This window comes from Bradyrhizobium sp. F1.13.3 (assembly GCF_040548265.1).
GTDB lineage: Bacteria > Pseudomonadota > Alphaproteobacteria > Rhizobiales > Xanthobacteraceae > Bradyrhizobium.
On the sequence record NZ_JBEPRI010000021.1, the window covers coordinates 1 to 55,705 of the forward strand.

At 61.2% G+C, this 55,705-nt stretch carries 57 protein-coding genes, 1 tRNA gene and 2 pseudogenes (1 of these 60 cut by a window edge); 18 read left to right on the top strand and 42 right to left on the bottom strand.

Annotated elements, in window-relative coordinates:
• Window positions 1-94 precede the first annotated feature (94 nt).
• From tnpC to ABIB66_RS36750, 10 genes and pseudogenes are all read right to left on the bottom strand, one after another.
• Window positions 95-1,266 (bottom strand): annotated as a pseudogene (gene tnpC / locus ABIB66_RS36705) (IS66 family transposase); the annotation flags it as partial.
• A gap of 223 nt (window positions 1,267-1,489) precedes the next feature.
• On the bottom strand, window positions 1,490-1,678 hold the full coding sequence (locus ABIB66_RS36710; protein WP_354258036.1) for an H-NS family nucleoid-associated regulatory protein: 189 nt from the start codon (window positions 1,676-1,678) through the stop codon (window positions 1,490-1,492).
• Window positions 1,614-1,793 carry a hypothetical protein gene (locus ABIB66_RS36715; RefSeq protein WP_354258239.1) on the bottom strand — a complete coding sequence of 60 codons (180 nt, stop codon included), beginning with the start codon at window positions 1,791-1,793 and terminating at the stop codon, window positions 1,614-1,616. Before ABIB66_RS36715 ends, ABIB66_RS36710 begins: the two co-directional genes overlap by 65 nt.
• 395 nt (window positions 1,794-2,188) lie before the next feature.
• A complete protein-coding gene (locus tag ABIB66_RS36720) occupies window positions 2,189-2,395 on the bottom strand; it encodes a GDCCVxC domain-containing (seleno)protein (protein WP_354258039.1) in 207 nt (68 codons plus the stop codon).
• A gap of 6 nt (window positions 2,396-2,401) precedes the next feature.
• The gene (locus tag ABIB66_RS36725) at window positions 2,402-2,596 is read right to left on the bottom strand and encodes a hypothetical protein (RefSeq protein ID WP_354258042.1); all 195 of its coding nucleotides are present in this window, start codon (window positions 2,594-2,596) and stop codon (window positions 2,402-2,404) included.
• Window positions 2,597-2,944: 348 nt separating this feature from the next.
• Window positions 2,945-3,133, bottom strand: coding sequence for a hypothetical protein (locus tag ABIB66_RS36730; protein WP_354258045.1), 189 nt, complete (start codon window positions 3,131-3,133; stop codon window positions 2,945-2,947).
• Window positions 3,134-3,884: 751 nt separating this feature from the next.
• Window positions 3,885-4,022, bottom strand: coding sequence for a DUF5996 family protein (locus tag ABIB66_RS36735; RefSeq protein ID WP_354203462.1), 138 nt, complete (start codon window positions 4,020-4,022; stop codon window positions 3,885-3,887).
• Window positions 4,023-4,358: 336 nt separating this feature from the next.
• Complete coding sequence (locus ABIB66_RS36740) at window positions 4,359-5,423, bottom strand: hypothetical protein (protein WP_354258048.1); 1,065 nt, start codon at window positions 5,421-5,423, stop codon at window positions 4,359-4,361.
• Entirely contained in the window at window positions 5,398-5,877 is a 480-nt protein-coding gene (locus ABIB66_RS36745; protein WP_502918350.1) for a hypothetical protein, read from the bottom strand. Before ABIB66_RS36745 ends, ABIB66_RS36740 begins: the two co-directional genes overlap by 26 nt.
• An 875-nt stretch (window positions 5,878-6,752) precedes the next feature.
• Window positions 6,753-6,980: a helix-turn-helix domain-containing protein gene (locus tag ABIB66_RS36750; RefSeq protein WP_354258051.1), complete on the bottom strand. Its 228-nt coding sequence runs from the start codon at window positions 6,978-6,980 to the stop codon at window positions 6,753-6,755.
• Window positions 6,981-7,318: 338 nt separating this feature from the next.
• On the opposite strand from ABIB66_RS36750, the gene ABIB66_RS36755 reads away from it, so the two are divergent.
• The 3 genes from ABIB66_RS36755 (at window position 7,319) to ABIB66_RS36765 (ending at window position 9,273) form a co-directional block, all read left to right on the top strand.
• Window positions 7,319-7,546: a hypothetical protein gene (locus ABIB66_RS36755; RefSeq protein WP_354258054.1), complete on the top strand. Its 228-nt coding sequence runs from the start codon at window positions 7,319-7,321 to the stop codon at window positions 7,544-7,546.
• Window positions 7,547-7,564: 18 nt separating this feature from the next.
• The gene (locus ABIB66_RS36760; RefSeq protein ID WP_354258057.1) at window positions 7,565-8,023 is read left to right on the top strand and encodes a hypothetical protein; all 459 of its coding nucleotides are present in this window, start codon (window positions 7,565-7,567) and stop codon (window positions 8,021-8,023) included.
• Window positions 8,024-8,100: 77 nt separating this feature from the next.
• On the top strand, window positions 8,101-9,273 hold the full coding sequence (locus ABIB66_RS36765; RefSeq protein ID WP_354258060.1) for a hypothetical protein: 1,173 nt from the start codon (window positions 8,101-8,103) through the stop codon (window positions 9,271-9,273).
• A 1,420-nt stretch (window positions 9,274-10,693) separates the two neighbouring features.
• Here ABIB66_RS36765 and ABIB66_RS36770 read toward each other — a convergent pair.
• Window positions 10,694-10,900, bottom strand: coding sequence for a DNA-binding protein (locus ABIB66_RS36770; protein WP_354258063.1), 207 nt, complete (start codon window positions 10,898-10,900; stop codon window positions 10,694-10,696).
• A gap of 445 nt (window positions 10,901-11,345) precedes the next feature.
• Here ABIB66_RS36770 and ABIB66_RS36775 point away from each other — a divergent pair, with 445 nt between their 5' ends.
• On the top strand, window positions 11,346-12,215 hold the full coding sequence (locus ABIB66_RS36775; RefSeq protein WP_354258066.1) for a hypothetical protein: 870 nt from the start codon (window positions 11,346-11,348) through the stop codon (window positions 12,213-12,215).
• A gap of 372 nt (window positions 12,216-12,587) precedes the next feature.
• Here the strand turns inward: ABIB66_RS36775 and ABIB66_RS36780 are convergent, their stop codons facing one another.
• Both ABIB66_RS36780 and ABIB66_RS36785 read right to left on the bottom strand, forming a co-directional pair.
• On the bottom strand, window positions 12,588-12,944 hold the full coding sequence (locus ABIB66_RS36780; protein ID WP_354258069.1) for a PilZ domain-containing protein: 357 nt from the start codon (window positions 12,942-12,944) through the stop codon (window positions 12,588-12,590).
• A 453-nt stretch (window positions 12,945-13,397) separates the two neighbouring features.
• On the bottom strand, window positions 13,398-13,907 hold the full coding sequence (locus ABIB66_RS36785) for a lipocalin-like domain-containing protein (protein WP_354258072.1): 510 nt from the start codon (window positions 13,905-13,907) through the stop codon (window positions 13,398-13,400).
• Window positions 13,908-15,147: 1,240 nt separating this feature from the next.
• Here ABIB66_RS36785 and ABIB66_RS36790 point away from each other — a divergent pair.
• Window positions 15,148-15,357 carry a hypothetical protein gene (locus tag ABIB66_RS36790; RefSeq protein WP_354258075.1) on the top strand — a complete coding sequence of 70 codons (210 nt, stop codon included), beginning with the start codon at window positions 15,148-15,150 and terminating at the stop codon, window positions 15,355-15,357.
• A gap of 28 nt (window positions 15,358-15,385) precedes the next feature.
• On the opposite strand, the gene ABIB66_RS36795 is transcribed toward ABIB66_RS36790, so the two are convergent.
• Window positions 15,386-15,712, bottom strand: a complete 327-nt coding sequence (locus tag ABIB66_RS36795) for a nuclear transport factor 2 family protein (protein ID WP_354258078.1) — start codon at window positions 15,710-15,712, stop codon at window positions 15,386-15,388.
• Window positions 15,713-15,993: 281 nt separating this feature from the next.
• Between ABIB66_RS36795 and ABIB66_RS36800 the strand changes: the two genes are divergently transcribed.
• The 3 genes from ABIB66_RS36800 (at window position 15,994) to ABIB66_RS36810 (ending at window position 20,220) form a co-directional block, all read left to right on the top strand.
• Window positions 15,994-16,200, top strand: a complete 207-nt coding sequence (locus ABIB66_RS36800; RefSeq protein ID WP_354258081.1) for an RNA-binding protein — start codon at window positions 15,994-15,996, stop codon at window positions 16,198-16,200.
• 1,401 nt (window positions 16,201-17,601) lie between these two features.
• A complete protein-coding gene (locus tag ABIB66_RS36805; RefSeq protein WP_354258084.1) occupies window positions 17,602-18,684 on the top strand; it encodes an acyltransferase family protein in 1,083 nt (360 codons plus the stop codon).
• Between the two features lie 1,086 nt (window positions 18,685-19,770).
• Window positions 19,771-20,220, top strand: a complete 450-nt coding sequence (locus tag ABIB66_RS36810) for a hypothetical protein (RefSeq protein ID WP_354258087.1) — start codon at window positions 19,771-19,773, stop codon at window positions 20,218-20,220.
• Here the strand turns inward: ABIB66_RS36810 and ABIB66_RS36815 are convergent.
• From ABIB66_RS36815 to ABIB66_RS36850, 8 genes are read right to left on the bottom strand one after another with little or no spacing between them, the layout of a single operon-like run.
• A complete protein-coding gene (locus ABIB66_RS36815; protein ID WP_354258090.1) occupies window positions 20,217-21,095 on the bottom strand; it encodes a hypothetical protein in 879 nt (292 codons plus the stop codon). The two genes, ABIB66_RS36810 and ABIB66_RS36815, sit on opposite strands and share 4 nt — an antisense overlap.
• A 43-nt stretch (window positions 21,096-21,138) precedes the next feature.
• Complete coding sequence (locus ABIB66_RS36820; RefSeq protein WP_354258092.1) at window positions 21,139-21,387, bottom strand: hypothetical protein; 249 nt, start codon at window positions 21,385-21,387, stop codon at window positions 21,139-21,141.
• 4 nt (window positions 21,388-21,391) lie between these two features.
• Complete coding sequence (locus tag ABIB66_RS36825) at window positions 21,392-22,423, bottom strand: hypothetical protein (RefSeq protein WP_354258095.1); 1,032 nt, start codon at window positions 22,421-22,423, stop codon at window positions 21,392-21,394.
• A 31-nt stretch (window positions 22,424-22,454) separates the two neighbouring features.
• Entirely contained in the window at window positions 22,455-23,090 is a 636-nt protein-coding gene (locus ABIB66_RS36830; protein ID WP_354258098.1) for a head-tail connector protein, read from the bottom strand.
• A gap of 2 nt (window positions 23,091-23,092) precedes the next feature.
• Entirely contained in the window at window positions 23,093-23,938 is an 846-nt protein-coding gene (locus ABIB66_RS36835; RefSeq protein WP_354258101.1) for a DUF5131 family protein, read from the bottom strand.
• Window positions 23,938-24,549, bottom strand: coding sequence for a J domain-containing protein (locus ABIB66_RS36840; protein WP_354258104.1), 612 nt, complete (start codon window positions 24,547-24,549; stop codon window positions 23,938-23,940). The genes ABIB66_RS36835 and ABIB66_RS36840 overlap by 1 nt, the downstream gene beginning before the upstream one ends.
• Window positions 24,539-24,730 carry a hypothetical protein gene (locus ABIB66_RS36845; RefSeq protein ID WP_354258106.1) on the bottom strand — a complete coding sequence of 64 codons (192 nt, stop codon included), beginning with the start codon at window positions 24,728-24,730 and terminating at the stop codon, window positions 24,539-24,541. The genes ABIB66_RS36840 and ABIB66_RS36845 overlap by 11 nt, the downstream gene beginning before the upstream one ends.
• A complete protein-coding gene (locus ABIB66_RS36850; protein WP_354258109.1) occupies window positions 24,727-25,056 on the bottom strand; it encodes a hypothetical protein in 330 nt (109 codons plus the stop codon). The genes ABIB66_RS36845 and ABIB66_RS36850 overlap by 4 nt, the downstream gene beginning before the upstream one ends.
• A gap of 29 nt (window positions 25,057-25,085) precedes the next feature.
• On the opposite strand from ABIB66_RS36850, the gene ABIB66_RS36855 reads away from it, so the two are divergent.
• The gene (locus ABIB66_RS36855; protein ID WP_354258112.1) at window positions 25,086-25,379 is read left to right on the top strand and encodes a hypothetical protein; all 294 of its coding nucleotides are present in this window, start codon (window positions 25,086-25,088) and stop codon (window positions 25,377-25,379) included.
• A 12-nt stretch (window positions 25,380-25,391) separates the two neighbouring features.
• Here ABIB66_RS36855 and ABIB66_RS36860 read toward each other — a convergent pair whose 3' ends face one another.
• The 3 genes from ABIB66_RS36860 to ABIB66_RS36870 form a co-directional block, all read right to left on the bottom strand.
• Window positions 25,392-25,730, bottom strand: a complete 339-nt coding sequence (locus ABIB66_RS36860) for a hypothetical protein (protein WP_354258115.1) — start codon at window positions 25,728-25,730, stop codon at window positions 25,392-25,394.
• Window positions 25,727-25,969: a hypothetical protein gene (locus tag ABIB66_RS36865; protein ID WP_354258118.1), complete on the bottom strand. Its 243-nt coding sequence runs from the start codon at window positions 25,967-25,969 to the stop codon at window positions 25,727-25,729. Before ABIB66_RS36865 ends, ABIB66_RS36860 begins: the two co-directional genes overlap by 4 nt.
• Window positions 25,970-26,947: 978 nt before the next feature.
• Window positions 26,948-27,625 carry a Crp/Fnr family transcriptional regulator gene (locus tag ABIB66_RS36870; protein ID WP_354258121.1) on the bottom strand — a complete coding sequence of 226 codons (678 nt, stop codon included), beginning with the start codon at window positions 27,623-27,625 and terminating at the stop codon, window positions 26,948-26,950.
• A gap of 1,068 nt (window positions 27,626-28,693) precedes the next feature.
• Here ABIB66_RS36870 and ftsZ point away from each other — a divergent pair.
• A pseudogene (ftsZ, locus tag ABIB66_RS36875) lies at window positions 28,694-29,683 on the top strand (cell division protein FtsZ); the annotation flags it as partial.
• Window positions 29,684-29,995: 312 nt separating this feature from the next.
• Here ftsZ and ABIB66_RS36880 read toward each other — a convergent pair.
• The 15 genes from ABIB66_RS36880 to pncA form a co-directional block, all read right to left on the bottom strand.
• Window positions 29,996-31,225 (bottom strand): tyrosine-type recombinase/integrase, encoded by a 1,230-nt coding sequence (locus ABIB66_RS36880; protein WP_354258128.1) that lies wholly within the window; start codon window positions 31,223-31,225, stop codon window positions 29,996-29,998.
• Between the two features lie 162 nt (window positions 31,226-31,387).
• Window positions 31,388-31,477: transfer RNA gene (locus ABIB66_RS36885), tRNA-Ser, on the bottom strand.
• Window positions 31,478-31,764: 287 nt separating this feature from the next.
• Window positions 31,765-32,091 (bottom strand): hypothetical protein, encoded by a 327-nt coding sequence (locus tag ABIB66_RS36890; RefSeq protein WP_354210001.1) that lies wholly within the window; start codon window positions 32,089-32,091, stop codon window positions 31,765-31,767.
• A gap of 244 nt (window positions 32,092-32,335) precedes the next feature.
• Window positions 32,336-34,186 (bottom strand): dihydroxy-acid dehydratase, encoded by a 1,851-nt coding sequence (ilvD, locus tag ABIB66_RS36895; protein ID WP_354210002.1) that lies wholly within the window; start codon window positions 34,184-34,186, stop codon window positions 32,336-32,338.
• A gap of 272 nt (window positions 34,187-34,458) precedes the next feature.
• Window positions 34,459-35,319 carry an ABC transporter permease gene (locus tag ABIB66_RS36900; protein ID WP_354258131.1) on the bottom strand — a complete coding sequence of 287 codons (861 nt, stop codon included), beginning with the start codon at window positions 35,317-35,319 and terminating at the stop codon, window positions 34,459-34,461.
• On the bottom strand, window positions 35,316-36,245 hold the full coding sequence (locus ABIB66_RS36905; protein ID WP_219684331.1) for an ABC transporter permease: 930 nt from the start codon (window positions 36,243-36,245) through the stop codon (window positions 35,316-35,318). Before ABIB66_RS36905 ends, ABIB66_RS36900 begins: the two co-directional genes overlap by 4 nt.
• Window positions 36,245-37,237, bottom strand: coding sequence for an ABC transporter ATP-binding protein (locus tag ABIB66_RS36910; RefSeq protein ID WP_354210005.1), 993 nt, complete (start codon window positions 37,235-37,237; stop codon window positions 36,245-36,247). Before ABIB66_RS36910 ends, ABIB66_RS36905 begins: the two co-directional genes overlap by 1 nt.
• On the bottom strand, window positions 37,234-38,217 hold the full coding sequence (locus tag ABIB66_RS36915) for an ABC transporter ATP-binding protein (RefSeq protein WP_354210006.1): 984 nt from the start codon (window positions 38,215-38,217) through the stop codon (window positions 37,234-37,236). Before ABIB66_RS36915 ends, ABIB66_RS36910 begins: the two co-directional genes overlap by 4 nt.
• A 3-nt stretch (window positions 38,218-38,220) precedes the next feature.
• Complete coding sequence (locus tag ABIB66_RS36920; protein ID WP_275172529.1) at window positions 38,221-39,858, bottom strand: ABC transporter substrate-binding protein; 1,638 nt, start codon at window positions 39,856-39,858, stop codon at window positions 38,221-38,223.
• Window positions 39,859-39,887: 29 nt separating this feature from the next.
• Window positions 39,888-40,703 (bottom strand): sugar phosphate isomerase/epimerase family protein, encoded by an 816-nt coding sequence (locus tag ABIB66_RS36925; protein WP_354258135.1) that lies wholly within the window; start codon window positions 40,701-40,703, stop codon window positions 39,888-39,890.
• 451 nt (window positions 40,704-41,154) lie between these two features.
• Complete coding sequence (locus ABIB66_RS36930) at window positions 41,155-42,444, bottom strand: DUF1236 domain-containing protein (protein WP_354210008.1); 1,290 nt, start codon at window positions 42,442-42,444, stop codon at window positions 41,155-41,157.
• 110 nt (window positions 42,445-42,554) lie between these two features.
• The gene (locus tag ABIB66_RS36935) at window positions 42,555-42,941 is read right to left on the bottom strand and encodes a GrlR family regulatory protein (RefSeq protein WP_354059418.1); all 387 of its coding nucleotides are present in this window, start codon (window positions 42,939-42,941) and stop codon (window positions 42,555-42,557) included.
• A gap of 14 nt (window positions 42,942-42,955) precedes the next feature.
• Entirely contained in the window at window positions 42,956-44,989 is a 2,034-nt protein-coding gene (locus tag ABIB66_RS36940) for an NAD(+) synthase (protein WP_354210009.1), read from the bottom strand.
• A gap of 151 nt (window positions 44,990-45,140) precedes the next feature.
• Window positions 45,141-46,256 carry an alpha/beta fold hydrolase gene (locus tag ABIB66_RS36945; protein ID WP_354210010.1) on the bottom strand — a complete coding sequence of 372 codons (1,116 nt, stop codon included), beginning with the start codon at window positions 46,254-46,256 and terminating at the stop codon, window positions 45,141-45,143.
• Window positions 46,257-46,272: 16 nt separating this feature from the next.
• Window positions 46,273-46,911, bottom strand: a complete 639-nt coding sequence (pncA, locus tag ABIB66_RS36950; RefSeq protein WP_354210011.1) for a bifunctional nicotinamidase/pyrazinamidase — start codon at window positions 46,909-46,911, stop codon at window positions 46,273-46,275.
• A 254-nt stretch (window positions 46,912-47,165) separates the two neighbouring features.
• On the opposite strand from pncA, the gene glk reads away from it, so the two are divergent.
• From glk to ABIB66_RS36965, 3 genes are all read left to right on the top strand, one after another.
• Window positions 47,166-48,137: a glucokinase gene (gene glk, locus ABIB66_RS36955; protein ID WP_354210102.1), complete on the top strand. Its 972-nt coding sequence runs from the start codon at window positions 47,166-47,168 to the stop codon at window positions 48,135-48,137.
• Window positions 48,138-48,281: 144 nt separating this feature from the next.
• Window positions 48,282-48,485 (top strand): hypothetical protein, encoded by a 204-nt coding sequence (locus ABIB66_RS36960; RefSeq protein ID WP_018457896.1) that lies wholly within the window; start codon window positions 48,282-48,284, stop codon window positions 48,483-48,485.
• A gap of 142 nt (window positions 48,486-48,627) precedes the next feature.
• Window positions 48,628-48,783 carry a hypothetical protein gene (locus tag ABIB66_RS36965; protein WP_007590942.1) on the top strand — a complete coding sequence of 52 codons (156 nt, stop codon included), beginning with the start codon at window positions 48,628-48,630 and terminating at the stop codon, window positions 48,781-48,783.
• A gap of 61 nt (window positions 48,784-48,844) precedes the next feature.
• Here ABIB66_RS36965 and ABIB66_RS36970 read toward each other — a convergent pair whose 3' ends face one another.
• On the bottom strand, window positions 48,845-49,222 hold the full coding sequence (locus tag ABIB66_RS36970) for a response regulator (protein WP_354210012.1): 378 nt from the start codon (window positions 49,220-49,222) through the stop codon (window positions 48,845-48,847).
• A gap of 111 nt (window positions 49,223-49,333) precedes the next feature.
• A complete protein-coding gene (locus ABIB66_RS36975) occupies window positions 49,334-50,125 on the bottom strand; it encodes a Spy/CpxP family protein refolding chaperone (protein WP_354210013.1) in 792 nt (263 codons plus the stop codon).
• A gap of 482 nt (window positions 50,126-50,607) precedes the next feature.
• On the opposite strand from ABIB66_RS36975, the gene ABIB66_RS36980 reads away from it, so the two are divergent.
• The 5 genes from ABIB66_RS36980 to ABIB66_RS37000 form a co-directional block, all read left to right on the top strand.
• Window positions 50,608-51,948, top strand: a complete 1,341-nt coding sequence (locus ABIB66_RS36980; RefSeq protein ID WP_354059404.1) for an ABC transporter substrate-binding protein — start codon at window positions 50,608-50,610, stop codon at window positions 51,946-51,948.
• Window positions 51,949-52,082: 134 nt separating this feature from the next.
• On the top strand, window positions 52,083-53,021 hold the full coding sequence (locus ABIB66_RS36985) for a carbohydrate ABC transporter permease (protein ID WP_275171099.1): 939 nt from the start codon (window positions 52,083-52,085) through the stop codon (window positions 53,019-53,021).
• Entirely contained in the window at window positions 53,021-53,932 is a 912-nt protein-coding gene (locus ABIB66_RS36990; protein ID WP_027517994.1) for a carbohydrate ABC transporter permease, read from the top strand. The genes ABIB66_RS36985 and ABIB66_RS36990 overlap by 1 nt, the downstream gene beginning before the upstream one ends.
• 6 nt (window positions 53,933-53,938) lie before the next feature.
• Window positions 53,939-55,039 (top strand): ABC transporter ATP-binding protein, encoded by a 1,101-nt coding sequence (locus tag ABIB66_RS36995; RefSeq protein WP_354210015.1) that lies wholly within the window; start codon window positions 53,939-53,941, stop codon window positions 55,037-55,039.
• 33 nt (window positions 55,040-55,072) lie between these two features.
• On the top strand, window positions 55,073-55,705 hold the 5' portion of the coding sequence (locus ABIB66_RS37000) for a hydroxyacid dehydrogenase (protein ID WP_354258140.1). Its footprint extends 357 nt past the window's final position; the window shows 633 of its 990 coding nt (coding positions 1-633); its start codon is at window positions 55,073-55,075; its stop codon lies beyond the right edge, outside the window.

Below are 55,705 nucleotides of genomic sequence, written 5' to 3' on the forward strand. Positions count from 1 at the left end.
AGCTCCGACGAGACGAGCGCTACCAGCAAACCCCGCCGCCCGAAGGGGTCAAAATTGGACGCCGATGAGGGGTCAAATTTGCAAGCCGATTGACATCCAGGCGTCTGACCGCGTCCAGCGCGATCGGGGAGACCGGTTTGCCCTTGCGGCCTTCCCGGGCGGCTTTTTCGATGTCAGCCAGCTCGAAGAATCCCCGCCGCGCATGGGCCAGGCAAAATGCCGGCGTGATCGGCATTGCTTTCCTTTTTGGGTCGAACAACGGCTCGAAGCCGCCATAGCAATCCGCCTGCAGAATGCCGGCGAAGGCGGCCAGATGCTTCTGAGGATGTTCGCCCCGTCGGTTGCCCGAGGCATAATAGACCGCCGCCGGCGGCGCAGGCCCGGCGAACGGCCGGTCATCCCGCACATAGGTCCATATCCGGCCGGTCGTGCACCTGCCTTTCGCCAGGACGCGGATGGTGGTGTCGTCGCCATGAAGGCGCTCGGCCGCGAGCACATGACGCTCGATCAGCTGGAACAGCGGCATGACGGCGAAGGTTCCGTGGCCGACCTGGTCGGCCAGCGTCGACAGCGGCAGGTCGATCCGCTCAGCCTTGAAGCGCACGCTCTGGCGATTGAGCGGGATATGCATGCCGAACTTGTCGAACAGCATTGTCGCCAGCAATTGCGGACCGATGAAGCCGCGCGGCGTGGCATGGAACGGTGCCGGCGGCTGGCTGATCTTCTCGCAATCGCGGCAAGTGAACTTCTCGCGTACCGTCTCGATCACCTTGAAGCGACGCGGGATCTCCTCCAGCGTCTTGGTTACATCCTCTCCGATCTTCGCCAGCCGAGATCCACCGCAGCAGGCGCAGCTCGTTGGAGCCTCAATGACGACGCGCTCGTGTTCGATGTCGTCCGGCCATGGCTGACGAACCGGCCGCTTGCGCATGAAGGGGCGAACGTTCTGCGTCTTCGCTGCTGCGGCCTGCGCGGCAAGCTCATTCTCGGTCGCCGTGGTGGCGAGTTCTTCGAGCTCCAATTCCAACTGCTCGAGTAACCGCGCCGTGCGCTCGGAGCGCTGCCCGTGCAGTTCGCGTTTGAGCTTCTCGATCCGTAGCTCAAGATGAGCGATCAGCACCTCGCTGTCCGACAGCTCCGCCCGAGCGTTGGCGGCATCCGCGACTGCCACATCGCGTTCAGCCTGCAACGCGCCTCGCGCTCGGCCAGCAGAGCAAGGTAGGCTCTCGCGAGATCCGACGGAAGATCGTCCGGCTTCGATGTCATGACGCCATTGAATCAGATCGAGCATCAGATTCAAACCCAAAACGATTATCCGACCCGCGTCGGCCGCTGGGTTTCTTGCGGATTGCGCCAATCGATCCCGGACACAGTTCGCTCCAGGGTTTTTCGAGGTCAGGTGCTGATGCGTGCCTTCGTTTCAGCCTCTCAAGCTAGCACTCCGAGAGCAAGTTAGAAAAGCCGAAATCAGACGCCGGCACTGAACGGGCTACGTCGCGGTCCGATCAATACGCAAGTCATCGATCCGTTTTCCGGACTTCAACAGGTTTGTTACCCAGCGAGGCTGCTTACCGCGTCCGGCCCAAGTCTCCGATCCATTTAGTGGGTTTCGATTACTTTGGAAGGACCTTGGGATAGCGCCGTCGGGCGCGAACAGTTTGCCGCGTAAGAGACCCAACCGCGCCGCCGAGCTTAGCCAACCGCTCTTCTAGCGCCTTTTGTTTCGCCGCAAGTTTTCCTGGGAGAATGGCCTCGGTCTGGCGGTAGAGATCCCAAAGCTGGTCGATGGACATCTGCGCCAAGGTGTCCCTAGACGGTTATCTTGCTCCCTTTACGTCTTAGCGCCTGATCCTCGTTGAGAAATTGACCCTTCGGCGACGACCTGCCTGCGTTCCGCGACATTGCTTCAGCAGCGTGGCAGTTGTTTTTGCCTACACGTCATAACGGATCGTGACGCCTTGATTAACGAAGACGATACCCGCGTTCAGGGCGCGTCGATACGCTGGAGCCCGCAATGGGTCAAAGGCTGCCTCAAGCCAGGCCGAATGCGCTGTTCGGCTCGCCTCCCGAAAGCTGACACCTCAGTCGTCTGCGCGGAGGGCAGCCACGGGCTACAAGCGGGAATGCCCAATGAGCAGCTCAAGCCTCACCGCGCAAGGTCGGGTGAGGTTCACTCCCTTCAGGCCAGCTAGCTACAGCAGCCCTTGCCGTTCTCTTGAACCGGTGGGCAGCGATCGGTGCCGAAGGAACAGAACACGCAGCAGTCGCCAGGGAGCGGCTTCAGGCGCTCGCCGCAGCCTTTGCAGTCATAGAAGAACTGGCAGGCGTCGGTCGGCATGACCTCGGCAGCAGCGTGACCGCACTTGGGACACGTGATCGTGGAGTTCATGGTCATTTACCTTCAGGCGCCTGGCAGGCGCCTAATAAGGAGCTGCCGGCGAGCCTTCTTCAGATCGGTCGCCAGTTTTATCTTCTCTCTCAAAACGAGGATTTCGGAATATTCCTTTTGGATCTCTGGGGCGATGCGAAGTGCTTCAAGCTGATGGGTGGTCAGTTTGAGGATCGCGGCAATATGCGTACCTTGGATGGGGTGCATGGCAATCAATCCGCTGTTGAAAAAAATGGAACGCGACCATACAGCGAACTGCGTTGCGGTGTCGCTCGAAATAAACAGCCAACATTACTGTCGTTTGTTTTCCTGATCAATTCGCAGAGGTCTGCGGCATAATCTTCAATGATGCGCCCTCGGGGCCTCGTCGCTCTCGCGGGGTTGCCCTTTCTGGCTTGTCCGACGGCTTATCACTCATGGCGTCACACCAGAGGTCCGGCGGCAGACAGCTTTGATCTGGATTAATTTTTCGCTCCCTCCCGCCACTCCGGCCGAAGCACGTTTGGTCAATCCGGACGAAGCTCCAGGTTGAGGGTCAAATTGATCTGGCATTGTTCAACGTCTTCCGATGATGCGCAGCGACAAGTTCGGGGCAAGCTCGACGTCATTCTTGAGGATAAAGGCGAACGGCAGCTGAAGAACATCGCACGGCCGGTGCGGGTTTTCCAAGTCGCTCTTGACGAGGCGATGCGGCCACACAAACCAACGCGACAGCCGCGCAATGCGCCGGCGGCCGAGCGTCACGACAGGTGGAGCACGCGCCTCATGGCGACTGGCGCCGCAGTCGTAGTGATCGCCGGCGCTGCTGGCGCACCATTATACTTCCACCTCGGCCGCGCCCCTGACACGTCAGAGATGCCGGACAGCCGGGTATTGCTGAGTCAGAAAAGGCCATTGCCTATGCCGACAAGGCGATCCAGCTCAGTCCACGCACCCCCGCCGCATGGCCAGTATTGTATCTCGCCGAAGCCATCGCATTCGGCCAGTTACAGGACTATGAAGAGGCGCTTGTATGGATTGAACGGGCTGAAGCTTCTGCCCCCGAATTGCTCGCCGCGGGATTGGTGCGGTCTGTACTGCTTGCGCTCGCCGGTCGAGAGAACGAGGCGCACGCAACTCTGCAGAGGTATTTGGCGAACGACAAAGCTACCTTCCGGACCATGTCTGATTTCCAAGCTCGAAATGCTGGTGTCCGGCTGCAGTCTTGGAGTCCGCCTTTTCTTATTTGGGGGAAACATTTTATAGATGGCCTCCGGAAAGCTGGGCTGCCGGAGTAAGCAAGGCCGTTTGCCTATGCCGACGAGGTGATGGCAACAGCGGCTCGCTGCATGTCTCTTATGGGTCAAAATGCGAAGAACTCGACGCGAGCAAATCTAGTCCGCTATATCCCCTCAAACAGACCTCGACGAGCCTTGCGGACACTTGCCGCTGGGGCGGAACGACATGGCGGCCATCTGTTCAAGCACCTCGTCGGCGCGCCGTTGGGCCACTTGGCTCAATGGTCCCGGTCGGCGGGTACGCCGGTGGGACAATCGAGGGCCATACGATCCCAATGACCGAGGTCGGCTGCAGCGAGATACGTGCTCTCCAGGAAGGCCGTCAGCGCTACCTCTGGGTGAACCGATTGTCTCACGACATCGTAAGGCAGAAGAAATTCCCAGAGCTTCGGGTCGAAGTACGCCCATCCGGCATCACCTTAGCGTCCGCAAACTCTGCAGGAGCGGGAAAGAAGTAGGAGGAAAAGGGCCGCAATCCGTGCCGCCGCCCGGCCAAAAACCTGCCGACGAGACTTCGTGACTGCATGCTTGCGGGGCCCTGCTCAGACCAAGTCGTAGATGTTTGCGCGCGAAAGAAGCGTGACGACCGTGGTTTCCAACCGTAGCTTTCGTCGAGGCGCACAAAAATATGAGCCATTGTAATGAGGTTCGGCGGAGCGGTGATCCGTCTGGCTTCGCATTTGTTCGACTACTTACTCCCCCTCGAAACCAAAGTCCGTGATCCGTAGGCTCGCCGCGTTATCACGCACAACGTTCTCGACATCTTCCGGGAAGCCGTCGGCAGCTTCCGCGTCAATATCGAGAGTCAGCGTAATGCGGGTACCACGGACCCGATCAAGCTCGCTTAGGATGGATTGAGCGATGTTGCTGACTTGTGGGGTAGGACGGTTAGGATCGAGTACGATTTTGGCATAGAAGCGTCGAGGACGGGCAGCTCGGGTAGTCTCCGCGTCGCGCGGCTCAGAAATGGAAGGCTGACCTGCGCCGCTCACGCCAGCATTGATGCCAGCCAGCAGAGCCGTCTGCGGCGCCTGCTTAGCCAATTGCTGATCCGCGGCCTCACGACGGACCAATAAAGCATCCGAGTTGAGATCGACGCTAACCAACTGCGCGAGCCTTAAACCGATATACTCCCCCTTAGCTTCGTCGAACCTATCCGCAAGCGCATACTTAGCATCCGAGCGCGCCAACGCCTCACTTATGGCCCTCGCCAATGCCTGCGGCTCGCGCAGATTCGAGAGATACGGAAACTGGGCAAACCAATCGCGAAGCTGCCGAACGGCGACGTGTGGCTGGTTCGGCTGCCATACCTTGCCAAGGTCACTATCCAAGACGCCGAGGCGGGCGACGATGAGGCCGTCGTCTTCACATTTTTTCCACGCGAGCTGGGCCAATGGCGCCGGATCGCTTCCGCGATTGGTCAACGCCACGGGTTCGAGATCAAAACCGCGCGCCACGTTCGAGCTACCTGGCTGAGGGTCTTGGGGCAACAGCAAGTGCTTCCACCCACGCCGTACCGCGTTGATCGCTGCAGCATCCTGCTCGCCGAGCTTCTTTTTGGCGTCATCTTCCTGCGCGGGTGGCAGCTGCAAAATGCCTCGCGCATCCCGGACGATGGAAGCCCATGCGAGCTTCTTGCGAACGACATTCTGGATGTCTTCGAGCGCCGCCTGATCGGCCGCAAGGAAGGCAAGCCGGTTCCGGTTGCGGCGCTGGCCAGGACCCTTGTGTTCAACGATGTCGGCAGCAAGCTTCATCGCGGGCGTAAGCGGCCAAGAGTTGCGCTTCGTAGGCACGATCGCGCACACCGCTCGGGAACTCGCCCGGGTTGTTTTTGTAATAGCTCGTGAACGCTTTCACCGCCTGCTCAGGTGCCTTCTCGCCGTCGGCGTCTAGCTCCTGGAACAAGCGGCGACGGATGATCTCAAACGTTTCCGTCCCCTGCGCTGGGGCCCAGGCCGATTGCACGCGGCCGAACACCTTTTCTAACGCCAACAGCGCCTCGCGACCGCGCTGATTACCGACCTCGGCGGCGCTCTCAGGGAGCGAGCCAACGACTAAAACGCCGGGTACCGCAGCGGCGGCCTCGGTGAGCGACTGCAGGAAAGAGACGAAACCGTCGTAAGGAATACCGTCGAGGTTGCGAGCGTACGCGACTACTTCGTCCAACAAGATGAGGCACGGTGCAGCCTGCTTCAAAATCGCGGTCATGGCCTCCGAGCCTGGATTAGTCCGCGCTTCGTCGGATGACCTAATGGTCTCGTAGGCTTGCTGCCTAAACCACTGGAATGTTCGACCGGCAGGTTGCTACTTTGGCGTCAGCGGCACTTGCTTGGTGACTCGCTGACCGCTCCTACCTGCTCTTTAGACCGGTCCTTGGCATGCCGTCACCCCCGCGCCGAGTTTTCCGTATAAGAGCCCTCACCGTCGGACGACGCCAATGTGCCCTCGCAAACAGCGAGCGGTGGATCGCCGCTACCGATTCGCCGGTCTCCGGGACCGTCCTGCGACCCGCGGCATCGAACTTTGCTTGCATCGACACTTACAGCTCTCAGAACAGATCGCTGTCTTGTTCATCCCGGCTGAATCCCCTGTCTTCGTCCTCGGCTTGGCCTTTGAGCATGGGGTGTCGCGGGCTAGAATCGTAGCTTGTCAGCGTGGATACCAAGACCGATCGCTGCTCAGCAAGGGCAAACTCTAAGATTTTCAATGGCATGGCCTTAGTAGTTCGGAGGAGCCCGCCGACCTCCTGGCTTCAGCCGCCGCACCCTGCCACATGACGCTGAAGTGGTTGCAGAAAGTACAGCGGCGCTTGCACCTTGAGAGGTGCCGGAGTCCGCAAGTTTCTCAAGAAATTTGTAAAGATTAAGGGGCAAAGCAATGGCAGAAAAGCAAAACGGGCTGCAGTTGCTTAGAGGCGCCTACGTCGTCGTTCAACCAAGGGACCTCAGCGGTCACTGCACCAAATCGGCTCCAAGCTGGCGAGAGCCGAACGAGGACAGACTTTCTCGACGTCCTTGGTACGAGCGGTCTAATCCGGCGCGCCGGAGGCGCGTAAGTAGGGTCGCGCGACCAACTCTGGACCTTTAGGATGATCGCGCTCGACCGGACTGCCGGATCAATTGGGAAGGATCGACGCGCAGAGCTCTCGCAAGCTGGCCCAGCACGGTAACGCTTGGAGAAACCGCTGCTCTTTCAATTGACCCAAGATACCGTGCGCTTAGCCCCGCTCTGTCGGCCAATTCCTCTTGCGTCAGATTCTGGCTATGGCGTTCACGACGCAGGTTTGTGGCCACAACCTCTTTTAAATCCATGAGGAAATGGCACAACGGCAGGAACGATCTTTCTAGGAACGATCGTTCCTATTCCTGTTGCGGCAGGCCAAACCTTTTTGATAACTTGGTGCGGATAGTGGTCGTACGGCGGGCGCCAATGATTGGCCCAGGCGCGATCCGAAGCTGAGCCCGACAGGTCTAAGGAGGCGCGTATGGCGAACGTTTCCGGGAGTTGGCGGAGGACGCCAAAGACAATCAGCCGCTGATGACGCCACTACACCCGGCAACGCAGCGAACTGACAAAGCGGTAAGTTAGCGTAGCAAATGCCAGTCGATGGGCGACTTTTCTCTTCAAATACTCAAAGCGGAGCCGCAACATGTCTAAGTTGGAGCGCACGTCGGCCGGACTACAGATGGTTATCCCTGGATGTGAACGGCTGACCTTGCCGCGATCAACGACCCGCGTTGACGACATCGGTCAGGGCCTGTTCGGCTTTTACAAGGCGCCGAGCCTGTGCGAGCAGCTGGTGTGGCGCGGGAATGCGCCGTTGCGGCCCCGCAAAGCACAAAAGGCGCTGCCCAATAGCGGCCTGTTCGGCAAATGACCGCGCGAACCGACGCTGATGTATATCATCTCGATTTTGATTAAGATCGCTTCGCAGGCGTACCTTCTCAAGGTTCTGCTGGTGCAGACCCACAATTTTATCTTCATTGTCGCTGCGCGGCCGATCCTTTGGGCGGTTGGCGCAGCTATGCTCGGCCTGAGTTACGTCTCCTTGGCTGCGGTACTCTCTTGGGATCCAAGGATAATCTCTTGGGTCATCATAGTTGTGACAATCCTCATATGGCCACCAAGCCCTCCGAACGGCTACTCTAACGAAGAGATCGCGCAATTTGCTGCGGAGTGTTACGCCGAAATTGGAATCAGGCGGGGACTGTTGAAGTATAGGATTGGCGTGCTCGCCTTTGCCCTCTGCTCAGCCATCGCTTATTTGCTTGCATTCGGAGAAATTTGCTCCCCCCGAGGGGAATGCGCACCGTTCTACGTAGGAATGATCGGTAGTTTGCAAAACTCCAAGTAGAAGCCCCCGCCGACAGCAGGAACCAGCTTGGTGTCTGCGGGGCGCGAGAAGGGTGCTCTATCAAAAGGAGTTTTCGAGTGGGCGAGAAGGCGAAGAAGGTCAAGCCTGAGGAAAGGAAGCGTCTGAACGGGCTAGAGTTCGCGCACCCTTTGAGAGCGAAGCAGATCGCGGAGAATGATGACCAATACGCGAAGGCCCTATCCTATTTGAAACACGGCTTTTCGCATTTCGCCGGCAACGGCGCCGATCTTCCCACCATGGTCAAGGCGCTAGTCAAGAACCTCGCCGCGGCCGGGATGGACGCGGACGCCATCCGCGCCATGAAGCCCTACGTGCGCCGGTTCACCAGTGAGGTCTTGTCCGGCAAGGAGACGTTCATGCACCAGGCCGCAGCAAGGTATTGGAATCAGATAGCGGAGAGCCAGCCGCTCAAAACTGAGTGGGCGCAGCAGATGTTTCCGCTGCCGCAGGAGGACATGGATCTGGCGCTGGCCAACGAGGAGAAGCGGCTGATACGGGAGACCTCCAATCCCGTACTGGCGGCAGCCTACCTCAAGATCATGCCCCTGTTGTGGGAGAACGCGGCAATCTCGACCTACCTGAAAGACAACCCGAGCCAGAAGGCGGCAATCCCACCGATCGAGAACATCGCCGAAGCGATAATGATAGCGAGCAAGGATTTTCGTTTGACGACCCGGGAGCTGATGAAAGTTGGCGAAATGCTCGAAGAGCCGCCAACTCCCAACAGGGCGCTCAGCGTGGCGAACGCCGTGATCAGCGATTACAAGGCCGCGTCCCGCAAACGGCTGCGCTACCCTGATCGAGACGAGATGCCACGGATAGCAGAAGCACTATTCCGTCCGTCATTCGACGCTGAAACCTTGCTGCGCGTGATAGCCGACTCCGACGGTACGATCATGGAGTTAACGTCCGCCGAACACATGATCGCGCACCCGTTCACTCATAAAAACATCGTTGCGCCAAATTACGCTTTGAGATTCTGGACCGAAATGGACGCCATGTTGGCTGCGCCCTTCAATATTGAAAAAACTTTTGGTCTCGACGGAATCACGATCAAGGTCGACTGTCGGACGCCGGCGGGGGGCGCAAATTTTGAAGTATGGTCGCCGAAATCTAGAACACAAGCCGGAAGGCTTATTGGCTTGATCTACGATGTCGCCCGGGAGGCTTCGTCTTTTACTCCCGCCGTCGAGTGCCTAGAACGCCTTGATAGCTTTTTGCGCTACTAACTACCGGCGCGGATCATCAACATCGATCACGCGCCTCCGACTATTCGAAAGCCTGACCGCTCCACCACCATGGAGCCTTTCGCCAAATGTTCGCCAGATTTCTGCACAAAGGGTGGCTGTTTATCGATATGACCAACTTCTGTGGTAGCTGATACAGCGTCGATCGCCGGAACGTGACGCTCCTCCAACGCGCTTTCCACGACCAGCGGTGCAAATGTCGACTGCGACGCCTCGCACGGCGCCAACATGCCTCGCTGTCGAAAGCGTCGTCGCCAATTGTAAATCTACCAGCGCGTCGTTCCGTGCTTGCGCGCCACCTCGGACCCTGGGCAGCAGGTAGCAGACTCTCCGCGACGATCCGGGCTCTCTCAGCCTCCGAACGCACACGGCGTCCCGAAGGTCCTTCTAGAACCTCCCTTCGGCTCACCGGCCCTACCGATGAGCCGTCCAAATAGACGTCCTTTTTGCTGTCCAATCCCATCCTAACGCGGCGATCAGGCGGCCTTCGTCGTAGGCGTACGTCTCATCTCCTGTCTCACAGGTTCGAACTGCCAGTAAGTTACGGAAATTGGTGCCAGATCACGCAGTCGATTGCGGCGACTGTCTCATGAGACATCTGCGTCAGCTCGCTGATTCACTGTCTCACTCACGCGATAGGGGCCGGCACAACACCAAGAGGAGCTGATCTCCGATCTCTGCGACTCCCGTCCCGGGGGACGGGCCGGCAAGCGACAACATTGAGCAGGGCCTCAGCCGCTTCGCATGGCGCTCAGTCAAGATCGTGGTGCTCAAGCCGCCAGGACGCCCATAGCCACCCCCCACTGGACCTACAGCTTGGCTTTGGCCTCTATACGACGGCCGCGGCACGATCCAGAACCCGTTCATCGACCGCGTCGCCCATTGACCGGTCAGCAACGGGTGGTTTCCAAGATCGGACCGAAATGCGTAGGCTCACAAAGGCTCTTATGCCGGACCAGCGCCCCATAAGCTCAGGAGCCATCTGTCGGCCCGCCCACCAGTCAACCGAGGCGGAAGCCAGCTCTGCGTTCGATAAGCGTTGGCGCCGCCCGGATCAGCTCATGAAGTCACGTGTCTCATATCCTGTCTCACAGGCCCGAACTGCCAGTAAGTCGCGGAAATCAGTGCCGGATTCGCGCATTGCCATTGCGGCAACTGTCTCATGAGACAGATGAGTCATCGCGGTGACTCACACGCTCGGATCGCGGCTCAATGCGAGACCAATCTGCTCTCGACACGCTGAAGCTCCTGGCGGAGTAGACGACCGGATCAGCCCGCTTGAGCGAACGAATCGAAGTCCGCATGCGGCCGCCGCCCGCCCTTGTGGCAAGCAGTGAAGATCGGCACGTCGATCGGGGGTGGGGCGTTGAGCGAGGCTCTGACGCACGTCCGAACTCAGCGCTCATTTGGGGCGCAACTCTTCAGGGCTTTGGCCGCGGTGGCGCGCGCGATTCTGCCGCCGAGCCCCCTCCTCTTCAAGCCGACGCTCGAAATAGCCTGCGATGCTGCGCCAAGTGATTTTGCGGGAAGATCCTTCGAGATAGCTTTCCAGTTCGCCGGAATTGAGGAGCTCGTAGAGCTTAGCCCGCCCCACCTTCAGCGCGGCCATAGTCTCGTTCACAGTAGCAACGAGCGCCGGAAGGTCACGTAAGCTATCGAATGATTTCTTAGTATTTCCGACCATGTTGATCCAAGATGTTACCAAATCGATGTCTGAAGGTGAGACCGGAGCAACGGGCATAGGACGACTACCCCCGGCTTTACGCGGAGGCAGTCCCTATGCCCGCTACGATGATGTCTGCATGGAGCCGACCCTCGCTTAGGGCGATGATCTCGCGATGCCGCGGACCACCTCGGTGCCTACTTACGAAGCTGCTCATCGCTCCGGCGAACCGCCCTCGCACCTTTCGGACCGGGCTTCGTCTTGGTCGCACCCCGCAGTAGACGATGCTCCCCGGAGGGTGGGTGCTGCTGCCGTAATAGCTCCGATCCAGCACCCCAAAGTCAGAAACCACGCGATTCCTCACTTTTGCAGGCTAACTATGCGGAGGATGATGAACGGGCGCGAACAAATACAGCTGCCCGGGCACGAGAAATTCGATATGCACATCGTGCGTACTAAATTTAAGGCGCACAGGTCCAAAGCGATGGCGCGAAAAAGAAACAAGGGAGCCAGTGCTCACGAAATGATCGGGCTTTATTTGCCGACCGATTGGGTGCAGGGAGGCTTTGGTGCCGATCTACGCCACGAAATGTATGAATCACTTCGCGGCAGGACGATCCCAGAAGGGATAATTGAAGCTGTGAGTGGCTGCGCTTACCACTCGGAAGTTGTTTGGTACGTTCCCCCTCAACCGGGATCCCTCACTCAGAACGATCACTACGACGTCATTTACCTTGTAGGTCCAGATGAGGAGAAAGGAGAGCGACTTGCTCAAACGAGTGCAGAGCCAAGAACGGCCAGTGAGGCGCTCGCGTTTTTTCTTTCGCAGGATCTACAAGCGCTCAAGGAAACTGGGAATGCTCCTGTAAGGAGCGGCGGACGCCTGCCTCACTCGACGATTGCTTATATCGCATTCGACCTGCTTCAGAGCTACATCGTGGCTCCGCCGGGCCCCTACATCCAACGTCTTATCCACGGCCTCCTCAATTTATCTACTGCAGCGCAGGAACAGGTAAGCTCGTACATCTCTAAGGAGAAGGCAGCATACATACTGGCTCAGGCTCCAGACTTGAGCTTGAGCTTCATCGCCGGTTTGGTGGATGTCGATCGAACAACGGTCTCCCGATGGACCAAAGAACAGAAATTTCAGGCTCGAGTATCTCAATTGCGCGAATGGATGAAGTCACCGCAATGGACGGAGTTCAGGCAAAAACAAAATCGCTTCCGATTAATTGAAGTACCTCATCAACTTGAGAAGTAAGGCCCTTTGGGGATACTCCATCCCCCAAATCGCATTGATAGCGTTCGTTCTTTGGCGGCTCAGCTTGAAAGCTACGGTTGAAATCTACGAGCTGGGTCGCCAAGCAGCGTCCCGTGTCGGGGGGCGGCGGAATGTCGGCTCCGGCCGGGAGCGGACGAAGGTCTCAAAACGCCGGGATGCCCGCTTGTGACGACCCTTAGCGGACACCCTGTGTGAGTGGCTTCGCCATGCTGGTGTTGTCGCTATCTGCACTAATTTCTTGTGCATCTGTTGGATAGCGCGTCAAACCTGCCTGCAGCCCAATCCCGCTTGCGACAGCTCGTCATCGCGGTTGTCACGAGCCCCTTTCCCATTCGACGCCAGACCATTAGGTCAATGCATATCAAAAGGGGGGACGAACACGTCGCCAACGGGCCGCACCGGCGGTAGTGAATTGGGTGGATTAAGCTGAATGATGCTTGCACTCACCGGCTCCGGTGCGCGGCGGCGCACAACGAACACCACGCCCGAAATGGTTGCTCGCCTCCATACCACTCGACAGGCAAGCGTCTTGTGAAGCCCGCTGAACAACAGATCAAACTCGCTGGCGAATATGTAATAGGGCGCGGAAAGGCAAGCGCCAAAGGCGTTGATGTCGCGCACCACACACGGATGCACCCCCATAATTCCATCGAAGGAAAGCAAGGCCGGCACATTAACGATCTCGCGCGGCAGAGCGCGACGTTCCATTGACCTTTCAATCATGGTGAGAACCCTCGCAAGCTTCTTTGCTTCAATTGCCGGTCCCGCCGAACCTCGTCAAACATGCTCTTCGCGCACTCCGCCAGACAAGCAGTTCTGCTGTCTAATTAGAGTTGACTCTATTTCTTCTATCAAAGCGAAGAACGGACAGTTCAAAATATTCGCGCGATACACGAAAACGCGTAGATCGAGGCTGCCCAGGCTTGAATTGAGAAGCACTTTTGGCAGCTGTTGGCCATTCGCATCGGTTGCCGCATCGCACTGACATGTCCGGAGTCGGGGAGAGACCGGAAGCGCTCGACTCAGGGCGGACCGACGCGAATGACCCCATGCGTACATCGTGTGCGGACCCACTCACTGGATCACATTGGGATAACGAGGCTTGCCGGTCGCGGGATCGAGTTATCAAACCGGCGGCTCGGCGACGGATCGACCAAAAGATCACTCGGTTGCGCTTGTCGCGCGTTTCAGTGTTACCACAGCCGTACCCCCACCGGATGCCGGCGTAGGATTCTTATACGTGAGCTCATCGCCGTTGATCGCGATGAAACGCTTCTGATTCGAATTGTCCCACGCGGGGAAGCTACCGCCGATAATATGTAAGGATATTGAATGTTCAGATTCATTGACCTTGTAGTCGCCAAACATCGCGATTAGCCCCTCCAGAGCGGCTTTGCTTTCCCCGGCACTCGGAAAGTCGCGGCGAGCAAATTTTGGTCGTCTCGGACGCAGGAGATTGATTGAGAAGTGATCTGCTGCATCGAACATGAAATATCCTTTCGGATCGGATCCAAATACTTCGGTTGTTTTCCCGGTCCTCTCCTTGATGTTTACGAATGAAACGACGCTCCAAGTGCCTACAAGCTGCTGTTTGAGTGGCTCTCCGGCTCCCGCGGATAGCGTAGCGCACGTAAGAGCTGCGGCTATGGGAATGGACACTAGTGCTTTCATGGTGCTCCCTCCGGTCTTCGGGAACGTTCCCTCTGTGACGGGTTCTGGGCTGGCCGCCCAGCTTAGTCAGAACCTCGAGACCACTATACGGCGCACTCGGCGGTCAGTGGCGCAATTCATCGCACAATACCGCACCGACGGCCAGTACGGGATTGAGCAAAGGCACAAACGGTGCGCCCATGATCACGTCGGCGATCCTGCGGAAGCCGTCGAGCTAGATGGTCGGGGCCTACCCTGAGGAATGCTGCGCACCTTGGCGGAAGTGGATGGCTGCATTCATGTCCGGAACTAACAATTGCGCTCGCCGCGGCAGATCGAAGCACCGGCTATAGAGATTCACTTGCTTTAATGACGCCTGCCGACTCATGCGCCTTACTCCAGTCTTTCCGGATGGATTGAATGGGAGGCGCATTTGCAGGGACTTCGCCAAATCCAATTTGCTCAACGATTAGACGAACTCGCTTCCCAACTATCCGAACTCGAAGATCTCCGATCCCAAGTCTTACAAGCAGAGCGGCGCGCCAAGTTTGTACTACGGTCGCCTGCGAAGCCTCGATCGCCCGCCCACGACTCTGGACGATAGCTTCCTTGAAGAAAGCGGACGGGTTACAACGGGGGCCGAAAGGCCAAGCGACGCCACTGAAGGGAATGGACGGACACGCCGCACTTGGTTCAAGATGCCGCTATGCGTACCCATATCATTGCTATCCTAATTATCGCTCTGCTCGGGACCGCAGCATTGGCCGAGAGCATTCTTCCGACCACCGTCCGAACAGGCAAAGCGCGCCCAGACGGCGCCCTAGTTTGCCCCACCTTGGCCGCCGTAGCTTTCGCCACGGAACAGCTCCGGCGAGGCTCCTCCCCGCCTGACCTCAAGATCCTTCGTTGCGCTTTGCTTCCCGAAGGAACGTCCATGACGATCGAGGAAGGCGACCGCGGCGCGATTGTAACGGCCGAAACGATGTTCGGCACCATCGTTCGCGGCGTGACAGACTTGACGACGGTTGATGTTGATTCACCAGGCCGCTGAAGTTATCGAGGCGCGTTGCTGTTCGGCACGACGAGGCCGACATCCATCGATTTATCGTCAAGTCCACTAGCACCTCCGCCCTTGCCGCTATCCCTGGCTCAATTTCACTGCGCTCGCGGGCGATGGTCGACGCCCCCTCCCGCACACGCTGAGGGAGCGGACGGCAGCAGCCCTTGAGGCTACGGTTCGAGCCCTCTCAAGGAGACTTCAATGCCTTACTACACAGCTGACCAAACCCGATGGGAGCGCAATGCCAAGGTGCTCGCCGATGTCTTCTGCGCTCTCTTGCTTGCGATCTTTTCCGTCGTCTTCTTCGGTTGGCTCGGCGGTCTGCTTGCCTTCGTTGTCGTCGAAGCTTGCCTGCTCGCGGTCGATTGGCTGGTCCCCAGCAAGGACGACGCGGCTGGCGTTGTTCGTTGACCCGATTTGAGCCGCGAAACGGCGCGGACTAATTTGAAGGTCCGCAGGTGTGCGTCGACACCTGACCAGCGGCGTTGAATCTCAAAACCGCGCTGACCACACTATCGCGCACAAAGTAAGAGATAAGCGCTCCGTCGCCTGACTGCTGCAGGTTGTCGAGCTGCGAAGCTGGAGATCCGATCAACCGATCGACCCAGTAAGCGCGACGACCTTCCCGCCCGGTGACGGTCTTCGTGCCGCCGCAGCCGCAGACGATGACGGCATCTTCAGCGTACATTCCTAATATCGCTTCGATATCGCCAGCGCGGTAGGCATCCAACCAATCGACCGCCGCGGCCATCGGGTCAAAGGACATAAAAGCACCTCCATGCCAGAGTTGGAGATTTTGGCCGGGGTACCAACTACATGTCGCCGCCAATCGATTTTGAGTCTTTACTGTTCTCGCTCGCCCAAGGGCCATATGCCAAAAGTCATAGGTCCTATACGTGTCCGCTGGCCTGAGTAGGCTGGAGGTGCATCGGGAAAAAATAGCAACGACCAGAAACTAAGTGAGCCCCGCAACGTTGCGTCAGCATCACGCCGGCCAGTGCCAGAGCAGCACGCTATCCGTCCCTGAGTCACGAGTACCGTACAACAATGACCGTTTCCGACCGCGCCGAGACGGATGAGCAGACCAGTCGAGGTCACGCCGTGGCTCAGATCAATCAGCTGAAAAACGAGCACGGAACAACCGAGCTTTCGCTTGCGCTTCTGTTCGGCCTGCCCGTGACGGTCGCCATGCTGGGCTGGCTAGCGTTTCTTGGCTGGGTGGTCTTTCGAACAGCCCAATGGGCTCTGTTCTAGAGTCAGAGGCCCGCGAGTTTTAACCCAGCACAGATGATCATGCCCCAAAGTGCGAAATTGATTTCGAGCGCGTCTGCCATTCGATCCCCCGATCGCGATCCGTTCGGCGAGATCACTCTAATTTCTGATTGTGCTCTGCAGCGAGTTCACAGACTTGAAGGAGTGAACCGGGGCACCAGAGACCGTTGCTTGCTAGGTCACGCAGCCCTAAACTCTGGGTAGATGCCTAGAATTTGGGACAATTGCCATGCGAGCAATCTCGATCGTCGCTGTCGCCCTGATTTTACCTGCGTCCGTTCTGGCCCAGGAAAAAGAGAAACCGTCTGAACCACCGCCATGCTCATACTCATTGATGACAGGGCAGTATGTTGAGGTGCCAGTTGGCTCAACTGTTTGCCGCCGCGCCCCAGCACCGTACCAAGATTTGTACGGGCTCCTGCAATGCATTCCTCCGCTGAATGAGGTCGAACAAGTAAAGCGCGGCGATCCACGCTGTGAAAAATACGATGATCGGCCTTAAGCGGGAGCTCCGCGGCGATACTCGCAACTTTCGACTGGCGGGGCTGCGACAGGCTACGCCATTCCATCTCCCGCCGCAGGCGTCAGCGCCTAAGGCGCTCCGCCCATTCAAGGGAGTGGACCTTGTCACCCGATGACAACGAACCAACGTCCCTCAGGGAGCGGACAAGGCCATTAAGGTTGACTGGTCAGGTTAATTTCGCACACCTGAACATCAATCTAAGCCAACCGCTGGACGGCAATCCAAGGTTATAGCTATAGAGGATGCTTTGCTGTTGAGGTTCTGTTTTGAAGCCCTCGCTTGCTTGCGCTGCTATTATCTCGTTCTTTACTGTCAGTGCAGCGGCTGCTGACGACGGGATGACGCTCGACTTTTCGTTCAAGGGAACGAGAGGCTGCATCACTCTCTATGCCAATCCAGAAATTCGAATCCGGAACGTACCTCCGGGTGCCACAAGGGTCTTGCTTCGGTTGATAGGGCCAAACGGCACGGAGCTTGGAGGTCAGGAGACGGCGCTCCTATCAAGCGGCATCATTCCTGCAGGATCAATCCGCACATTCGCTCCGTGCGATCCGGGTCTCTACATGTACCAGGCGATTGTCAAAGCAGATGATGGTCGCACAATTGCGGTAGGAGAGATGCAGCGTTTGTTCGGGCGTGAGTGAACGGCCATGCGGCCTTGGCATAGAGCGACGTCAGGATGGCGACGCGGGCGCAGAGCACGAAGGTCGACGGCACCGAGCCACCCGTGGGTTGATTGAGAGGAGCAGCATTTTGGCGCTCTATCTGTTCGAGGCAGGTCCTACGCGCTTAGCGATGATGACCGCTCGGCCAAAAGCCGCGATGCCAACGTAAATTTTGTGAGCATAGAGGGTTGCGAGTTGCCCACTCAACGTCTGGACTATCCAAATTTCAATTTCATTAGACTGATTGCCGCGAGTTCCGTCATTTTCTCCCATGCCTTCCTAATTGCCAGCGGTGACGAGGCCGGCGAGCCGCTGGTGAAACTCTTAGGTAAAGGCAATATTCTGGGTATCTATGGTGTATTCACATTCTTCTTCATTAGCGGATTTCTGGTAACACTGAGCCTTGTCAATTCGCCATCTGTGCTCAACTACTTTTGGCGCCGGTTTCTCAGGATCTATCCTGCCCTCGCCGTTTGTCTCGCCATAAGCGCTTTCGTCATCGGGCCGCTCTTCAGTACCAACGGCCCTGTGAACTTCTTCACATCATCAGAAGGCATCCGGTACTTCCTTGGAAATCTGTGGTGGCCAGGCAAGCCGCCGGGTATGCCCTCCGTCACACTTTATGACGAGCCGAGCGGCTGGCTCGGAGGGATGATCAACGGTTCGCTGTGGACGATTTTTCATGAATTAGCCTGTTATGTTCTGCTTGGCCTAATAGGGCTTTTGGGCGCGCTCAATGCTTGGGTTCTCGTGTTGATCTGCATGAGTATGGTGCTGATATCAGTCACCGGATTGATCCCCAATTCCGCGACGATTGGTGATTTCCTCCTGGTGGCTCCAGCGTTTTGCGCAGGTGCGGCCTTTTCCTTGCTCAAACTCCAGCACAAGAACTCAGGTTTCCGCCTGGCCAGCATGGTCGCTGCAATTCTCGCTTTGTGCGTGGCATACCGCTACGATGCAATGTTGCAGATTTTTCCTTTAGCCGGCGCACCGGTCATCCTCCTGATCGGGACATCACAACGGCTAAGCCTTCCGACACTGAGACAAGTAGGAGATATTTCGTATGGGACGTATCTCTATGGCTGGCCGGCCGAACAATTGATGAGGGCCGGAGTTGGGCCTGAGGCATCTTGGAGCCTGATATTCTTAGGAGGGCTTTCCGCAGCTTACCTGGCTGGCTATTTGTCCTGGTGGGCAATCGAACGTCCCGCACTCCGTTACAAGATGGGCCTTTGGAATATTCCAACTTCCTTGAAGGAAGTGAACCGGGGCCGCTGAGGGACTGAACGGCTGCGGTTCCAGCGTCGATAAACGTCGTCGTGCGGTCCGCTAGACCCCAGGTCCAAGTTTCCAATCCACGGGGATTGGGGACTACGGAGCAAGCCGCCGCAAAAATTGATTGCCCTCCATCCTGCAACCGGGCATATTCTGGCCGTATTTCCGACATGGATGCGCCAAGAATGCTTTCGGCAGAAATTATGGATTTGCTACGAACTGTTCACGCGCAGGGAGAGATTACCCTGGTTGACCTCGATCCCCTCCCCGCTGAAAAAGACGTTTTCGAACAAGCCAGAAGTTTGGGCCTGATCCGCGTCGACATGGGCAATGGCTGGTCACCTTTGGACACGATCGTCCTGACGAGGGACGGCCTAAGAGCACTTGGTATTGCCGTCTCTCCGACAGTTTGGGAGAGACTTCGCGCAGCCTTATGGGGTTCACGCCGAAGCAATGATGGTCGTGCTCGGACCTGAAGCGGCCCTCCAAGCCGTCGTATAGCTGCGGGCGTCCGTGTTGACGTCGTGACCGGCAGTCATCCAGCCCGATGTTCCGATCAAGGTGGACGCTACGTTCAACTATTCGATACTTCCAGACAGACTCATATTTTGATGCCGACGGCAACTGATCCTCACCCAATAATGTTCGACATCCCAATTGCCTATGAGAACATCAGAGCCGATCCATGAAGGGCGTGGACGTATCACCCGAGGACAGCGAACCAACGTCTCTGGGGAGTGAGCAGAACTCTGTTCACTCCGACTTTGCACGGTTAGGGTGTCAACTTTGAACAATAAAGGTGGCTCATCAATGGACCGCTCAGAGGCTAAGGGCGGACCCGCAGCTAACCACTTTCAAGTCGCAATTGGAAAGCCAGATGATGTCCGCTCGTCGATCTGGCGACTATGGGTACAAGGTGATGAAGTTTACTTCGGATCGACCCAAAGTCTGCCGCACACCAAAGTCAGTCTGCATAAGTCGGGTAACTGGCATATCGGCAGAAGCAGTACCGTAAAGAGCAACGCGATTAGGTCAGCTTGTACATGGCGAAGGCCGCCTCCAGATGAGAACGGATTTGCAAGCGCCCTCATGATCTTTGTTGATCCGCATCCATTGAAAGAGCCGCTCCTAAACAAAGCAATTATTGATCATTCAACTTGGCTGGACCCGGCCATGCCAGGCCGCTGCATTTGCCTGCAAGTTGCTGTCGCAGCGAAGGGCACGGATCTCAAGGCAAATCGATTCAGCTCGGAGCACCGCTTGGCCGGCCGTATTGCGAAGCTGAACGGAGAGCACGCTGTCGTCATTGCTCATGACATAGCGCTCACTACAGAACTGAGCAGTAGATTTCTACAATACCGATCCGAGACCAAGCTCACGTACAACGTAGACGACGTAAATAGAGTTCAATTATTCGACACTTCCAGACAGACCCATATTGTGCTGCCGACGGCAATTGATCCTAATCCAATAATGTTCGACATCGCAATCACCTATGAGAACATCCGCCGCTCCCCTGGAGACGCGGACCACTACTAGATCAAGCCAATGTTAACCTCATTTGTGGCCTTGATGGCGAGATACCCCGCCTGCTTTGGGTGGACGCTGGAGGTGGTGTAGTATCCCAACCCAGCAGCAACCAAGCCACTATTTGGCGAACTTTCAACCGCGCTCGCGCTGTCGAAACACCCGAGCCAAGGCGATGGCACTCCGCGACGACGCGTATTCTCCGTCACTCTTCCGGCTTCATAGGACGGCGGCGTCTGATTAACGAGCGTAGCGTAGCTGTCGGTAGATGTGGGGGCAGGCAGGATGGTGACTAGGAGCTTTTTAAGCGTTGGGAATCTTGCCGCGAGTGTGTCGGTGTCTATTGCGATCTGCGCCGCGCTGCGTCCGTGGATAAAGCCGTTGATGCCATCCTCATTGATGAGGTGCGTAAAGAACGAGGCCATCGACGCCTGGATGGCCGAATTGGCGTTGAACTGCGAGGCATCTCGCCCCCTAATCGCCCAGCATGCGTTCGCGAATGATGGGCTGATCCAGCGTTGAACTTCTCCGATATCACCGCTCGTGTCTCCCGTATCGTTCTCGCCGTAGCCCTTGCTGTCGCCAATGACCAGGATAGAAGGTTTGCGCGTCCTCGCCGCGATAATCATGGGGGAGTAGCGCGTGATGCCAGATGATGCAGTATAGGCGCCGCCCAAGGTGTTATCAGACAGCCCCGACACGGCCGCATCAAATACATCACCGAATGCAAAATTGCCGGGAACGTTGGTGTTCCCGACCACACCATTCTGAAAGACGATACCGGCAGCGTTTACGATAAAGCCGCGAACATAAAATTTATCGCCATCGACGATGGTGATGGGGCAGGTCCCGTCAAGGTATGCCGCGTTTGGAATAGACCCGCTCACCTGTCCGCCGAAGATGACCTGTGTGTACGTACCGAGGGGATACTCAAGGCTTGCTGCCCTTCTCCTGATATGTCGCGCCGCCCGCAAAGCCATCTACATAAAAATTGGGGAAGCGGATGATCGGGTTGATGATGGTGTCCCGTGCTATATGCGCCGAGCGGAAACGCATCTGCTTATTCGTCGTATTGCTGTTGTCAGGCAGATAGGTTCGCGTAGCGACCTGCCCGAGGTAACCGCTGCTCGCTCCCCCAAGGAGAGTAGCGCGCGCCTGCGTATTTGCGAGAAGTGGCATGCGATCAATCCCGCAGGGCTTCAAGCGCGAGCGTGAAGGTTTCGCCGCTCGCAGGCGTATAGGCGCCCCTCGCCTCGATCAGCGCATAGATGTTCTGCGATCCGGCGGCCGCGTCAAAGGCCTTGGCCTGGATCGATGCGAAGCCCTTGGCGCCGTCTGAATATTGCTGGTCCATGGTGATGTCGACATAGCCCAGTGCAATGGCCGACACGCCGCTGACGCCAGCGGCGAATGCTGCGGCGTCAACAGGCAGTGTCGCCGGCGCGGTCTTGAACAGGTGGACGCGGAAGCTGGCATTGGTCAGCACGTTGCCGGACTTACTCAGGCGCACGCCCGTGATGACGCCCGTGCCCGCGTTCTTGCGCGCGATAGCACAGGGAATCGCAGCCGCCGTCGCCGCCGCGATGTGCTGACCGAGTGCATAGGCCGTGGTGTTGGCCTGACGCGTGATGCTGCCTCCGGCGACGGCCGTGTTGCCGCCGACCTCGCCGAGGTGATTTTCGCCGGCGCCGACGACCAGCGTGCCTGCGATCCACTGTGAAACCAGCCCGCGGAGATACTGCTGGACCGTTCCGTTGGCATCCGTAATCACCTTCGCGCCGGATGAGGCCCCAAGCGCGGCGATCAGCGTATCTTGCTTGGCCTCAGTCGATGGTGCGGCAATCAGCTTCGCCAGGACAGCAGCGAGTGTGGCTTGCGTTGCGAAGTCCTTGCCGTTGGTGGTTCCGATCAGACCCTCGATGCCGTCGAGATAGCCTGCCTGGGTCGTCAGCAACGCGCCGATTGCGTTGAGCACCGTGATGGCACTGTCTTGTTTGGCTTCGGTGGCCGGCGCCGAGAGGAGCTTGGCGAGGATGGCCGCGAGCCCAGCTTGTGTATCGGCGTCGTCAACCGGCATCGGGTTCGCCGAACTGACGTCCGTTGCACTACCTTCCGCCCCGAACGCCGACTTGACGCGCTGGAAATCGCGGCCCGCGATCTTGTCGATCGCAACGTTATCGCCGGTCGCCGGCAGCGTCGCCTGGTCATAAGCCATCGTCGGATACCCTTCTCAGCTCAGCGGGGATTCAAAGGACCATCGCGCGGTTGACGTAACCGCCCGAGATCAACGCGTTCAAAATGTCTTTCGGCATCTGCGGATCGGCTGATGCATCGACCCAGCGTTCGACGGCAATGATGCCCGGTATGGTGAGGCTCTTTTCCATCGGGTCGACGCCGTCATCGGCCCAATAGCCACCCGCGAGCTGGGCGGCGATCGCCTTCAGATCCTCAGGGACTTCCTCGAAGCCTGCGTCGTATTCGACCACGATCTTCCCGGATGCCCAGCAGCTGACATTGTCGCCGCAGAGCCGCGTCAATTTCCCGCCGGCGGCGTCGAGTTCGTAATCGACATCCCTGGTCAGCGAGGATCCTGCGACCGTGACCGACGCCACCGAAGAGACGAACTTGCGGGACAGAAACAGCCCCGACCGCGGCGACTCTACGCGGAACGTGTCCCGGCAGCCTTCCAGCATCAGCGTAGGCGGATTTACGCCATCTCTTGCGAGATTGCAGGCGCCAGCGATCATGGCCGAAACCCGCGCGCCCAACGCGCGGAGCCTGCTGTCCTTGGTCCCGTCCGTCGACAGCAGCCCCGCGGCAGCCCGTAGCTCCTTGATCGTCAGAAGGTTGAGATCGTCCGCGGGTGTCAGGACCTGGAACATCGTTAGCCCTGCAGCTTCGAGAGCAGCGGATAGAGATCGAACTCGACCGTGCTGCCATCACCGTTGGCGAGCGTGAGCAGGCCCTGGTCGTTGACGTCAAGGCTAGCGACGCCGGGCCCGGCCGGTCCGCGCAAACCCTGCCCGCCCCGCTCGCCGGGCTTCCCGGTCTTGCCCTGGGAGGCCATCAGTTTCCAGCCCTCGCCTGGACATGGTCCGGGATTGTCCCTGCGGGCGATGAACGAGCCGCCGTTAAGCGACACCACGCTTAGCCGCCTGTAGTCATTCCTCGCCGGATCGAAGGTGCCCTCGATCTCGATCGACAGGCCGTCCTCGCCGTCGCGGCCGGCACGTGCCAGGCATAGCCAGTCGGGATGCGGCGGCACGTGGCCGGTGTCCCTGGAGGCCTGCGGCCATCGCCTCAGATCTTCACCTATTGCGGCGAGGCGCTTCTCGACGGCGCTAATGCGCTTGGTGACGATCTGGATCTCGATGCGGTCGCATACCTTGATGAGGCCCCAGGCCTCGGCGAACCATTCGACAGGCACTTCCAGATCGAAGAGATCGGACATCGACTGAATGAACACGCGCCGACTTATTGCGGCATGCGGTCCGCACAATCCGCATTCCCGATCAGCGGCCCATTCCGCGTAATCATTGTCGAGCCGATGGATCAGCTTCGCGGCGCTCGCAATCTTCCGGCGCGGCACGCCATGACCCCAATGCGAGCCGCCGGTGCGCTTCGACCATGTCTCCGCATAGCAGTGGTCACAGCCAGGGCCGACCTTGGTGCAGCCCCACCAGAAGTTCACGGTGGCGTCCGTCCATTCGATCGCGGAGCTTTGCGCCATCACCCGATCTCCGCGATGGCCGCATCACGCGCGGCGTTGAGCTCGGACATCTTCTCGATCGAGCCGCCGGCACGGTCGGGGTGATAGTCCTGCGCCAGGCGCTTGTAGTTGGCCTCGATCACTGCCCTGGTCGGGTTGCCGCCAACCTGCAGGATGTCGCGCCAGTGCTTGCCCTTCGGCGCCGGCAGCGCCTGGAAGCCGGAGAAGGTCGCGCGCACCAGGGCGAGCGTGCCGTGCCGGAGCTCGACGCGGCGCGCCTCGATGATGTGATGGATCGCCTGCAGGTTCGCCGCCGGCGTATCATAGCGATCGACAGGGATGCAGACCTGCAGGCCGTCCCAGGCGAACCAGACCGCGACGCCGGGATCTGCGGGGCGGTTGCCGGAATTTGAGGTCAGCGGGTTCATGTCGATGTTGCTCGACAGCACCGGAAATTCAATCTTCTTGCCGCTGTCCTTGGCGAACAGGTCGGGGCTTTTCTTGACGTTGCGCAAGGCGGTCTCGAAGTTCGTCTTGAACGAGCCCGAGACGCGGCCCTGCTTCCAGCGCGGGAAGCCGGACGGCCATTGCAACGGATAGGCTTGCGCCTGTGGTGCGGAGCTATCGGCCATTACAGTCACCCCCCCCCTCTTTCAGGGCGAGCGCGAGATCGGCGCGCTCGAGCATGGCCTTGAAAGTGTCGATGGAGCCCGGCATGCCGAGCGCGCTGCCGGCCGCATCGCGAAGCGCGGCGGCGAGGCGCCGATCGACCTCGCGGCGGATCTCTTCGGGCGGCAGGTTTTTGACGGTCATCGCCGCGTCTCCTCGGAGACCGCCCGCTCATTGCGGAGCGCCTGCCAGGCGGCGCGGCGCACCAGCGGCAGCGTGGCGCCGATCAGCATCTGCCAGTAGTCCTGCGACTGCGGCTCGGCGAAGTAGGCCTCGATCGCGGTACACATCACGACACCGGGGCGCGTGGCGCGGATGCCGTCGCAGGGCGAATTGTCGGCCTGCTTGATGGCGGCTGCGACCTCGGAGAACCCCGCCGGCAGATGCGTCGGGATCTGATGGACCGGACGCCGCATCATGTCCTCGGCGGTCGCGATCAGCACGGTCATGTGCTCGGAGAGCGGCTTCATGCTCCGTCCTTTGTGGTCTGGCGGCTTTCGTGGCAGACGAGCTCAACCAGCGCGGCCATCACGGCGTGCCAGCGCTCTGCTCGCGTGTCGGTATCGAGCGATTCCGGGATCTTGCGTCGGGCAGCCCGCATCATGGTGATGGCGAGCAGCTGGACTGGAACCAGGAACGTGCTGGTCTCGGGCGTCTCGACGACCAGGAGATCAAGGAAGAGCCGATCGGCGTTCTCGGCGAGCTGCTGCGCGGTGTGGCGGCCGTCGAGATAGGCGGTCGCGTAGGCGACGGCGTGGCCGGCGATCAGAATTGGCCTGCTCGGCGCGGGTGAGATGTTGCTGCATCACGCCTTCCTCCGGGGAAAGGTGAGAACGACGGCCGTCCCCGACAGGGATGCAGGACGGCCGCCGCTCTCATTCCGCCGGTGGGCAACCGCTGCGGAATGCCAACAATCGGGAATGCCCCATGCGCGGAAGTCGCGCGCCACCAGGTGGCGCTCGCGCGGGACGGTCGGCACCTCGCCGAAGGGATATTGAAACGGGTCACCCGCGGCCCGGCCGAAGCCGGCCCGTCTGTCGACGGTCCTCCACCGGCGGGTGACCCGCAACGCGCACGCCAACAACAGCGCGATCGCGATCGCGGCGATGGGAAGTACCACCATCATGTTGTCGATGATCTTCACTGGCGCGACCTCCGCTGCCGGGCCCAGTGCAGGACAACGCCAAGCATGCCGGGCCAGCCGAGGATTAACGTCAGGGTGATGATGATGTTGGCGAGGACGTCGATCACCTCACCGCTGCCCGAGGGCTCGTCGTACACGCGCGCCAGGTGGCCGTAGCTGTAGATCACCATCCACACCAGGGAGCCGATCATGGTGTAGGCGAACAGGCCGGTGATCAGGTGATGCGCGATCGCAGGCATCGAACAGCTCCATGGTTCAGGGACGCAGAAGCTCACGCCCGGAAATGACCGAACGGGTGCAGCTGCAGGTGATGTCGGGATACGCTGGTGACGCTTATGCTAAGAGGCAGCGGTCGTTTGAGCGTTCGGCATACTGTGCGTTACTTGTGATCGCGAGAAAGCCAGCAACGAAGGTCCGGTTCTGGCCCCATGCCGACTGATCCCAGACACGGGCGTACCTCCGATATAAGGCGGCAGGCCGGACGTGTCGCGCGCGGGGCCGTCGCCGTTTGTTTACCCTGAGCGGAAGTGGACGCGTCTGAAGGCAGGCAACAAGGCTAATCGATCGTAGCAATTATGGCATTCAGCTTTGGCATCTCGCACGCCTTGTGGACCGCCTGCCCTCACTGACCTAACAGGGGAGAGATGTGTAGCGAATGCCCCCGAAACGGCGCTTACGTAATAATGCGTAGCCCCGTCTTTTTCTTGATGCAGCCAATACAATAGTTAGCTAGCATGGCTCCATCATCGGCCTAGCCGGCAGCTGCCGATGACTGTGAGCAGAAGACTTGCGCTTCAACTCAGCGTGAGCCTCCATGCCCAAAAACTCTCCCCGCCCGGTCAGCGCCAAATGCGGCATGCCGATGCATTTCGTGATCGTCAAAACGGGCGGATGCAAGTTTCGGTGTACCAGGTGCGATAACGTCGATCCAATGCAGGTCCCAGACTTGCAAGCATGGACCAAAAGCGAATTGCGCCCGCCGAAAAGGACATGAATGCTACCTCAAAATAAGACCGGCTGAGTGGGCGACCTCTTTTCGAAGGTCGCCTGCTGGCCCATCGCTACCGTTGACGCGGTGCAGCCCAATGTCGGTTCATGGGGCGCAACGGAAGTTCGCAGCCGAGCTGCCAAACCGACGCGAATGACCCTTCTGCGACATGGGCAGGTGGAATCGCTGTGATGCAAAACTTCGCTTCCTTTAGGGAATTATTCGCCCTTCAATCCGGCATAGCCAATGAGATCGGTCGGGCCGTACTTATCGCGAAGATCTTCTCGAGTTCGAGACGCATGGTGCCGTGGCATTCGCAAGCCGCGACCGCGAGCCGCGACCGATCGATCTCGATTTGACCTCGTCGATGAGATTTGATCGCACCGGATGCGCGCAGATCGCGCATCAAGACCGTCACCGTCGTTCGTCGCACACCAATCATTTGCGATAGGGCCTCCTGTGTGAGCGGAAGGAAGTCGTGGTCGATGCGGTCGCTAAAATGGAGTAACCAGCGGGCCATGCGAGCTTTGACCGGATGCAATGCGTTGCAGGCCATACCGAGCTGAAATTTCATCAGCAGGGTCCTGGCGTGGATCTGGACCGCGTGCCGGATCGCTGGGCTTCGGTTGAAAACGGCGTGAAACCGCAGCGCGGGGATTCGCGACGCGGTACCCGCCGCGCGAACGATTGCGGTGATCCCCGAAGGCGACGGCCCTAGCACAGAAAGCACGCCAATTGCGCCCTCGCGCCCGACCACGCCGGTGGAAACCGTCTGCCCGTCCGCCATGTCGACCATCAGCGAGATGGCGCCGGCATCAGGAAAGAAGACATTCTCAATTTGGTCACCCGATCGCGAGAGGACGGCATCCTGATCAAGCGTAACCCTCTGTAGATCGGGCGCCAGCATATCAAAATCCGCTGGCGGCAGTGTCGCCAGAAGACGGTTATGCATTCCGCCCCGACGTGTCACGGCAGACGACCTGCGGTGAGGCGTCTTCCGTCCACTTCATTCCGGGCGGCGAGGAACGATGGCTCTAAACTATGTTTAGATCCGCCTTCACTACTCACATTGAGATCAAATTCACTTCCAGACACGAATATTCCAGCTGTGCATCGGCTCAAAGCCCGAGTCCTCGTAGACACGAATGGGTCAACTTTGGGGAATGGTCCGCGACATGAGCGCGGCGAGTAAGGGAAGAGAGTGTCAGTATCGATGCAGTTGCGGCGCCAAAGTATCGAGGCTGCAAAAGGTGCTCTTCTCCACCCGCGTGCCGTAGCACTGATCTGAAGTTCCACCCATATCGAATATGAAGATCAGACTCCCCTCAGTGCATTCCGCGGGTCATAAAAATGTCATGCTTGCGCTAACGCGTTCGTCGATGGGAACGCTCGGGTGGTAAATATTGCTTCCAGGCGCGATGGACCGGGTGCCCGTGCTGGAAGAGTAACGGACTTTGCTGGTTTCCAGTTGTGGCCCATCGAATCCGTGAGCGCAGCGAAGCGACATGTCCGGAGTCCGACGCAAACCGGAAGTCACCGAGGGCAACCCGACCCGACGGAAGGGACATTCCTTTGCCGACCGCTTGGCGTGGAGTTGACTACACACATTGTCTCGGCAAGCCCACGAGGCCGGCGCACTTTCGCAATGAGGTCAGATGGTGGGACGCGATCCCCACCGGTCACGCACGCTCAAGTGGCAGACCCTGCTCGCCTTTAGGAATTCGTTAACCACCGCGGCCTAGCCTGCCGTCACTGGTCGTCATCAGCCGATTGCCGCTTGGTTCGTTCTAGGCGAACAGCCGGTGTCCGCCGAGACGCTGACATATGCCGCGCTAGGAGCGTGCCTGAAGATCTCGCCAGTGGCCGCTCGTCGCTTGCCAATCGCTGGCCGCGCTCACTTTCGGAGCAAAGTCCTGGCGTATAGCAATCCGTGTCCTCTCATTCGCCAGCTCGGTGGAGCAGTTGCGAGGCAAAAATGACCAACATTACCGATATTCGCGAGATGAAGGCGCGCATTACCGTGTTTGGGGTCGGCGGTGCCGGTGGCAATGCTGTCAACAACATGATCACGGCCGGGCTGCAAGGCGTCGACTTCATCGTCGCCAATACCGATGCGCAGGCGCTTAGCATGTCCAAGGCCGAGCGTCTCATCCAGATGGGCACGCGGGTGACGGAAGGTCTCGGCGCTGGCTCGCATCCTGAAGTGGGGCGCGCTGCAGCCGAAGAGACGATCGACGCGATCCGCGATCATTTGACCGGCGCACACATGGTGTTCGTTACTGCGGGCATGGGCGGCGGTACCGGCACCGGCGCAGCGCCCATTATCGCAAAGACTGCGCGTGAGCTTGGCATTCTCACCATCGGTGTAGTCACTAAGCCATTCCACTTCGAGGGCCAGCGCCGCATGCGCCTTGCCGAGGCCGGCATCGCGGAACTGCTGAAGGTGGTGGACACTCTGCTGATCATCCCGAACCAGAACCTATTCCGGGTCGCGAACGAGAAGACCACGTTCTCCAATGCCTTCGCGTTGGCCGATCAGGTACTTTATTCGGGTGTAGCCTGCATCAGCGACCTCATAGTCAAGGAGGGTCTGATCAACCTCGATTTTGCTGACGTTCTCGCCGTAATGCGCGAGAAGGGCAAGGCCATGATGGGCAGGGGCGAGGCTTCTGGCGCAAACCGCGTGTTAACCGCCGCCGTGGCCGCGATTTCCAATCCATTGATCGAGGATCCCTCGATCAAGCGTGCCAGCGGCCTCATAATCTCCATCACTGGCGGCAAGGACCTGATGTTATTCGAGGTCGAGGAAGCTGCTACCCGCATTCGCGACGAGGCCGACCAGGACGCCAACATCATCATTGGCGCATCGTTTGATGAAAGCTTAGACGGTATCGTCCGCGTCTCGGTAGTAGCGACCGGCATCGATAATCTCGCCCCCGCACCCCACGCGCAACCAGCGCAAAGCTGACTTACAGAACTCGCCGGCAGGCTGCGCAACGACAGCGGTCAAATCGCCGGATCGAACGTAGTACAGCGCTGACCGCCGCGCACCGCATCGGCCTCGGTCCGGTTCGCGCAATAAAGGAACGATTTCGGTATCGACCTTGGCTGATCCGCGTCCATGAACGCCTGGCAGTCGGTTACTTCTGCCTATGGCCGCCCTTAGCCGACCGTTTGCCGAGCCCTTCCATTTCGGCTTCTTGGACCAGACCGGACGCCATGGAGACTGACGCAAACGCTTTGCCTCCTGTTGTCCGAAGTCCGGCCGCTCGACGCCCTACCCTGTCCTCCAGTCATCCAAATGGGCCACCTTGGTGCCGCTCAGGAACACGGCCCAATCTTCCATTAACGCCCGGCGCTTTTCCAACTTTTGGCCTCGCTGATAAGCTGCGGTGGTCTCGCTCTTGTATTTGTGGGCCAGCGCAGCCTCACGTACGCCGTCCGGATAGTCGGTGCATTCCTCAGCCCAGGTTGCGAAGGTCGATCTGAAGCCGTGAACCGTTACATGCCCGTAGCCGATACGATCAAGGACCGCGAGCATCGCGTTTTCGGAGAATGATCCGCCTTCGGGATTGGTGAAGATCAGTTCGCCTTGGCGGCCATCCCGCACCTCGTCGAGGACCGCCAACGCCGGATCCGTCAAAGGGACGTAGTGGTCCTGGTCCATCTTCATTCGGTCGCCGGGAATTTTCCAGGTCGAGCCTGGGCGATCGATCTCAGACCAATGCCCTTCGACGGCCTCGTTTGTGCGGCAAGCTGTGAATATTAGGAAGCGTAGCATCGCAGCAGCCGTTCCGGGCGCACCGGCAAGAAGTTTCATGAACGCCGGCGCCTCGGCATACGCCAAGGCTGGATGATGACGGACGACCCGCTTTGGGCGCTTTGGAAGCTTTTCGCGCAACTGCCTCGTAAGCTCGGCCGGATTGCGGAAGTCTGGATCGTCGATATCAACGTTCTTGGCAACAATCGTTTCAATCCGGCCGCGGACCCGGTTCGCAGTCTCGCGCTTTTCGAGCCAGATCGGCTTGAGCAGATCGTGGATGTGGCTCGGCTTGATCTCCGGGATGGTGAGCTTGCCGATGGTGGGATAGGCGTAACGCTTGAGGGAGGACGGCCACTGATCGCGATGCTTCCCGCTCCAGGTCGACCAATTCATGCGGATGTAGGCTTCCGCGCATTCCTCGAACGTCGGCAACACAGCCTTGGCCTCGACGGTTTTCGCCTCTTCACGTGCCTTTCGCCTCTCCTGCACTATGTCCACGCCGGCGTTGCCGCGATCGCCTTTCACGCGCAGCCGCGCCGCATCCCGTGCCAGCCGCGCATCCTTTAGCGCTACTTCCTTTAAGGAGCCGAGGCCGTGCCAGCGTTCCTTGCCGTCTTTCCAATATCTGTATGACCAGCTCTTCGATGTTGGTCCGGTAATGATCAAGTAGAGCCCATCGCCATCGGCGTATTTGCCGGGCTTGGTTTGGCGCTGTACGTCGAGCGGTTTGAGCCTTCCAGCCATTCTTCCTCCGAGAAAAACCGTCCTCCGAACCCACGGGCAAAAACCACGGTCAGCGACCCGATTAGGAGGAACACCGGCGAACTGCAAAGTACAGTCTTTCGGCGCAAGTCCCTGATTTTGCTGTGGAGTTCGAACAACTGCGAACAGAGGAGAACAATATACTGGCGGAAGGGGTGGGATTCGAACCCACGGTACCCTTGCGGGCACGCCGGTTTTCAAGACCGGTGCCTTAAACCACTCGGCCACCCTTCCAAGTCCGGAATGGCTGTCGCTTAACGCACTCGACGGCCCAAGGCAACGCGAAGTTGGCGCCGGACCCGAAACCCCTCCGCCGCACACGATCTGTGAGGCGAGCGTCAGCCTGTTCCCTTAGCCTGTACGCCTCAGCCATCCGGATAGCGGCGACATCTCCCAAGGCATCGCCGGTTGCGAGGCCCGGTTGGGTACGTCTCCCATCTCAGAGTCTCGTTTGCTGCCTGCAAAAGAAAAACGGCGCCCCGTGAGGAGCGCCGCTTGGAATTCATCGTAGCTGGGTTGGCTCAGTAGCCGCCGCAGGACGCACACCCCATCTGCACTGGCGCGTAATACGAATAGCCCGGCTGGACCATCTCGACGCGCTGGCGCGTGGCGTATTGGGGCGGGATGCGCTCGTACTGGACGCTCGGCGGGGCCACCATCACGGTCTGCGGCACCATCACGGTGCGGTACTGCGCCGGCGCGCGATGCGCCACGACGGAGCCGGGCGACACCATCACGGTCTCATCGACGGTGCGGTATTGCGGCTGCACATATTGCTGCTGATAGCAGGTCGTGCACGGCGGCGGCGTGTAGCAATTGTAGCAGCCGGCGGAAGCGGCAGTCGTCATGGAAATCGCAGCGACGACGGTCGAGAAAACGACAGCGAGAGTGCGAGACATTATTGTTGTGCCCCAATTGCCCGAAATGGATTTGCGAAGGTCGCATCAGTATACGCGGCAAAACCTCGCCTTGCCGAAGTTCGTCGGGGCATCCTTAATGCAAACGGCCGGCTTGCGCCGGCCGTTCAGAACTTGTTGACCATGCGCGATGCGCGATGCGCGATCCTTGCGATCACGCCGGCACGAGACGCTGTTACTTCGAGCGCCGCTTCACCTCGCGCACCGCGCCGCGCGCGGCGCTGGTGGTCAGCGCAGCGTAGGCCTGCAGCGCGGTCGAGACGTTGCGCTTGCGGCCGATCGCCTGCCAGGCGGCATCGCCCTTCGCCTCTTCGGCGGCGCGGCGCTTGGCCAGCTCCTCGTCGGAGACATCAAGGGTGATGCTGCGGTTCGGGATGTCGATGGCGATGCGATCGCCGGTCCTGACGAGACCGATGTTGCCGCCTTCGGCTGCTTCCGGCGACAGATGGCCGATCGACAGGCCCGACGAGCCGCCCGAGAAGCGTCCGTCGGTGACGAGCGCGCAGGCTTTGCCGAGGCCCATCGATTTCAGATAGCTGGTCGGATACAGCATCTCCTGCATGCCGGGGCCGCCGCGCGGTCCTTCGTAGATGATGACCACGACCTCGCCGGCAACGACCTTGCCGCCCAGAATGCCTTCGACCGCGGCGTCCTGGCTCTCGAACACGCGGGCGGGGCCGGAGAATTTCAGGATCGAGGCGTCGACGCCGGCGGTCTTCACGATGCAGCCGTCCTGCGCGAGATTGCCGTAGAGCACGGCGAGACCGCCGTCCTTGCTGAAGGCGTGTTCGAGGTTGCGGACCACGCCCTTCTCGCGGTCGGCATCGAGCTCGTCGTAGCGGCGCTCCTGGCTGAAGGCGACCTGGGTCGGGATGCCGCCGGGCGAGGCACGGAAGAAGGTGCGGACGGACTCGCTCCTTGAGCGCTTGATGTCCCAGCGTTCCAGCGCGTCGCTCATGGTCGGCGCATGCACGGTCGAGACCGAGGTGTCGATCAGGCCGGCGCGGTCGAGCTCGCCCAGAATGCCCATGATGCCGCCAGCGCGATGCACGTCCTCGACATGCACGTCGGCCACCGACGGCGCGACCTTGCAAAGCACGGGCACGCGGCGCGACAGGCGGTCGATGTCCTGCATGGTGAACTCGACCTGCCCTTCATGGGCGGCGGCGAGCAGATGCAGCACGGTGTTGGTCGAGCCGCCCATCGCGATGTCGAGCGTCATCGCGTTCTCGAACGCCTTGAAGTTCGCGACATTGCGCGGCAGCACCGAGGCATCGTCCTGCTCGTAGTGGCGACGCACGATATCGACGATGGTGTGGCCGGCCTCGACGAACAGGCGTTTGCGATCGGCGTGGGTTGCGACCACCGTGCCGTTGCCGGGGAGCGCAAGGCCAAGCGCTTCCGTGAGGCAGTTCATCGAATTGGCCGTGAACATGCCCGAGCACGAGCCGCAGGTCGGGCACGCCGAGCGCTCGATCACCTTGACGTCCTCGTCGCTGACCTTGGAGTCGGCGGCTGCGACCATGGCATCGATCAGGTCGACCGCCTTGGTCTTGCCCTGCAGGGTGACCTTGCCGGCTTCCATCGGTCCGCCCGAGACGAACACGGCGGGGATGTTGAGCCGCAGCGCGGCCATCAGCATGCCGGGGGTGATCTTGTCGCAATTCGAAATGCAGACCATGCCGTCGGCACAATGGGCATTGACCATGTACTCGACGCTGTCGGCGATCAGCTCGCGCGACGGCAGGCTGTAGAGCATGCCGTCATGGCCCATGGCGATGCCGTCGTCGACCGCGATGGTGTTGAACTCTTTCGCCACGCCGCCGGCCTGCTCGATTTCGCGGGCGACGAGCTGGCCGAGGTCCTTCAGATGGACGTGGCCGGGCACGAATTGGGTGAAGGAATTGACCACCGCGATGATCGGCTTGCCGAAATCGCCATCCTTCATGCCGGTCGCGCGCCAGAGGCCGCGGGCGCCCGCCATGTTGCGGCCGTGGGTGGTGGTGCGGGAGCGATAGGCTGGCATGGCGGTTTCCGTCCTCGGGTTTGGCTGGCCGGGCGGGGCAATTTTTCGAAGCCGCCTCAGGCCTTTCCGGCCGGATAGCGCACGGGGGGAACGCGCGCAACGGGAACTTGGGCCCGACCGGGCCTGATCGGCCTTGCGCAGGCCTCCCCTGCTCCCGGCGCGGGAGCACAGGCGATCTCAGCCGTCATGCCCGGGCTTGTCCCGGGCATCCACGTTCTTGATGCCGCGGAAAAGATCGTGGATGGCCGGGACAAGCCGGGCATGCAGAAGCATTATTGCAGCTCGGGATCGAGCCGGTCGCGCAGCCAGTCGCCGATCACGGAGACCGCCAGCGTGGTCACCACGATGGTGGTGGCCGGCGCCAGCATGATCCAGGGCGCCCGGGTCAGGTACTCGCGGCCGTAGCCGACCATGTTGCCGAGGCTGGTCATCGGCGGCTGCACGCCGAGGCCGAGAAACGACAGGCCCGACTCCATCAGGATCCCCTCGGGAAAGACCAGCGTGGTCGAGACGATCAGGGTCGAGGCGATGTTGGGCAGGATATGCCGGAGGTAAATCCGCGCCGGCGTCGCGCCGAGCTGGCGGACCGCCGCCGCATAGCCTTGCGCATTGGCCGAGATGGCAAGTCCCCGCGCGATCCTGGCGTAACGCTCCCAGCCGAAGAATCCCATCAGGCCGATCAGGAGCGGCAGCGAGTTGCCGAAGAAGGCGAGCACCGCGAGCGCCATGATCAGGAAGGGCATGCTGGCCTGGAAGTCGGACAGCATCAGCACGAGCTGCTCGACAGGCCCGCGGAAATGCGCGGCAAGGAAGCCGAGGGTGGTGCCGACGATGGCCGAGATTGCGGTGGCGCCGAACGCAATCAGGAGCGAGATGCGGATCGAGACGAGCAGCCGCGACAGCACGTCGCGGCCAAGCTCGTCGGTGCCGAGCCAGTGCGCGACATTGCCGGGTGTAGCGAGACGATTGCGCAGGTCGAGCTGGGTATAGCCGTAGGGGGCGATCTTCTCGGCGAAGGCCGCGATCACCAGCATCGCGACGATCCAGCCGATCGCGACGGCGACCGAGACCGGGATCGCCGGGAAGCTCATGCGGCGGCGGACAGACGTGTCCTTCAGCGTCGCGTCAGTCATGCATGCGCTCCTTTGGCGCGCAGCCGCGGGTCGAGGAAGCCGTAGAGGAAGTCGACGATCAGGTTCGAGGTGACCATGGTCATCGCCACCAGCAACAGAATGCACTGCACGACGGCGAGGTCGCGGTTGGCGACGGCGACGACGAGCAGGCGCCCTACCCCCGGCCACGAAAACACACTCTCGACCACGACCGCGCCCGCGATCAGCGTGCCCACCATGAAGCCCAGAATGGTAACGGTCGGAATCGCCGCGTTCGGCAGCGCATGCGACGTCACGACTTTTCGCCACGGCACGCCCTTCGCCGAGGCGGTGCGGATATAGGGCTGGCCCAGTACCTCCAGCATGGCGCTGCGCGTGAAGCGCGCCAGCACCGCGGCGCCGCCAAGGCTGAGTGTCACGATCGGCAGGATGGCGTGACGCCAGCTGTCCTGCCCGCCCGAGGGCAGCCAGCCGAGCTGCACGGCAAAAACCAGCACGAGCAGCAGCGCCAGTACAAAACTCGGCACGGTGAAGCCGGCGACCGCCGTCATCATCACCGCGCGGTCGATTCCCGAACCCCGATGCAGCGCGGCGTAGATGCCGGCGGGAATGCCGAGCGCGACCTTGAATGCGAAGGCCGGCAGCGTCAGCGCCAGCGTTGCCGGTATTCGCTCCAGCACAAGCTCGATCGCAGGCCGCCCGTCACGCATGGAACGGCCGAGCTCGCCTTTGGCGATCGCGCCAAAATAGTCGAGATACTGAAACCAGATGGGATCATCGAGGCCCCACGCCTTGCGGAAGGCGGCGAGGACCTCCGGCGGTGCTTCCGGTCCCAAAATCATCAAAGCAGGATCGCCCGAGAGACGCAGCACCACGAAGGCGAAGGTGACGACGAGCACGATCGTCAACGCCGCGCGTCCGATGCGAATGGCGAAATAGCGTCCCATCACGCCGCGTCCCGCGTCTCGACTTGCGGCCCGGTCACGAGATGACAGGCGACTTGCCTGTTGCCGCCGACGTTGGACAGCGCCGGCACCTCGCTGCCACAACGCGCGATCGCGCGCGGGCAGCGCGGATGGAAGGCGCAGCCCTGGGGACGGGCCGCCGGGTTCGGCGGATCGCCCGCCAGCACGATGCGGCCTGCGCTGCGGCGACCCGGCGCGGGCGATGCAGAAACCAGTGCCTGGGTATACGGATGCTCCGGCCGCGCGAACAGATCATCGGCGCACCCGATCTCGACGATGCGGCCGAGATACATCACGGCCACCACATTGCTGATCTGCCGGACCACCCGCAAATCGTGGCTGATGAAGAGCAGGGTCAGCGCAAGCTGCGCCTGGAGATCGGCGAGCAGATTCACCACCTGCGCCTGGATCGAGACGTCGAGCGCGCTGACCGGCTCGTCACAAACGAGAAAATCCGGCTTTGTCGCCAGCGCCCGCGCCAGCACGACGCGCTGGCGCTGTCCGCCGGAGAGCGCACCCGGATAGCGCGCGCCATGTGCGGGTGTCAGTTCGACCGCGCGCAGCAATTCGCGGACACGCTCCTCGCGCTCGAGGGGCGTACCGAGGCCGTGAATGTCCAAGGGCTCGCGGATTTGGGCGGCGACCGGCAACCGCCGGTCCAGCGCCCCCAGCGGATCCTGAAAGATCATCTGCATGTGCGCGCGTTGCGCACGCCATGCGGTCGTTCCGGGCGTGGCCATCGGCTTGCCGTCGAACCGCACCTCGCCCTGATCCGGCGGCTCGAGGCCGAGCACGATGCGGCCGGTGGTCGATTTTCCCGAGCCGGACTCGCCGACGAGGCCGAGCGTTTCGCCCTTGCGGATTGTCAGCGACACGCCATCGACCGCATGAACCGCGGCACTTCGGCCGAACATCCCGGAGCGCATGCTGTAGCTGCGCGAAATCGCGGAAACGTCGACGAGCGGACTGCTCATTCGGCAGCCATCCCGAGCAGCGCGCGACGCGAAGCCTCGGCGCGGACGCAGGCAACGGCGCGATCCGCCGCGATCGGCGCGAGGGTTGGGGCCACAACGCCGCACGGCGCCTCTGCGAGCGCACAACGCGGCGCGAAGGCGCATCCATCAGGCATCCTCGCGGGATCGGGCACGGTGCCGGGAATGGCGGTCAGGCGGCGCCTCGGCCCGTCGAGCGGAGGCAACGCGCCGATCAGGCCCTGCGCATAGGGATGGACGGGATCGGCGAAGAGCTGGTTCGCCGGCCCCTCCTCGACGATGCGGCCCGCATACATCACGGCCACGCGGTCGCAGTTTTCCGCGACCACGCCGAGGTCATGGCTGATCAGGACCATCGCCATGCCCATCTCGTGGCGGATGGTCGAGAGCAGCTCTAGAATCTGCGCCTGAATGGTGGCGTCGAGCGCGGTGGTCGGCTCGTCCGCGATCAGCAGGTCGGGATTTCCGGCGAGCGCCATCGCGATCATGATGCGCTGGACCTGGCCGCCGGAGAACTCATGCGGATAGGCTTCGAGCCTGCGCGCCGCGTCGGGGATGCCGACGAGATCGAGCAACCGCCGCGCTTCCGCTTTCACCGCGCCGCCCGAGAGATCGCGATGCAGCGCCAGGGACTCGCAGAGCTGCCGGCGGATGGTCAGCACGGGATTGAGTGCACTCGCGGGGTCCTGGAAGATCATCGCGACGCGTCCGCCCCTGATACGGTCGAGTTCGGCGGCCGGCGCACCAAGGATCTCGCAACCCTCGAGACGAACGGAGCCCGAAACGCGGGCATTCCGCGGCAAGAGCCCGAGTGCCGCAAGCCACGTCACCGACTTGCCGGATCCGGACTCGCCGACGAGGCCGAGCGCCTCGCCCTTGTGCAAGGCGAGATCGACACCGCGCAGGACCGGCACGCCGTGGAAGGCGACACTGAGGTCCCTGATGCTGATCAGCGGCGTCACCGATCAAGCCTCGAAATTGCCGGCGCGGAAATCCATCGCGAACGCCGGCGACGCCTTCCACTTGATCGACTTCGGCTTGGCCGTGAAGGTCGCGTTCTGGTGCAGCACCGTATAGGCTGGGTCTTCGCGCTCGGCGATCTCCAGCATGCGGCGGAACGCCTTCTTGCGGGCGGCCCGGTCGATCGAGGTTTCCAGGAACTCCGAAAGCGTGTTCAGCTCGGCATTGGTCCACTCGCCGATCTGCTGCTGCTGGCCGTTGGGTCCGTGCTGGGCAACCAGCGAGGACACCGGATCGTTGAAGGCGGCCGAGTTCGACCAGTCGCGTACCGCGCGCGTCGGCGCGCGTTCCATGATTTGCGACCAATTCTCCTTGGTCTCGATCTGGACGTTGAGGCCGACCGACTTCCACATCTCGACCAGCACCTGCGCGGTCGCGACCTGGTTGGTGTAGTAATTGTTGAGCAGGCGATAGGGAATCGGATCGCCCTTGTAGTTCGCCTGCTTCAGCAGGTCCTGCGCCAGCTTGGGATCGTAGGCCGGCACGTTCCAGTCGGCATTGAACATGTCGCCGTAGAACTCCCACTGCAGGCCCTTCGGGACGCGGGTGCGGCCGGCCCACAGGCTGTCGACGATCGCCTGGCGGTCGATCGCGTGGGTGAAGGCGCGCCTTACAAGCGGATTGGCGAGCTGGGCGTGGTTCTTGTCGAATACGGTCAGGCGATGATTGAGGATGGTGCCGCCCTGCACTTCGAAGGCTGAATTTTTCTCGATGCCGGCGATCTGGTCTGGCGGGATGTCGCAGGCAAACTGGTACTCGCCCGACAACAGGCCGTTGATGCGGCTCGCGACCTCGGGGACCTCGAGGAAGCGAATGCGCTTGAGCGGTGGACGACCGCCCCAATATTCGTCGTGCGCTTCGAGCGTCAGCGACACGTCGGGCTTGAGTTCGACGACCTTGTAGGGGCCTGTGGTAACAGGCTTGCGCGCCCAGTCGAGATAGCTCGCGGATTCAGCCCAGGCGCGACGGTTCGCGATGTCGGAGCCGTAGCGCGACAGCCGGCCCTCGATCGTGACGTCGGGCGTCGCGTTGTAGAAGCGCACCGTGTACTTGTCGACGGCATCGACGCGGACGAGATCCGGCCAGATCCGGCGTGCAACCGCCGGAACATCAGGCGGCAGCTCCTTGCCCGGCCGCGGCGTCGGGATCTTCTCGAAAGCCTGGATGGTGCTGCGGCTCTTGGCTTCGGTCTCGCCGAACATACGCTCGCGGCTGAACGTGAAGACGACGTCCTCGGCCGTCAGCTCGTCGCCATTGTGGAATTTGACGCCCTGGCGCAGCTTCACCTCCACAGTCTGGTCGTCGATACGGCGCCACTCGGTGGCAAGCCCCGGCACGGCCTCAAGGCTGCCGCGCCAGTTCTTGGAGATCAGGCCTTCCCAGATCGACGAGAAGAACACGCGCTCGCCGACATTGGACTGCTCGCGCAGCACGTCGAGCACGTTCGAATTGGTCACCTTCTGGACGGCAATCGTCACCGAAGGACGGTTGTCGGCCTGCGCGATGGCAAAACGCGGCAGAAGCAGTGTGCTTGCGGCAGCGCCGCCTGATTTCAGAATGGTGCGACGGGTAAGCTTGCTCATGACGGGAACCCCTGCCCTGGATGATGCGGTTATTCGGCGAGACCAAGCGCGGCGAGATGGGCTGCGCCGGCGCGGACGTCGTCGTGATTGCGAAGTTCGAGGATCAGGCGGGGGTTGGAATTCAGCCGGCCCAGCGCGCGGAATACGGCCACCCACGGGATATTGCCTTCGCCCGGGGCCCAGTGCCGGTCGGCAAAGCCATCGGTGTCCTGCAGGTGGACATGCGTCAGCATGTCGCCGGCGGTCTCGACATAGTAGTCGACCGGCGGCGCGCCGGTGGAGATGTGCGCGTAGTTGGCGTGGCCAGTGTCGAGGGAGACGCGCACCTTGCTGCTTTCGATCGCCTTGGCGAGACGCACGCGATCGCGCGGATCCTTGTCCTCGATGTTCTCGATCACGATCTCGCAGCCGATGGTTTCGGCGCGCACAATCACCTCGGCGAGTGTCGCCTTGCCGCGTTCGACGATATTCACGCGATTATCTGGATGGAGATCGAGATTGTTGTGGTCCCAGGTCGTGAACGGCGAATGGATCACCATCTGCGTCGCGCCGAGGAACTCGGCGGCATCCAACCCCTGAAGCAGACGTCGGGTCACCGCCTGACGGATCATGGGATCGTGGCTGTCGATCTTGAAGCCCCAGAACGGGCCGTGGATGCCGAGCCGGCCGGTATGGCCCGAAAGCATCTGCTTGATCTCGCCGGCCGTGCTCCGCCAATCGCTATCGAGCAGATCCGCGCGAAAGAAATCCTGGATTTCGAGGTCGCGCTGCCGTTCGAGAAGCCAGTCGCGATGCGCAGGGATCGATTTGATGGACAATGCGGCGCCCAGTACCGGCTTCGACATGACTTGCTCCTCGGCCGTCAACAATGACGGGAGCAGCGCTAGACCAGTTCAATGACAGGCCGGTGAAATGCAGGTTCCGAAGCGCTGAGGAGATGTGGACATCCCGGCGATCGCGTGCATCGAATTCAGGCAATGCGATTGCGGCGCGTGCAGACGCATGCATCCGGGCGCGGATCAAGCGCGTTCGAGTCCGTAGTGATCCGGAATGGAATCCTATTCCGATGTCGCGTACATCGCGGGACATCGATCGGCGGCCTTCCAAGGGCATCACCCTCTGATCGCGCTACATGGGGTTGGGGGACCACATGGGGCGGGGGGATCAAAGGCTGAGGCAAGGTTACGAGGTCCGGACTCCTAGGCACTCCGGACCTCGGGACTTTCAAGATTGAACGTGATTTCGCGCCGCCGGCTTGATCAGCCGTGCGGCGCGAAGTCGTTTTGTGGGTGTTTCTTAACGCGTCTGCGGCTCGATCGTCACCGTGCAGTCGCCCTGCCCTTGCGTCGCCACCACGATGTTACCCGCGGGAGCACCGAGGGCGATCGGCGCGGACGAGCCGCCGCCGGGCATCTGGACCGTCACGCTCAGGGAATCGGTTCGCGCGGTCGAGCCTACGGTCGAGGGTTCTGCCTGGGCCACATTGCCCGACGCGTCACGCCGCATGATCTGGCAGTTCACATTACTGCCCCCGGCGCTGTCCCCGGCGGCCGCCATGCTCGATGAGGTGCCGCCGCTCATTTGGGCGCGGGCTCGCGACGGATCGCGAGGCACCTGGCTGACGATGCGATGGGTCCGCGGCTCCACAATGACGACCTCGTCACCCGTTGAGAAATACTCGTAGTCTCGATACTCGGGCTCGATCGCGACGATCTCGGGCGGAAGCCTGTGAAGGCGCACGCGCGAGGGAATGGTCTCGCCGACCCGGATCGAGATGTTCAGATTACGCTCCGGCTCCGCCAGGCGTGCGCGGCTCACCGTTTCGGAGATCCGCACCTGCTTCTCGGACGTCACCTGGGTCTGCTGATTGACCTGCGTGTTGGTCTGGGTCGTCTGATTGGCTTGATTGGTCTGCGTGCCCGAGGTGGCAGGCGCGGTCTGCGCATTGTTGGTCGGGGCCGTCCGGTTTGTGTCGGTGGCGGTGGCCGGTCGGTTGTTCTGCTGCGCCGGCGGCTGCTGCTCGGCCGCATTGCGCGGCGGCTGGGTCTGGTTGCGCTCGTTCTGGTTGGCCGCCGTGCCCGGGCGCTCGTTCTGCTGGCCAGTCGAGCCGGACTTGGACTTCTCGGACTCCGCCGTTGATTTCTGCGGCGCGGACTTATCCTGCTTCGTCTCGGCGCTGCTCTTGCTGTCGCGTCCCGGCTTGGTGTTCTCGGCGTCGCGGTTGCGATCGCGCGAAGGCTCCCGGGAGGGCTCGCGGGAGTCTTGGGCCTGATCCTTCGACTTCGGCTGGTTGCGCTCGGCAGAACTGGCCGGCTGGCGCTTGTCGTCACTCGCGTCCTGCCTGGCAGCGCCGCCCTTCTCCTCGCGGCCGGCGCCCTGCGATCTCTCCTGGGCGCCCTGCGCGCGCTCTTGAACACGCTCTTGAACGTGCTCTTGGGCGCCGCCGCGCTGCGGCGCAGCGCCTTTCGCTGGCTCCTCGGTCCGTCTCGGCTCGTCCCTTCGCTCACCGGGCGCCTGGGCGTAGGCGATGCCGGAAGCAAGCATCAGTCCGATAGCTGCGGTCGATAACATCAAGTGCTTGCGCATGGTCCCTCTCCTCGGAAATTCGCAACAACAGACGCGAACGTTCTATGGGTGCGAAGGTTCCTGACCAGGAACGAGGGCCGATCACGCGGGTCTCACATTTCAGGCGGGTCTCACATCGGGTCCTTCAGCGTGAGCCGCGCCGTGAATGTCACGCTGGTCTTGCCAACCAGCGCCATGCCTTCGACTTCGGCGCCGTCGGCGGAATAGTCGCCTGAAAAGCCGCAGGTCACTTCCCTGCCACCGAACGCGAGCGGCTTGCCAACGGCCTCGGTGTGCTGATTGACGGTCATATCGCCGCGCCATTTCCCGTTCCGGAACGTGTAGCTGCCGGTGTAATAGAAATAGCTGTCGCCGCCCATGATACGGCCATCGCAGAGCACGACGACGCCTTTGGCCTGGCCGCGCTTGCCGTCGCGCATCTCAATCTCAAAGATGTAAAGGCCGTTGAGGACCTTCTTTGGGTTGCCGCCCTGCTCGGGCCCATCGCCGGCCGACATCGCTCACCTCCCGATCAGTTCGGCACATTCCGTTCGAGATCTTCAAGCCACGCCGCCGCGCTCGAATCCGACGGCGCACGCCAGTCGCCCCGCGGCGACAATGAGCCGCCGGCCGAAACCTTGGGGCCGTTCGGCATCGCCGAGCGCTTGAACTGGCTGAAAGCGAAGAAGCGGCGCAGGAACACCTCCAGCCAGCGGCGGATCTCCTTGAGATCATAGGCCTTGCGCCTATCGGTCGGGAACGCCGGCGGCCATTCGCCCTGGGCAACGTCCTTCCAGGCCTGCAGCGCCATGAACGCGATCTTCGACGGCCGCATGCCGAACCGCAGCGTGTAGAACAGGTTGAAATCCTGAAGCTCGTAGGGACCGACGGAGGCTTCCGTGCTTTGCGGCTTCTCGCCGGGCTCGACCGGAACCAGTTCAGGCGAGATTTCAGCAATCAGGATCGAGCCAAGCGTCCGATTGACGTCGTCGCTGAACTGCTTGGAGGCAATCACCCAGCGGATCAGATGCTGGATCAGCGTCTTCGGCACCCCGGCGTTGACATTATAGTGCGCCATCTGGTCGCCGACGCCGTAGGTGCACCAGCCCAGCGCGAGCTCGGAGAGATCGCCGGTTCCGATGACGATGCCGCCATGATGGTTGGCTAGCCGGAACAGATAGTCCGTGCGCAGGCCCGCCTGCACGTTCTCGAATGTGACGTCGTAGACCTTCTCGCCCTTGCCGAAGGGATGACCGATATCCTTCAGCATCTGCGTCGCCGTGGTGCGAATGTCGAGCTCCTGCCAACTCGTCTGCAACGCCGTCATCAGCGCCAGCGCATTGGTCTTGCTCTCGCTGCCGGTGGCAAAGCCGGGCATCGTGTAGGCGAGAATGTTCTCGCGCGGCAGGCCAAGAAGATCGACGGCCTTGGCAGCGACGATCAGGGCGTGGGTGGAATCGAGCCCGCCCGATACGCCGATGACGACGCGCTTGGTGCCGGTCGCCCGCATGCGCTGGACGAGGCCGGCGACTTGAATGTTGTAGGCCTCATAGCAGTCCTGCTCGAGCAAGCTCTCGTCGCTCGGCACGAACGGAAAGCGCTCGACCTTGCGCAGGAAGCCGATATCGGCGGCCGGCGGCTTCAGGGCGAAGCCGACTTTCCGGAAGAAGGCCTCGCGCTGCCGGCGATTGTCGTCGAACGTTCCCATCAGCGCGCGTTCCTGCCTGAGCAGGTCCAGATCGACATCAGCCAGCGTGATCTGGCCGCCCTGCCGGAACCGCTCGCCCTCGGCCAGCAGCACGCCGTTTTCGTAGATCGAGGTCTGGCCGTCCCAGGCAAGATCGGTGGTCGATTCCCCTGCCCCGGCCGCGGAATAGACGTAGGCTGCGAGACAGCGGGCCGAAGTCGATTGACACAAGAGCGCGCGCGAGCGGGCGCGGCCGATCGTGATCGGGCTGCCCGAGAGATTGATCAGCACGCTCGCGCCCGCGAGCGCGAGCTCGGAGGCTGGCGTCACCGGGATCCACATGTCCTCGCAGATCTCGACGCCGATGGTCAGGCCCGGAACGTCGTCGGCCGCGAACAGGAGGTCGATGCCGAACGGGGCATGCAGCCCGCCAAAGGCGACCATCTCTCCGACGATGCCCGCACCGGAGGCGAAATGCCGTCCCTCGTAGAATTCGCGATAGGTCGGCAGGTAGCTCTTGGGCACGACGCCGAGGACTTTGCCGCGATGGATGACGGCCGCGCAATTGTAGATCCGATTGCCAAAGCGCAGCGGCGCGCCAACGATCAAAACGGTCATCAAGGACGAGGATGCCTCGACGATGGCCACGAGCCCGCGCTCGACTGCATCGAGCAGCGGATCCTGCTTCACCAGATCTTCGATCGCATAGCCGCACAGGCACAGCTCGGGAAACACGGCAACCGCCACCGATTGCGCGTGGCAGTCCTTCGCCGTCGCCAGAACCGCAGCCGCGTTTGCGGTGGGATCGGCCACATGAGAGGTGGTGACGCAGGCCGCCACACGCGCAAATCCGTGGGCATAGATCGAGTGGAAACTCATCGAGCACAGTCCCTTTGTCTCGTCGCGACCGGCCTCCGCCAGCTCTGGACTCCATTTAACCCATCGACATGGCCCCGTGCAGGCCCTTCAACGGCATGCATAACGGATTTGCAGCTTCGCTGCCCGGCGCCGCGACCCTTTGGGGGCAGTCTCAGGCGCTGCGCGCCAGCGTGCCGGGCAGATCATCGCGCAGCCACTCGGCGATCCGGAGCCAGGCATGAGCGTGGGTCCGCGCGCCCATGAACAGGCCAAGATGGTTGCTGGGCTCGGAGGTCGCCGTGATGAAGGCCGGTGGGGTGCCGAGCAAGCCGGCGGTGGCGAGCGCCTGCGCAGCCGGCACGACGTCGTCATCGAGCCCGCCCAAAAGGAAGACCGGCGCCTTGACGTCCTTCAGATCTGTCACGCGGCCGAGTGCCGTGAACTGGCCGCGCGCGATCCGGTTCTCCCGGAAAATCCAATTGACGATCTCGAGATAATAGGTGCCGGGCAGATTGAGAGGCTCGGCGTTCCAGCGCTCGAACCGTGCCAGCAGCGCCGCACCCTTCTCGCCGGAGAGGTCTCTCTGCAGCGCCGTCGCGATATCGTCGCGGCTCGGCGCCTTCGACCAGACACGCAGCATCTCCTCGCCGCTGACATTGCCGCCCCCGCGCGCGACGAGCTGGTCGTAGACCATCGCCGGCGCGTTGCGGGCGAGCTGCGACAGCCTGGAGTCGATCGAGAGGTCGACGGGCGCGCCTGCTAGCACCAGCCGCCGCACCTTGGCGGGAAAGCGCGCCGCATAGAGCAGCGACAGCCAGCCACCCTGGCACAGGCCGACGAGATCGACCGGCGCGCCGATCTCGTCGATGGCGACGTTGAGATCGCCGAGATAGCTGTCGATCGAGAGATAGCGCATGTCGGGTGCGGCCGAGCGCCAGTCGGTAAGATAGACCCGGTCGATGCCGCCATTTTGTAGGGATTGCAGCACGCTGTGGCCGGGGGCGAAGTCGGCGATCAGGGCCCGGTGCAGCGCATAGGGCGCGCAGACCAGTGCCGGCTGGCCGGACCCCATCCGCGTGCAATCGCGCAGGCGCATGGTCGCAAGCTCCAGCGCGACAGAGTTGGGCGTGGTCCACGGCAGGCTGCTATCGGTCGGCTCCGGCGAGCCGCGCTCGAGCCATCCGAAGCAGGCGTCCATGGCAAGCCGAGCCGCTGCGAACGGCCACAGCAGCGGGTCATCGGGGACCGGCCCCGGTGCGCGCTGCTGTTTTCCGGTCTTCTCCGCCATGGCTATCTCACGGCGCTCACAGGAAGGCCTCGAAGCTGACGAGCGAAATACCGCGCTCCCGAAAACTCTGATGGGTCGCTGCCACCGAGCCGTCGAGATCGATGCCGCGGCAGGCGTCCTCGATGACGGCGACCTCGAACCCCGCCTTGCGCGCATCCTCCGCCGAGAAGCGGACGCAGAAGTCGAACGCGAGGCCCGCCACGAAGACGGTGTTCAACTCGCGTTCGCGCAAATATCCGAGCAGGCCGGTCGGCGTCTTCCTGTCGTTCTCGAACAGCGCCGAATAGGAATCGATGCCGCGCCGAAACCCCTTCCGCACCACCAGACTTGCGCGAGCGGCGTCGAGATCGCGGTGAAATTCAGCGCCCGCCGTGCCCTGGACGCAATGGCTCGGCCAGAGCACCTGGACGCCGTAGTCAAGCACGATGGTCTGGAACGGCTGTTTGCCCGCATGGTTCGGCGCAAAGGAGACATGATCGCGGGGATGCCAGTCCTGCGTCAGCACCACATTGGCGAATTTTTGGGCGATCCGATTGATGGCGGGGACGACTTTCTCGCCGCCGGGCACCGCGAGCGCCCCGCCCGTGCAAAAATCGTTCTGCACGTCGATGACCAGCAACACGTCCCGGTCGGAAATCTTCATCGCAAGGTCCATTAAAGGCCATCCCGCGCGACCGGCGCCGAACGCACGTCTCCAGTGTCGATCTTCCCGCGCTCCTTCGCAACCACCCGCAGGTGCGGCCATCTGCGCAAATGCCCCCGTCGGTCCCGGGATGCAACGGTTTGGGCTCATGCGTGTTGACTAGATCCACCCGGGGACGGATTCTGATAAGCCGTTCGCAACTTGCGATCGGATAGAGCGGAGGAAGCGGTTCCCGCAGCCAAAAGGGCTGCGGCAGCCATATGGACATGACCATCGGCAAGACAGGACAGATTCTTCTCGCCGATATCGGCGGCACCAATGCGCGCTTCGCGCTCAGTCAGGGCAACCAGACCGGACCGATCGACTACGTCAAAGTGGCAGACTTTCCGACCGTCCGGGAAGCCATTGCCGATGTTCTCGTGCGTCACTCCGACGGCAAACCGCCCCCAAGGGCCGTGCTGGCCGTCGCGGGCCCGGTGACCAACAACCGCTGCGTCATGACCAACAGCCCGTGGGTCATCGACGGCAATGAGCTCCAGCCGGCCCTGGGCTTCGACAGCGTCCATGTTCTCAACGATTTCGAAGTGGTGGCCTGGTCCCTCCCCGCCCTGCAGCCCGCCGACCTGATCCCGCTCGGCGGACAAGATGGCCTTCCCGGAGAGCCGTTGCTGGTGGTTGGCCCTGGAACCGGCTTTGGCGTTTCCTGCCTGGTCGAGCGCCACGGCTCACGTCTGGCCGTCGTCACCGAGGCCGGCCACGCCACCTTGCCGGCGGAGGACGAGCGCGAGGAACGCGTGATCGCGTGCATGCGCCGACGGCTCGGCCACGTCTCCATCGAGCGTGGCGCGTTGTCCGGTTCCGGCCTGCAAAGCCTCTACGAGGCGCTGGCCGAGGTGGAAGGCGCTCAGGTGCCGCATCGCGATGCCGCCGCCATTACGAAGGCGGCGTTGGAGGGCAGTTGCGAGCTCTGCCGCGCGACGCTGGAGATGTTTTGCGCCATCCTCGGCTCGGTCGCGGGCAATCTCGCGGTGACCTTCGGTGCCCGCGGCGGCGTCTATATCGCCGGCGGAATCGTGCCGCGCTTTCCCGAGTTCCTTGCAGCCTCCGCATTCCGGGCGCGCTTCGAAGCCAAAGGACGCTTCCAGGATTATCTGCGCAACATCCCGACCAGGCTGGTCACGAAACCTGATGCGAGTTTCCTCGGCCTGACGATGTTCGCGGAGCACAACCAGCCTTAACGGCGCGCGTCTCCGTTCGCGCGAGTTCGAGTAATTCACAGCTGATTAACGAGCACGCGCGCCCGAAGCGGGATCATGCTTGCGCGCACGTCTCGGATGAGAAACAATCCTGGCTTGTGTGTGGCGTAGTTGCGGGGGCGTGACATGCGTAAGCAGGATTTGGGTTTCGACTATCACCGCTATCACCGCCTGCTGCTCGAGGCGGACGACGAGGGCAAGCGGCTGGCGCTGATCGAGCTCTTGATCGAGGAAAAGGCGCGTGACCGCCTCGCCGCCCAGCGCGCTTCGGACCGCGCCGCCATGACAGCCCATACCATCGCTACGGTGTTGAAGAACGGGCGCCACTGAACGAGTGATCGCGCTCCAGTGCCTGAAAATGCGGGATCGATTGCGATTACGTTAACGATCCCTCGAAAGCTCGCGTCAAACTTTTTGCTGTAGGAGTTCCCTTACCTGATCCAATTCAGGGGCAACAAAGGGGGGAATGAACATGAGCATGATTTCGATCGCCGCGATGCCGGCCACCATCGAAACGCGTTTGGCCGATTCTTCGTTCAAGACCATCTTGCTGTTTTGCTGCACGGGCCTGGTCGCCTCGTTCGGCCTGATGGCGCGCGGCATCGATCTCGGCGCCGGCCTGATGTGAGACCGCGACGAATTCCGTCGCGAATGGCCGCCCTGACGGGCGGCCATTTTCTGTTTTGGTCTCAGTGCGGCGTCTTCGCTGCTGCTTCCGGAAACATCGAATCGATCATCGCTTTGAGCTGATCGATCGAAATCGGCTTGCGCAGGATCGGCCGACGCCGGAGCAAGGATGGCAGCAGCTCCGGGCCGTAGCCCGTGGCAAACAGAAACGGCTTGCCGCGGCGCTCGATCAGGTCGGCGACCGGATCGACGTAGAGGCCCTTGAGATTAATGTCGAGGATCGCAAGATCGTACTGCGCGGTCATGGCGAAAGCACTGGCGTCCCGGACATTGTCCGCTTCCGCGGCGACGTGGTGGCCGAGTTCCTCCACCATGTCCGCCATCATCATCCGGATCAACGTCTCGTCTTCGACCAGGAAAACGGAGAGTCCGTCCGCCATATCAACCCCGCAATCAGCTTCCGAAGCTAATCATAACCGAATCGCGAAGAGGATTCACGACTTCGTGGCGGGGGCCGTTAATTCAAACGCGCCCGATCCGATTCAACTTGATCAATCCAGTCCTCGTTCGTGGCTGAGCCGCACCATCTCCTGTACGAAGACCTGCTTTTGCTTGTCATCGAGGCTCGAATAGAGGGGCTCGGCGGCGTCGGCGACATTGCGTTGGTCGGCAGCGCGGTCGATGAGGAATTGGGCCTCGTTGCGCATCTGCTCGACGATGTCGTCGGGCGGATCCCGCTTGGCGCGCGCAACCCGCAGGTTGAGCCGCTCGGCACCGTTATGCCCGAGGTAGTGCATGGCGCTCGAGAAGCCGTACCAGTGCTTCTCCTGGTCAGGCGTGAGGTTCAGTTCGGCCTTGATCCGCTCGATGTAGGAGTCGCTGTTGGTGACGATCTGGTCGGCGGTCAATTGCGGCGCGCCGGTCTGGGTGAGGACCGTGACATCCTTGTCCTGCGGCGCGTTCTTCGCCTCCTTGCTCGCCTTGGCGCCCTTGCCTGACTTGGCGCTCTTGGCGTCCTTGTCCTTGCCGGCACCCTGCTTGGCGTCCTTGGCAGCGTCCTTGCTCGAGTCCTTGCTCGGATCTTTGGCGGCAGGCGCCTGATTGCCATTATTGCCAACGCCGAGCACGCCGGTGAAGACACCGACCACACCGCCGATCGCGCCGCCGAGCACGCCGCCGACCGGACCAGCCGCCTTGTTCCCCGCCGCGGCTCCTTCCTGAACCCCCTTGACCAGGCCTTGAGCGTTCGCCACCGCGGCTGCGCCGAGCAACATCACGAGAACGGACCCCAGCGCGAACCATCGTCGCAGGTTAAGCCGCGCGGGAGGCGCCGGGTTGATCATTCTGGTCTCCATCTCGATTTGTCGGGCTGTTGGGGGTGAGAACCCCTCGCCAGTTGCAACTCTATCGTTTTCACCGCTTCGAGGTCTAGCCGCCGCAAATGCTATCCACGCCCGAAAAGTGTTTGGCGCGAGGCGCTTATGCAGGCTTATTCGAAACTGCGGCGTATTTGCGCATGTATCGCCCGGGCGGACGGCGCAAAGTGTGCGTCGCAAAACGGCCGAGCGTGGTTCATGGCCCGCGCACGACCATCGAGCGCACTGCCGCGTTCCCGGACACAACGTTAGTTCTAGGCGCAAGCCGTTCGGCTTTCTCGACAGACGCCATCAATCATGATCTGATCGCGCTACCAATTTGCCTTCGAAGCCGACGGCATCAATAAGAAACGTCGAACAAGAAACTTTCAAAAACAAAATCAAAAGTAGAACTCGGAAGAGTTCAGAGGAAACGCCAGAACAATAAAACACCCAAGCGAGGAAACGAGATGTCACGCAAGACACTGACGCGACGTCAATTTGTGGCTGCCACTGCAATGTCCTCTGCGGCGCTGATCACGGCGCCCTATGTCCGGGGCGCCTACGCCGCCGGTAAGCTCTCGATCGGCTTCTGGGACCACTGGGTGCCGGGCGCCAACAAGGCCTCCACCGACCTCGTCAACGAATGGGCGGCGAAGGAGAAGGTCGAGGTCTCCATCGACTACATCACCAGCAACAACAAGAAGCTCGAACTGACCGTCGCCGCCGAGGCGCAGGCGAAATCCGGTCACGACATTCTCCAGATGCCGACCTGGTGGCCGCACGCCTATGCGGACCAGCTCGAGTCGGTCAGCGACATCATGGAGCCGATCATCAAGCAGAACGGCGAGGTGAACGGCACGACCAAATATCTCGGCCAGGCCGGCGGCAAATGGCTTGCCGTCCCTGCCACCGTCGGCAGCCAGATCAAGGGCCCCTGCTCGCGCATCGACCTGATGAAGAAGCATGCCGGCATCGACGTTCAGGAGATGTATCCGGCCGGTGGCGTGCCCAAGGACGAGAACTGGACGATGGACGCCTTTCTCAAGGCCGCCGAAGCCTGCAACAAGGCCGGCGTCCCGTTCGGGATCGGACTCGGCGAGACCACCGACAGCGTCGATACCGCTGGCGCGATCTTCCAGTCGTTCGGCGCCGAGCTCGTCAACGCCAAGGGCGACATCACCGTAAAGACTGACGCCGTGCGTCAGGCTCTCGAATTCTACAAGAAATTGATCGCGGTGCTTCCGGCGGATGCGGCCTCCTGGGATGATGCGTCCAACAACAAATGGCTGATCTCAGGCCGCGGTGCACTGATCCTGAATCCGCCGAGCTCATGGGCCGTCGCCAAACGCGACGCACCACAAGTCGCCGAGCAATGCTGGACGCACGGCATGCCGGCCGGTCCGAAGGGCCGTTTTGCACCCTTCCTGCCGTATTTCTGGGGCGTCTGGGCGTTCGGCAAGAACAAGGAAGCCGCCAAGAGCCTGCTGACCCATCTGTCGCAACCGTCATCGATCGAAAAGTTCGTCGCGGCGAGCGGCGGCTACGATCTCCCGGCTTTCGCGAACATGACGAAGCTGAAGACGTGGGCTGAGGAAGGGCCGCCGAAGGGCACGCTCTATAGCTATCCCGACCCACATGGCCGCCAGACGATGTCGATCGCGGCCTCGCCGGCGCCGCCGAAGATCGCACAGCAGATCTACTCCCAGGCGACGCTGACCAAACTGGTGCTGCGTTACGCACGGGGCGAGACCATCGAGCAGGCGCTCGCCTGGGCCGAGGGCGAGTGCGAAGGCTTCATGCGGAGCTGATGCCGGGCATGTGCCGTGGCGGTTCACGCGTTCGCGCGTGAGCCGTCCGGGATTCACCCTTTCCATCGCCTTCCAAGGGATGCCGACCGATGCGGGCGGCTTCCCTTTCTAACGTCCCGTAAGAAAGTCTGACCATGGCCGATGTCGTCGTTCAGCAAGCTCGCTCCGTCCGTGCCGCGAGCCCGCGCAAACGGGCGAGCCTCAAAAATGCACTCCGGCGGAAGTCGACGATGGCGTTCTTCCTGACGCTGCCGCTGATTCTCCTGATCGCGCTGTTCGTGCTCTATCCTGCCTTCTACTCGATGCATCTCGCCACGCTGAACAAGTCGATGCAGAAGTTCGTCGGCTTGAGCAATTTCACCTTCCTGTTCAAGCGCGACACCTTCTGGATGGTGGTGAGGCAATCCTGCATCTTCGCCCTCACCGCGGTGTTCTTCAAAGCGCTGATGGGCTTCATTGTCGCTCATTTCGTCCACAACCTTCCGGCCAAGGGCCAGCGCAAGTGGCGCGGCATGCTGCTGGTGCCCTGGGTGATCCCGCCGGCGATGAGCACCCTGGCCTGGCTGTGGCTGTTCGATCCCTCCTACAGCGCCTTCAACTACACGCTGTCGTTCTTCGGTGTCGGCCCGATTCCCTGGCTTGGCGACACCTTCTGGGCCCGTTTCTCCGTCATTCTCGTCAACGTCTGGTACGGCGCACCGTTCTTCATGATCATGTATCTGGCCGCGCTTAAATCGGTGCCGGACCAGCTCTACGAGGCTGCCGCCATTGACGGCGCCAATTGGTGGCAGAAGATCTGGCACATCACCCTGCCGATGATGCGCAACATCATCGCCATCACGACGCTGTTCTCGTTGATCGTCACCTTCGCCAATTTCGACATCGTGCGCATCCTGACCTCGGGCGGCCCGTTGGATTCGACGCATCTGTTCGCCACCTGGGCCTTCCAAGTCGGAATCCAGAGCAGCGATATTCCGCTCGGCGCATGCGTCTCGCTGTTCATGGTACCGATCCTCGCAGTCGCGGCGATCTTCATCCTGCGCGATGTCAACAAACGTGGGAACGAAGCCTGATGAGCACGCTTGCAATCGACAAGGGCGGTCCCACGCGCAAGGTCAAGTACCGGAGCATGAGCCGGGATCGGACCTGGGCGCTGCGCTGGTCCTACTTCTTCCTGGTGCTGTTCGCGATTTTTTCGCTCGTCCCGCCGATCTACATGCTGATCACTTCCCTCAAGAGCAGCGCGGAGATTTCGGCGGCGACCAATCCCTGGTGGGTATTTCATCCCACCCTGGCGAACTACGTCGAGCTGTTGACGTCGAACCAGTTTTTGCGCTTCTTCTGGAATTCGGCGGTCGTCTCCATCGTCGTTGTGTGCGTCACCATGCTGATCAGCATTCCTGCGGCCTTCGCGCTGGCAAGGATGAAGTTCTGGGGCTCGACGACGCTCGCGACCGGTGTTTTTCTGACCTACCTGGTTCCGGACAGCCTGTTGTTCATTCCGCTGTTCAAAATGCTCGCAGCGGTCCAGGACATCACCGGCATCACGCTCCTCAACCGATGGTACGTGCTGCTGTTCATCTATCCGACGCTGACCGTGCCGTTCTGCACCTGGATCATGATCGGTTATTTCGCCTCGATCCCGAAGGAGCTGGACGAGGCGGCTCTCATCGACGGCGCCTCATGGCTCCAGACCCTGACGCGGATTTTCATCCCCGTCGCCCTGCCCGGCCTGATCGCGGCGACCATCTTCGCCTTCACTGTCTCATGGGCGCAGTTCCTCTATCCCCTGGTGTTCACGACATCCATCGACCAGCTCGTGCTGCCGGTCGGCATCACCACCACGCTGATCAAGGGCGACGTCTTCAATTGGGGTCAGATCATGACCGGCGCGCTGCTGGGCGCGGCCCCGCCGCTGATCATCTACGCCTTCCTGATGGACTATTACATTGCCGGCCTGACCGCCGGCGCGACAAAGGGTTGATGTCTTATGGCTGAAGTTGCGTTGCGGAAGGTCGTCAAGCGTTACGATGAGGTCGAGGCGGTGCGCGGCATCGATCTCGACATCTCGGACCATGAGTTCATCGTGCTGGTGGGGCCATCGGGCTGCGGCAAGTCGACGACATTGCGGATGATCGCGGGACTCGAGGACATCACCGACGGTGACATCATGATCGGCGGGGACGTCGTCAACGACGTGCCGCCGAAGGACCGCGACATTGCGATGGTGTTTCAGAACTACGCGCTCTATCCGCACATGACCGTCGCGGAGAACATGTCGTTCGGGTTGCGGCTCAAGCACTATCCCAAAGCCGAAATCAAGGCGCGGGTGACCGAGGCCGCCCGCCTCCTCGACATCACCGACCTGATCGACCGCAAGCCGAAGCAGCTCTCCGGCGGTCAGCGCCAGCGCGTCGCCATGGGGCGGGCGATCGTGCGCAACCCAAAAGTCTTCCTGTTCGACGAGCCGCTATCCAATCTGGACGCCAAGCTGCGCGTGCAGATGCGGATCGAGATCAAGAAGGTGCACCAGAAGGTGCGTACCACGACGGTCTACGTCACCCACGACCAGGTCGAGGCGATGACGCTGGCAGATCGCGTGGTGGTGATGAACAAGGGCCGCATCGAGCAGATCGGCACCCCGAACGAGCTCTACCACAAGCCGGCGACGCGCTTCGTCGCGGGCTTCATCGGCTCACCGGCGATGAACTTCATTCCGTGCCGGCTCGAGGACGTCGGCGGCAAGCTCAACATCCGCCTGACGGACCGCATCTCGTTCCCGTTGCCGTCGGCCCGCGCCGCCCGTTACAGCGCGCTGCCCCGAGCCGAAAACCTGTTGCTCGGCATCCGTCCCGAACATCTCACGGAATCGCATGCCCATCTGGAGCCGGGAGTCGAGACCTTCGACACTGTGCTTGATGTCACCGAGCCAATGGGAATGGAGACGCTGGTCTATTTCGGCCTGGAAGGCACGCCAATTTGCGGCCGTGTCGATCCCAATGCGGGCGCCAAGGACGGCGGCCCCATGCGTTTGGCGATGGACCTCAACAATATGCACCTGCTAAACGAGGCGACCGGCGTCGTATTGTGACGACCGGTCGGGAAACTCGCGCAGGTAGGAACGATGTCGACCAACAAGAAGAAAATCTTTGTCACGCAAACTTTGTCGCAAGGGGCGCGCGCCCTCCTCACCCAGCGAGATGACATCGAGCTCATCGAGTTTCCGAACCTGATCTCCGCTAGGGATTTCGAGGCCTTGCTGAAGAGCCACGCGCCGGTCCATGGCGTGGCGCTCGGCGCCACCGCTTTCGGCGAGACCGAGCTCGAAGCCTCAAAGGATATGAAGGTGGTGACCCGGATCGGCGTCGGCTACGACGCCGTCGACGTTCCCGCCCTCTCCCGCCGCAAGGTGCCGCTGATGGTCGCGGGCAGCGCGAACTCGCCCTCCGTCGCCGAGCAGGCGCTGTTCATGATGCTGACACTGGCCAAACGCGCGCAGGAGATGCACGCCTGCGTCAAGGACGGCAAATGGGCCGACCGCCTCGGCATGCTGCCGTTCGATCTCTACGGCAAGACCGTCCTCATCATCGGCTTCGGCCGCATCGGCACCCGCACCGCCAAGCGCTGCCTGGCGATGGACATGAATGTGCAGGTCTATGATCCCTACAAGGGAGTCGCAGAGATCAAGGCGGCAGGCTGCGAGCCGGTCGCCGATCTCGATGCCGCGCTGCCACACGCCGATTTCGTCACCATCCAC

Bases quoted from the DNA above. Each gene is read 5' to 3' on its own strand.
- ABIB66_RS36715 (WP_354258239.1), bottom strand. From the start codon at position 1,793: ATGTCCATCGACCAGCTTTGGGATCTCTACCGCCAGACCGAGGCCATT.
- ABIB66_RS36720 (WP_354258039.1), bottom strand. From the start codon at position 2,395: ATGACCATGAACTCCACGATCACGTGTCCCAAGTGCGGTCACGCTGCT.
- ABIB66_RS36725 (WP_354258042.1), bottom strand. From the start codon at position 2,596: ATGCACCCCATCCAAGGTACGCATATTGCCGCGATCCTCAAACTGACC.
- ABIB66_RS36740 (WP_354258048.1), bottom strand. From the start codon at position 5,423: ATGAAGCTTGCTGCCGACATCGTTGAACACAAGGGTCCTGGCCAGCGC.
- ABIB66_RS36745 (WP_502918350.1), bottom strand. From the start codon at position 5,877: ATGACCGCGATTTTGAAGCAGGCTGCACCGTGCCTCATCTTGTTGGAC.
- ABIB66_RS36750 (WP_354258051.1), bottom strand. From the start codon at position 6,980: ATGGATTTAAAAGAGGTTGTGGCCACAAACCTGCGTCGTGAACGCCAT.
- ABIB66_RS36755 (WP_354258054.1), top strand. From the start codon at position 7,319: ATGTCTAAGTTGGAGCGCACGTCGGCCGGACTACAGATGGTTATCCCT.
- ABIB66_RS36760 (WP_354258057.1), top strand. From the start codon at position 7,565: ATGTATATCATCTCGATTTTGATTAAGATCGCTTCGCAGGCGTACCTT.
- ABIB66_RS36770 (WP_354258063.1), bottom strand. From the start codon at position 10,900: ATGGCCGCGCTGAAGGTGGGGCGGGCTAAGCTCTACGAGCTCCTCAAT.
- ABIB66_RS36775 (WP_354258066.1), top strand. From the start codon at position 11,346: ATGAACGGGCGCGAACAAATACAGCTGCCCGGGCACGAGAAATTCGAT.
- ABIB66_RS36780 (WP_354258069.1), bottom strand. From the start codon at position 12,944: ATGGAACGTCGCGCTCTGCCGCGCGAGATCGTTAATGTGCCGGCCTTG.
- ABIB66_RS36785 (WP_354258072.1), bottom strand. From the start codon at position 13,907: ATGAAAGCACTAGTGTCCATTCCCATAGCCGCAGCTCTTACGTGCGCT.
- ABIB66_RS36790 (WP_354258075.1), top strand. From the start codon at position 15,148: ATGCCTTACTACACAGCTGACCAAACCCGATGGGAGCGCAATGCCAAG.
- ABIB66_RS36795 (WP_354258078.1), bottom strand. From the start codon at position 15,712: ATGTCCTTTGACCCGATGGCCGCGGCGGTCGATTGGTTGGATGCCTAC.
- ABIB66_RS36800 (WP_354258081.1), top strand. From the start codon at position 15,994: ATGACCGTTTCCGACCGCGCCGAGACGGATGAGCAGACCAGTCGAGGT.
- ABIB66_RS36810 (WP_354258087.1), top strand. From the start codon at position 19,771: ATGATCTTTGTTGATCCGCATCCATTGAAAGAGCCGCTCCTAAACAAA.
- ABIB66_RS36820 (WP_354258092.1), bottom strand. From the start codon at position 21,387: ATGCCACTTCTCGCAAATACGCAGGCGCGCGCTACTCTCCTTGGGGGA.
- ABIB66_RS36825 (WP_354258095.1), bottom strand. From the start codon at position 22,423: ATGGCTTATGACCAGGCGACGCTGCCGGCGACCGGCGATAACGTTGCG.
- ABIB66_RS36830 (WP_354258098.1), bottom strand. From the start codon at position 23,090: ATGTTCCAGGTCCTGACACCCGCGGACGATCTCAACCTTCTGACGATC.
- ABIB66_RS36835 (WP_354258101.1), bottom strand. From the start codon at position 23,938: ATGGCGCAAAGCTCCGCGATCGAATGGACGGACGCCACCGTGAACTTC.
- ABIB66_RS36840 (WP_354258104.1), bottom strand. From the start codon at position 24,549: ATGGCCGATAGCTCCGCACCACAGGCGCAAGCCTATCCGTTGCAATGG.
- ABIB66_RS36845 (WP_354258106.1), bottom strand. From the start codon at position 24,730: ATGACCGTCAAAAACCTGCCGCCCGAAGAGATCCGCCGCGAGGTCGAT.
- ABIB66_RS36850 (WP_354258109.1), bottom strand. From the start codon at position 25,056: ATGAAGCCGCTCTCCGAGCACATGACCGTGCTGATCGCGACCGCCGAG.
- ABIB66_RS36865 (WP_354258118.1), bottom strand. From the start codon at position 25,969: ATGCCTGCGATCGCGCATCACCTGATCACCGGCCTGTTCGCCTACACC.
- ABIB66_RS36870 (WP_354258121.1), bottom strand. From the start codon at position 27,625: ATGCTGGCGCCCGATCTACAGAGGGTTACGCTTGATCAGGATGCCGTC.
- ABIB66_RS36880 (WP_354258128.1), bottom strand. From the start codon at position 31,225: ATGGCTGGAAGGCTCAAACCGCTCGACGTACAGCGCCAAACCAAGCCC.
- ABIB66_RS36890 (WP_354210001.1), bottom strand. From the start codon at position 32,091: ATGACGACTGCCGCTTCCGCCGGCTGCTACAATTGCTACACGCCGCCG.
- ilvD (WP_354210002.1), bottom strand. From the start codon at position 34,186: ATGCCAGCCTATCGCTCCCGCACCACCACCCACGGCCGCAACATGGCG.
- ABIB66_RS36900 (WP_354258131.1), bottom strand. From the start codon at position 35,319: ATGACTGACGCGACGCTGAAGGACACGTCTGTCCGCCGCCGCATGAGC.
- ABIB66_RS36905 (WP_219684331.1), bottom strand. From the start codon at position 36,245: ATGGGACGCTATTTCGCCATTCGCATCGGACGCGCGGCGTTGACGATC.
- ABIB66_RS36910 (WP_354210005.1), bottom strand. From the start codon at position 37,237: ATGAGCAGTCCGCTCGTCGACGTTTCCGCGATTTCGCGCAGCTACAGC.
- ABIB66_RS36920 (WP_275172529.1), bottom strand. From the start codon at position 39,858: ATGAGCAAGCTTACCCGTCGCACCATTCTGAAATCAGGCGGCGCTGCC.
- ABIB66_RS36925 (WP_354258135.1), bottom strand. From the start codon at position 40,703: ATGTCGAAGCCGGTACTGGGCGCCGCATTGTCCATCAAATCGATCCCT.
- ABIB66_RS36930 (WP_354210008.1), bottom strand. From the start codon at position 42,444: ATGCGCAAGCACTTGATGTTATCGACCGCAGCTATCGGACTGATGCTT.
- ABIB66_RS36935 (WP_354059418.1), bottom strand. From the start codon at position 42,941: ATGTCGGCCGGCGATGGGCCCGAGCAGGGCGGCAACCCAAAGAAGGTC.
- ABIB66_RS36940 (WP_354210009.1), bottom strand. From the start codon at position 44,989: ATGAGTTTCCACTCGATCTATGCCCACGGATTTGCGCGTGTGGCGGCC.
- ABIB66_RS36945 (WP_354210010.1), bottom strand. From the start codon at position 46,256: ATGGCGGAGAAGACCGGAAAACAGCAGCGCGCACCGGGGCCGGTCCCC.
- pncA (WP_354210011.1), bottom strand. From the start codon at position 46,911: ATGGACCTTGCGATGAAGATTTCCGACCGGGACGTGTTGCTGGTCATC.
- glk (WP_354210102.1), top strand. From the start codon at position 47,166: ATGACCATCGGCAAGACAGGACAGATTCTTCTCGCCGATATCGGCGGC.
- ABIB66_RS36960 (WP_018457896.1), top strand. From the start codon at position 48,282: ATGCGTAAGCAGGATTTGGGTTTCGACTATCACCGCTATCACCGCCTG.
- ABIB66_RS36965 (WP_007590942.1), top strand. From the start codon at position 48,628: ATGAGCATGATTTCGATCGCCGCGATGCCGGCCACCATCGAAACGCGT.
- ABIB66_RS36970 (WP_354210012.1), bottom strand. From the start codon at position 49,222: ATGGCGGACGGACTCTCCGTTTTCCTGGTCGAAGACGAGACGTTGATC.
- ABIB66_RS36975 (WP_354210013.1), bottom strand. From the start codon at position 50,125: ATGATCAACCCGGCGCCTCCCGCGCGGCTTAACCTGCGACGATGGTTC.
- ABIB66_RS36980 (WP_354059404.1), top strand. From the start codon at position 50,608: ATGTCACGCAAGACACTGACGCGACGTCAATTTGTGGCTGCCACTGCA.
- ABIB66_RS36985 (WP_275171099.1), top strand. From the start codon at position 52,083: ATGGCCGATGTCGTCGTTCAGCAAGCTCGCTCCGTCCGTGCCGCGAGC.
- ABIB66_RS36990 (WP_027517994.1), top strand. From the start codon at position 53,021: ATGAGCACGCTTGCAATCGACAAGGGCGGTCCCACGCGCAAGGTCAAG.
- ABIB66_RS36995 (WP_354210015.1), top strand. From the start codon at position 53,939: ATGGCTGAAGTTGCGTTGCGGAAGGTCGTCAAGCGTTACGATGAGGTC.